The sequence below is a fragment of the Dactylosporangium sp. NPDC005572 genome (assembly GCF_040605515.1).
Classification (GTDB): Bacteria; Actinomycetota; Actinomycetes; order Mycobacteriales; family Micromonosporaceae; genus Dactylosporangium.
In genome coordinates this window covers 1-57,096 of record NZ_JBEXCY010000028.1, presented here as the reverse complement: position 1 = coordinate 57,096, position 57,096 = coordinate 1, and the positions used below count along the sequence as shown (strand labels likewise).

The following is a 57,096-nucleotide window of genomic DNA, read 5'->3' as shown; positions in this document are numbered from 1 at the left end:
TACGGACGGATCGTCTACCTCGGCGCCGTGTTGAGCCGGCGGCCGAATGCGGGAATGATCGCGCTCGGAACCGCGAAGGCGGCCTTGAGCTCGTTTGCCCGCTTTGTGGCGCAGGAGCTGGGGCCTCGCGGGATCACCGTCAACGTGGTGGCCCCGGGGCCGGTGAGTGGTCTCCTCCACGCCGCCCTCGATCAGGAACAGCAGCAGCGCATGGCGGCCCAGACGGCGCTGGGCCGCATCGCCTCCCCCGACGACGTGGCCAGGGCCGTCACCTTCTACGCCGGCGACGACAGCGGATTCATCACGGGCACGACCGCGCCGGTCAACGGCGGACTGACCATGGACTGACGCATCCCCTGCTCCTGGTCCGCGCGGCTCGCCTCCCGCCCGGGTGACCCCGTCCGGCGGTCCGTGCCGGGTCACACAGCCGCGACGACCGCGAACAGCACGAGGGAGGCGGCGATCGGCAGGAGAATCGACCACAGGCAGCCGACGCCGCCGCTGACCGGGTTCGCCGGAGTGCGGTCGGACCAGGCGCGGTCGCGCCACAGCGGGCGGGTCTCCAGCAGCAGGTACAGCGGCGCGCCGAGCTGGCCGACGGTGAACAGCCAGAACCAGGCCCAGCGGTTGCCGTACCGGTGGCGGGACGTGGCGAGCATGAGCGCGAACGTGCCGATCCAAGCCACGACGGTGAGCGCCTGCAGCGGCGACCACGTCACGCGGCCAGGCCACCACTCCCGCTGCCGGGCTTCGCGGACGTTCAGCGTGACGTCGGCTCCGGACGCCTCGATCCGCTGCTGCAGCCACTGGAGGTTGGGGTCGGCCGCCGACATGTTGGTCGTGGGCGGGTGCGGTGCGAGCGTCGTCTGGTGCCAGCGCCACCCGTCGACGGACCAGCGGACCTCGTCGAAATCGCGCTGGTACTCCAGATAGGTCACGCGACCGGCGTCGAGGTCGGCGACGAGATCCTGCTCGGATCGCACGTCCGGGAAGGCGGCGAGAACGACGCTGCCACCCCCCGCGAGGAGGACGAGGAGCACCACCAGCCGCACGCCGGCGGTGATCCAGTCCGTGGCCCGCCATTGTCCGGTCATCGTCGCCATGCCGCCCCCGTCCCGCTCGCGGCCCAGTGTCCCAGCCTGGGGCAAGCCGGGTCGATGGATGCCCCAGGAGCCCAGGAGCCTCTCGCATCGAATCGTGCAGGTGGGCATGGGCGACGAGCCGTTGCGGCGGCTGGACGACAACCCCCGCCACAGCATCAATCACGATCCCGGCACTGAAGGAATGACCGGCGGTGAGCCCGGCGATACGGTCACCCGCTGGGCGCGGAGCTGGCCGGGGTGAAGACCACCGCCGTGCCGGTGGCGAGGCGCGGCTGGTTGTACGAGAACTGGGTCGCCGCCGTGCCGGACGCGTTCTCCACGCCGACCGTGGCGTTGCTGCCGCGTTCGACGTCGTTGTCGAGCGAGTCGTAGTACAGCGTGATCCGCCCGTCGGGGGCGAACACCACGGAGAACGACAGCCGCCGGCTGTTGTTGCCGTACGGGCGAACGTTGCGCCACTCGACGACCACCCCGCCGGCGGCCTGACCCATCCGCACGGACGCCTGCGCGTCGACCACCAGGTCCTGCCAGCACGGGTACACCGCGGCGTTGGGTTGCGCCGTTGTCGGCAGCGCGCTGTGCTCGACGTACGCGATGCCCGGGTTGACGAAGCTGAGCATGCCGTTGGTGTCGATCCACGCGGTGGTGTACGTCTGCCCGTACAGCTGCACCGGCGCGGGCAGGGTGACCTGCTGGATGTTGTCGTCACCGGACAGGGGCACGACATTGCCGGCGGTGACGAAGGGCGCCGCGGCCGTCGACACCGTGTACCCACCGGAAGCCGGTGGTGGCGGCGGTGGCGGTGGGGGCGACGACGACGGGGTGTAGACGACCGCCTGCCCCGAGCGCATCGCGGGCGCGTTGTACGACTGTTGCGCTCCCCCGATGCCGACGGTCGCACCGGCACCCCGCTCGGCGTCGTTGTCGAGCTCGGCGTAGTTCGTCACCACGCCGCCGTCGCCGGAGAGGATCACCTCGAACGTGAGCCGCCGCGACGTGTTGCCGTAGATGTGGACGTTGCGCCACTCGATGACGACCCGGCCGTCGACCACAGCCGTCCTCACCGACGCCTGCGCGTCGACCACCAGATCGTCCCAGAACGGATACACGGCGGCGCTCGGCGCCGGTGACAGCGCGGTGTTGGCGGCGTTGGATCTGCCCGGGTCGGTGAAGCTGACGACGCCGTTGGTGTCCACCCACGCGCTGGTGTACGTCTGCCCGTACAGCTTCACGGGCGTCGGCAGCGCGATCCGGGTCACGGCGTCATCGCCGGCGAGCGGCAGGATCGTGCCGGCGCTGACGAACGGACGCGCCTGCGTCGCGACGGTGTAGCCGCCGGTCGACGTGGTGGTGGTGGTCGGGTAGGACGCGGTGTACGTGGTGGGCGTCGCCGGCGCGGTGATCACCTGCGTCGCGCTCCCGCCCTGCGACCAGGAGCCGAAGGTGTACGTCGACTGCGTGGCCGGTGCGGAGACGGTGACCGTCGAGCCCTGGATCACCGTGCGGGTGAACGGGGTGGCGCCGCTCGACGGGCCGACGGTGAGCTGGAGGCCCGGCGGATTCGTGGCGAACGACAGGTCCACCGTCTTCGGGTCGAGGCGCAGCGTGGTGGTACCGCTGAGGCCTCCGCTGTCGGTGGCGGTGAGCCGGAGCTCCAGGTACGACGGGTACTCGTGGTCGGCACCGATGAACGAGCCCGACGCCGCACCGGCCCAGCTCTGCAGCGCGTGCGTGTGGCAGTTGTCGGCGGCGGAGCAGTGCTGCAGCAGCAGATCCCAGCGCAGGCTGCTCGCCGGCAGGTTCCCGTCCTGCGGATCGGTGGCGTGACCGGTGAAGGTCAGGGTCTGCCCGGTGGCCCACCGCGTGCCGGCGACGGGCGTGTCGATGACCGGGGTCGGCGCGGCGGTGCCGGCCCGGATCTGGACCGTCGCGGTGTCTGAGAGCCCACCCGCGTCGGTGACCCGCAGCCGTGCGGTGTACGTGCCGGCCGCGCCGTAGGTGTAGCTCGCCGTCGCGCCGGTCGCGTCGAAGGTGCCGTCGCCGGTGAAGTCCCATTGGTAGGTGAGGATGTCCCCCGCGTCCGGGTCTCTCGTGCCGGCCGCGCTGAAGCTGACGGCCAGCGGCGGCGGGCCGGCGGTCGGGGTCGCCGCGGCGGCGGCCACCGGCGGCTGGTTGCCGCTGCTGTACCGGATCCGGCGGACGGTGCCGCCGAGCAGGTCGACGTAGTACAGGTCGCCGCCGGGACCGACGGCGAGGTCGACCGGGGTGGCGACGCCGGGCGCGAACGCCACCATGCCGGCGCCGGGCAGGCTGGCGTAGATGCATTGCCGGGCGTAGTCGGCGAAGAACATGGCGCCCGCGTACTGTGCGGGGAAGCTGCCGCCGCTGGCCGGGTAGAACGCCAGACCCGTCGGCGCGGAGCCGCCGGACGGGCACGGGTCGGCGCTGCCGGCGACCTTGTCGACGTGCGCGTACTCCACCTGCGGGGGCGTGGCGGTACCGGCGCTGTACAGGCTCTCGCACAGGCTCAGGTCGGCGTTGTTGAACCCGGGCTGCTGGCGGCTGCCCTCGTAGCACGGCCAGCCGAAGTTCGTCGGTGCCGGCGCGACCGGGTTGGGCAGCCGGTTGATCTCCTCCCAGTTGCGCCAACCGGAGTCGGCGATCCAGGCCTCGGTCGTGCCTGGGCGGAACGTCCAGCGGAACGGGTTGCGCAGCCCCATCGCCACGATGCGGCGCGCGTTCGCGTCGGAACCCGTCGAGTAGAGCGGGTTGCCGGGCCTCGCGGCGCCGGTGAGCGGGTCGACCCGGATCAGGGTGCCGCTGAGGCCGGTCGGGTCGTTCGGCGTGCGCAGGTCCTGGGCGCGCAGCGCGCCGCCCTCCGCGCTCGGCGGGCTCATCGCGCCACCGGTGCCGCCGGGCGGGTCGCCGCACGGGTTGGCGGGGCTGCCCGTCTGTCCCCAGTCGGTGTACGACGCCGTCGCTCCCTCGCCGCCGGTCACGTAGAGCGCGCCGTCCGGCCCGATCTGGACGTCGCCCATGTGGTGCGACTCGAACTGCACGCACCAGTCGTTGAGCAGCACGTGCTCCACGCCGCCGCTCAGCCGGGACACCCGGCCGCTGGCGACGCATCCCTGGCTGGGCGTCGCACAGCGGTCGTTGTAGACCGGCGCGACCCCGCCGACCGGCGCGTCGTACGAGTAGCTCACGTACACGTTCGGGTTCGCCGGGAAGTCCGGCGGTACCGCGAGGCCGAGCAGGCCCAGATCCTCGTAGCTGTAGACGTTGGTCGTCAGGTCCGCGAAGACGTCCGGGCTGGGGTCGGAGACGCCGTCGAAGACCTTGACAACGCCCTTCTTCTCGGCCACGAAGACCCGTCCGTCCGGGGCGAAGACGACCTTCGTCGGATGGTCGAGCCCGGCGAAGACGACCTGTTCGCTGAAGCCGCTCGGCAGCGATGTGCTCGCGCCGGCCGCCGTGGCACGGCTGAGCGCGGCCGCGGCCAGCGGTACGGCCACGCTCAGGGCGACCAGGGCGGACAGCATCAGGCGGCGAGCACGCATCACTCGTCGGATCGTCCCAGTCGCGGCCGCGCTGTGGACCACACCGGGTGTGGGATGCCCCCGGCCGCGACCGGATCACCCGTCTGCGGCCCGTGGGCCGGGCGGTGCGGGACCGTCTCAGCTCGGATGGGGTACCAGATCGAGCGCGGCCTCGACAGCGATCTCTTCCATCCCGTACAGGAACGCCTCCGCGTCGCCGGGCGAGACGAAATGGGTGTCCATGAACACGGTGATCTGGATGGTGTCCGGTACGTCGTCGATGTGGACGAACAGCCGCTCGAAGGGATCGTCCTGCTGGATCGTCCAGCGGAACGTGGTACGACCGCCGGCGAGCGCCTCGCGGATCTGTGCCGGCGTCGGTGCCGGGCCGCTCGAGCCCGCTCGCGTGTTGATGCGGCGGTCGTTGTAGAAGCAGCCGAGGTCGAAGTCCGGGCCCCGGTCCCGGGCCACGCTCGCGATCAGGTCGTCCAGCTGTACCGGATGGAAGTAGGCGTGCTTGTACGCCGTCATCGCCGCCCGCCGGGTCCGCGCCAGTGCCTCCGCGAAGGGCACCCCCGCAACGTCCAGCGCGCACAGACCGCTTTCGGCAACAGTGCACACCACGTCGGCGAGCCCGGCACGGAACCGGTTGTTCACCGTGGGCCGGAACACCACCGGGTTGATGCCGGTCATCCGGTGCAGCGCCACCCCGTAGACGGCCATCAGTACCGGCGTGGCGTCCATACCGGCCCGGTCGGCGATCGCCTGTGTCGCCAGGTGCAGCGCCGGCGATCTGAACTCGCCCCGCCAGTGGCGTGGCTGCCGCCGGTCGTCCGAGCCGGCGAACCGGCGCACCGGGATGGTCCGCAGCAGCCGTTCCCAGTAGCGCAGCGCCGCCTCGTTCTGCCGGACACCGGCCGGCGAGCGCTGCCAGCGGGCCTGCTCCAGCGGCTGCATCCCCTTGACCGGCGCGGCTTCCCGGGCGTCGAGCTCGGCGATCATCAGCGCAGCGCCCGAACCGTCGGCGACCAGGTGACACATGATGATGACCAGGTGCGTCGGCAGCCCCGCCCGGAGCACCACGCCCATGCGCAGCGGCCACTGGGTCACGAAGTCGTAGTCGGTCTCCTCGTACCGCTGCCGCATCGCCTCAGCGACCTCTGCCGGGTCGTCGTCGCCCGCGTCGACAACGTCCAGCGCGGTCTCACCCGAGCTGGAGACCACCTGCGACGGTCGGCCGTCGGCGTCGAAGCGCAGCCGGGTCCGCATCGGCTGGTAGCGGCTCATCAGGTACCGGAGGCTCTCCACGACGTCGTTGAGGCTGGTGCCGGCCGGCAACGGCGTCGCGCCGCCCATGGGCAGCCAGGAGTTCTGGCGCCGCATCGCCATCCACAGGTCCAGCTGGCCCCAGGACAAGTCGTCGACGCCGGAACCCTCGCCCTCGAAGGCGACAATGATCTGCTCTGCCATGCCACCAACCTTCCGTGATACCCCGACGTCCGTCGATCACCCGGCAATATAGTACAGAGTCTTAACAGATACGCCGGAGCGAAGTCGCGACGAGTTGAACGGAGTCGGATCTCGCACAGATCGCCGGAGACGATCTCCGGGCGTGTTACCAACGCGGGATGAGGCGACTCGGTCGGTTCGGCGCCGCGGCAATGCTGGGCGTGGCAACGGTCATCCTGTGGTCGGCACCGGCGCATGCGGCGGTGGGCGGCGAGGTCGAAGTCGGCATCGACGGCAACCTCGACTTCGACGGGGCACCAGGCACGGTCAACACCCTGACGGTGACGAAGAGCGGCACGACGGTGACGCTCGACGACACCCACGACATCGACATCACCGGCAACTGCGTCCATCCGAACGCGGGCGACCTGACGTTCGTGCAGTGCACGGTGGCGCCGGTCTCCCCCGACGTCACGATCGAGCCCGGCGACATGGGTGACACCGTGGTCATCGTCGGCGGTGGTTCGGTGCACTGGCTGATCGGGCCGGGCGACGGCAACGACACCGTCAACCTGCTCGGCGTCACCGTCGGCGGCAGCAACGTCAACGGCGGCAACGGCAACGACCGCATCCTCAGCAGCCCGTACGGCGAGAACATCAACGGCGGCGCCGACACCGACACCGTCAGCTACACCGACCGCGCCTGCGCGGTGACCGTGAACCTCGGGACCGGCACCGGCGGCTGCGCCGGAGAGAACGACGCCCTGCAGAACGTCGAGGGCGTCGTCGGCAGCGACCACGACGACACGCTCACCGGCGGCGCCGGCAACGACACGCTCGAAGGCGGCCCCGGCGACGACACCCTGTCCGGTGGCGGCGGCAACGACCTGCTCGTCGGCGGGGTGGACACCGACGTCATGAGCGGCGGTACCGGCACGGACACCGCGAGCTACTGGAAGCATCCGGCCGGGGTCACCGCCTCGCTCGACGACACCGCCAACGACGGCATGCCGGGCGAGAACGACCACATCGAGGGCGACGTCGAGAACCTCACCGGCAGTACGTACGGCGACACGCTCTCGGGCAACTCGGCGGCCAACGCGATCGACGGCGACGCCCCGCCATACCCGCTCGCCATGATCGGTTACGGCGCCGCCGACGTCATCTTCACCAACGGCGGTGGCGACGGCGTGTGGGGCCGGGGCGGTGACGACACCGTCTACGGCTCCTGGGGCCACGACGTGATCCGCGGCGGGTACGGCGACGACGAACTGTACGGCGGCGGCCACGAGGACGCGCTGTACGGCGACGCCGGCGAGGACACACTCTGGGGCGGGTCCGGCTACGACACGCTCGACGGCGGCAGCGACCTCGACTGGTGCCACGCGGAGGGTGAGGGCGCACAGAAGACGAACTGCGAACGCCCACTGGTGATCGTCTGGCCCTGACCGGGCGCCACGGACCCCTGAACCGAGCCATTCGCCTTCCAGCGCGCACCGGAGCGACGTAGCGTCAAAATCATGGGCGAGTACGAACATATCCTTCTCGAACGCGACAAGGACACCGTCACCGTCACGATGAACCGCGCTTCGCGGCGCAACTCCCTGTCGGCGGATCATCTCGCCGAGCTGCTGGCGGCGTTCCGCGAAACCGGGCGAACCGATGCATCCGGCATCGTGCTGGCCGGAGCCGGTCCGGTGTTCTCCTCGGGCCACGACTTCGGTGACGTTGCCGCCCGGGACCTCGCTGGAACCCGCGACCTGTTGCGGTTGTGCACCGACCTGATGCAGACGATCCAGTCTGTACCCCAGGTGGTGATCGCTCGGGTGCACGGGCTGGCCACTGCGGCGGGCTGTCAGTTGGTCGCGTCCTGCGACCTTGCCGTCGCCGCACGGTCGGCCGGTTTCGCGCTGCCCGGCGGCAAAGGCGGTTGGTTCTGCCATACCCCAGCGGTGCCGGTGGCCCGGTCGGTCGGGCGCAAGCGACTGATGGAGCTCGCGCTCACCGGCGACGTGATCGATGCGGCAACGGCCCTCGACTGGGGCCTGGTCAACCGGGTCGTACCGGACGAGGATCTCGACGACGCCGTCGCCGAACTCCTGGACCGGGCGACGCGGGGCAGCCGCGCGAGCAAGGCGCTGGGCAAGCAGACCCTGTACGCACAGCTCGACCGTCCCGAGGCGGACGCGTACACGATCACACTCGAAGTGATGGCGGCAGCCTCACAAACCCCGGCCGCTCACGAGGGCATGGCCGCCTTCCTGGACAAGCGCACTCCAGACTGGCGCGACTAGCGTTAGTTCGCCGGCGCGGGCCGCTCGTGCTGCCTAGCCGGAAGCCTGTCGTCTGTGCGCCGACACATCCGCGGGCCGCTTGTCGAGCGGCAGCGCGGCGACGGTCTCCAGGGCTTCGTGCGTTGCGTCGTGGCCGGTCGGGGGGTCGTGGACCTGCCAGCCGGGATCGGTTTGGAGTCGGGCGTGGAGCTCGGCGAAGGGTGCGCGGTCAGCGGCGCGCATCGCCGGCGTCGGCCGGCACAGGGACCCCATGTAGGCGGCGCAGATCCGAGCCGAGCATCCTCACTGCCTGCTCGCGGCTCAGCTCGATGAAGGCTCCCTCCCCCTCTGCCAGCACCGTATCGGGGTCCGCGTCGGTACACACCGACCCGTGCATGGTCATGCGCCGACCATCGACGTTCACCACGGCGGCGGTGACGACGAGCGGCACCCCGATCGGGACCGGCCTTCGGTAGCGGACCGACAGCCCGCCGGTCACGCTCGGCCACACCCGGCGGGTGGCCGCCGTCCCGAGGACCTCGTCGAGCAGCAGGGCGATGATCCCGCCGTGCGCGACACCGACATGCCCCTCGTACAGCGGCCCGAGCGTCACCCGACCCACCGTCGCCGTCGTTCCGCCTTCTGCCGGGTCGTAGCGCAACGGAGGTGCGATCGGGCTCGCCTCGCCGGTGACCGGTGTGAACATCCGGATGCCCCGGTCCAGATCGTCGATCGCGGCCAGGCTCACCGCCGGGCGCACCCTGCGGGCAAGCCGAGCGCCGAGCGCACGGACCTCGCCCGCGACGACATCGAGTTCCTCGACGGTCGCCTCGGTCAGCGCGGCGGCGTTGTTGAGCACCCGAAGCGCCTCGCCGAGTTCACGTGCCGCCCGCCGTCTGTCGTGCATGTCGCTCACGATGCGGTCCCCACGGTGAAGTCGATGACCACTCGGCCATCCACGATCCGGCTGCGCAGCGCCTCGATCCCGTGCCGGATGCCGGCTGGCGTTACGACCAGGCCGACGCCGGGTGTGATGCGACCGGCGGCCAGCAAGCACAGGAGCCGGTTCCAGGACGGTTCCAGGAGTTCGGGTTGCTCGGCGAGCAGCCGGCCGATGTGCACGCCACAGACGCTGATCGACCGTTGCCACAGCAGTGGCAGCTTGAGCCGCTGGGGCGGGGTGCCCGACGACGCGCCGATGGTGACCAGACGGCCGAACGGGGCCAGCAGCCGTGCGCTGCGGTCGAACACGTCGCCGCCGACCGATTCCAGGACGACGTCCACTCCCCGGCCGCCGGTGCGTTCCCGCACGAGGTCTGCGAAGTCGTCGTATCCTGCGCTCGCTGTTGCCCCCGCTGCCTCCGCCGCGGCCCGGCGGGCCGGGCTGCCGGCGGTGGCCAGGACCAGGCCGGCGTCGAGCACGTGAGCCAGCTGCACAGCGCTGCGGCCGACGCCGCCGGCGGCCGCGTGCACCAGCACCGAGCGTCCCGCCGTGAGGCCGCCCACGGCGACCAGCGCAGCGTCCGCGGTGAGGAACGACGTGGTGAACGCTGCCGCGTCCAGGTCGGACAACGCATCCGGAGTGCGGCGGACCAAGCCTGAGGGCGCCGCCACATACTCGGCGAATGCCCCCGGGCCGGCCAGGAAGCCGAACACCCGGTCCCCGGGCCTGTGCTGAGCCTGCTCCCCGGCCGCCACGACCTCCCCGGCGAACTCGTGACCGCAGACGAAGGGTGGATCGGGTACCGCGCCGACGTACCCGCCTTCCATCTGCAGCACGTCGCTCCATGCCAGCGCGGCCGCGCGGACCTGCACGACGACGCCTCCCGGGGCCGGGGACGGATCCGCGACCTCCTCCCACGTCGCCGAACGCCCGCCCGCGTGGTCACGAACGACGAACGCCTGCACGGTCAGCGTCCCCAGGGCGCGAGCAGCTGGGTGTAGTCCTTGCCCGTCACCGCGCTGACCGTGAGGGTGGCGCCGTGTCCGACACCGTCGGTGGCGATGCCCCACTGGGCGGTCGTGTCGCCGGCGTGGAACAGGTTGTGCAGGGTGGGGTGCTTGACGGGGAGCCGCCGGTCGCCGAGCTGGCCGGGCGAGATCGACAGTCCGTACATGTCCTTGGCTCGGGTGAAGTAGCCCCATTCGTACACGTCGTCCCACTGCGGGTACTGGGCCCGGAAGAACTCGTAGATCCGCTCGACGAGCGCGGCGATGAGCGCATCGTTGTTGATCTCAGCGGGCCCGAACGGGTTCTCCGGGTACAGCGAGATCCAGGTGTTGAGCAGGCACTTGCCCGCCGGGGCGCGGGTCGGGTCCGCCTCGCTGGTCTGCTCGAACGAGAAGATCGACGCACCGCCGATCACGCCGAGGTCCTCGGTGCCGGGCAGCCGCCGGATACTGAAGTCCCCGGCGCGCCCGTCGCCGGTCTCGATCGGCTCCTTGAGGCCGATGAAGCCGAGCAGGCCGGCGAGCGGGAACTGGGTCTTGATCCGCTGCCGGAAGTCCAGCGGCCAGTACCTGTCCGCAAGCACGCGGCCCAGGTGCCGGGCCGGGACGTTGTTGATGACGACCGCGGCGCGCAGCTCCTGCTCGGGTCCGTGCGCCGGTTTGAACCGCACACCGACGGCGGTGTTGCCCTCGACCAGGATCTCCCGCACAGGGCTGTCGGTCAGGATCTCGCCACCGTTCTCCAGGATCACCTCGGCGAAGGTGGTGGCGACGTTCTTGAACCCGCCGGTGACGACGCCGCCGCCCCCGCCTCGCTGGAAGTGCGTCCCCGCCATGTTGTTCATGTTGTTGACCCGGATGATCTCTCCGGCCGAGACGGTGGCGGGGTCGTTCAGACCGGCGGAGTAGCAGCCCATGAGGCCGTAGTAGTCGATGACCCGCTGGTCCGTGGTGACGGACTCCAGAAACGACTGGTAGTCGACGTGGTCGTACTCGTGGGACTGCTCCACCGAGATCCGTGAGGTGTGCTGGGCGACCCGGCGCCGTTCCTCCTGTGAGTCCCTCGGCCAGCCTGCGGCGATCTCGCTGAGTTGTCTGAACCGGCCGTCCTCGAAGTAGAGGAAGCCGACTGTCGGCGATATGTTGATCTTCTTGCCGAGCGCGGTGGCGAGCTGCGCGAATCGGTTGCGGGGTCCCACCGACATCTGGTGCCAGCCGGTGTCGATGATCCAGTTCTTGAAGAGCCCGTGCTTCTCGACAATGCTGGAGAAGTCCGGATCGGAGTACACGATCTTCGAGTGTCCGCAGGCGGCGAGGCTGGTGCGGTACTCCTCCTCGGTGAGATCCGGGTTGTGCGCGTACCCGTACGACATGATCTTGCCGCCGATGTCGGGGTTGCGCTCGAGCACGACGACCCGGCGGCCCTCAAGCTTGGCCAGCAAGGCGCCGCAGATGAGGCCGCCCAAGCCGGCGCCCACGATGATCACGTCGGGTTCGGACATCGCCATGGTTCGTTCCTTCGGTTGCAGTGTCTTGGTCAGGACTGGCACAGGACGACGCCGCGCAGGTTGTGCCCGTCCTTCAGGTCACGGAATCCGGTGTTGACGTCCTCGAGCCGGTACCGCTGGCTGACCTGGGTGTCGAGGTCCAGCAGCCCGTCCTGGTAGAGCCCGAGCAGGCGGGGGATCTCCACGTTCGGGTTGGCCGAGCCCGACAGGGATCCGACGATCTGCTTCTCCCGCATGGTGACGTCGAAGAGGTTCAGCGTCAGTGGCTGCGGCCCGGCGGCGGCCAGGCTGCACAACACGATGCAGCCGAGCTTGGCGGTCATACGCAGGATCGGCTGCAGCACGTCGCCCCGCGCGACGTCCATGGTCACGACGACCCGGCTCGACATCCGGCCCTTGGTCTCCGCCTTGATCAGGTCGTAGGCGCTCTCCAGCCCGTCAGCCACATGGGTGGCGCCGAACTGCAGGGCCAGCTCCCGCTTGGCCGGCACCGGGTCGACCGCGAAGATCCGCCGAGCGCCGGCGAACCTTGCGGCCTGCACGGCGTTCACCCCCACCCCACCGGTGCCCACGATGGTGACATCGTCGCCGGGCCGGATCCCCGAGGCGTGGACGACCGCGCCCCAACCAGTGATCACCGCGCAGCTGACCAGGCATGCCCGGTCCAACGGGACCGCCGGGTCCACCGGGATGCACTGTGCCTCGGAGATGACGGAGTGCCGGCTGAAGGTGCCGAGCAGGCACATGAGTGCCAGGTCGCGGCCACGTGCGGTGTGCCGCGCGGTCTGGTCGAGCAACTGCCGGCCCGACCCCATGATCCCCAGGCGGTCGCACTGGTTCTGATGGCCGGACGCGCACGACGGGCAGATGCCGCAGGACGGGACCGAGGAGAAGACGACGTGGTCGCCCGGCTTGACGCGGCTGACCCCGGGTCCGATCTCCTCAACGACACCGGCTCCCTCGTGGCCCCCGATGATCGGCAGCGCCGACGGCAGGGTCCCGGTGCTGAGGAAGGCGTCGGAGTGGCACAGACCCGTGGCCTCGATCCGCACCCGTACCTCGCCGTGGCGTGGGGCGGCGAGCTCGATCGGCTCGACGCTCCAGTCCTCGCCGCGGCCCCACAGGATGGCGGCTTCGGTGCGCATCAGAACGACCTCGGCATGCCGAGCCGCTCGGCGATGAAGTTCCGCGACATCTCCCCCGTGATGGGGGCTATCCGAAACAGTCTCGCGTCACGCCAGTACCGCTGCATGTCCGTCTCGGCCGAGTACCCCATGCCGCCGAGCAGCTGCAACCCGACATCGGCGGCCTCGACGGCGTACTCCGACGTGATCATCTTGGCCATCGTGGCCGCGCTCGCCGACGGCCGACCCTGGGTCATCAGCCAGGCGGCGTGGTAGGCGACCAGTTCGGAGGTGTGCCGCCAGGCCGCGATGTCCACGACCTTGTGCTGCAGGGCCTGGAAATGCTCGATCGTCCGGCCGAACGCCTCCCGTTCGTGCAGGTAGCGCAGGGCGTCCTCGAGGATGCCGTCGAGGATGCCGGTACAGCAGGCCGACAGGAGCACCTTGTCGGCGTTGAGGCCCTGCACGATGCCCTTCCACCCCTGCCCGCGGGGTCCGACGATGTTGTCCACAGGCACCCGGACGTCGTCGAGGAAGACCTCGTAGGAGGCCAGCGCACGGACGCCGAGCTTGGGGATGTGCCGCATGTCCAGACCCCGGGTCGAACGGGGTACGAGAATCAGGTTGTTGCCCGCCGCCCTGCCCTCGTCACTGATGTTCACGGCCAGCACGACGAGGTAGTCGGCGTTGCCGGCCCCGGTGGACCAGGTCTTCTGACCGTTGATCACCCACTGGTCACCGTCGAGGCGGGACGTGGTCCGCAGGGCGCCGAGTATGTCAGTGCCGCCGCCGGGCTCGGTGACCCCGATCGCGAAGTTCACCTCACCGCGCGCCATCAGGGGCAGCAGGGTCCGCTTCTGCGTCTCCGAGCCCGCGGCCAGCAGCGTCAGCGTGCCACCGACGGCCGGGGCCAGCCAGGTCGCCACCAGCCCGGCCAGGTTCCGCGACAGTTCCCGGGCGCCGATGGCCTGGGTGAAGACCGTGCCGCCCTGCCCGCCGTACTCCTCCGGGATCCCGATGCCGTGGAAGCCGGCCTCGGAAAGGTCGTCCCACAGCTCCTGCGGGAAGGTCTGCCCGCTGGCCTCGAGCTCGCGGGCTCTGCTCTTGGGCCAGCGCTGCTCCACCCACTCGCGGGCGGTGTCGCGCCAGGCGAGGTCGGTATCGCTGAGATCGAAATCCATGATGTGTGTCCGTGTCTCTCAGTAGGACTTCGGCAGGCCGAGCTTGCGCTCGGCGAGGTAGCAGAGGATGAGCTCGGGGCTGACCGGGGCCAGCCGGCAGAGCTTGACCTCACGCCAGAGCCGTTCGACGTGGTACTCCTTGGCGTAGCTGTAGCCGCCGAGCACCTGCATGGCCCGGTCGGCGGCCTCGAAGCCGTACTCGCCGCCGAGGAGCTTGGCGATGTTGGCCTCCGCTCCGCAGTCGCGCCCCTGGTCGTAGAGCGCCGCGCCGCGCAGGATCATCAGCCAGGCAGACTCCAGGCGCGCGTAGCTGTCGGCCAGTGGGAACTGCACCCCCTGGTTCTGGCCGATGGCCCGGCCGAAGACGTGCCGTTCCTTCGCGTAGTCCACGGCAAGGCCGAGCGCGGCCCGCCCGATGCCCACCGCCTCGGAGGCGACGAGGAGCCGCTCCGGGTTGAGGCCGTCGAGCAGCATCCGGAAGCCGCGGCCCTCCGCGCCGACCATGTCCCGGTCCGGCACGAGCAGGTCGTCGATGAAGAGCTCGTTGGAGTCGACCGCCGCCCGCCCGAGCTTCTCGATCTCCTTGACGGTGATGTGCCTGCGGTCGAGGTCGGTGAAGAAGAGGGTCAGCCCGGCGTCCTTCGGCTCCCCCGGCTCGGGGTCCCGGGTCCGGGTCAGCAGGAGGATCTTGTCGGCGACCTGCGCGGTACTGATCCAGACCTTGCGGCCGCTGACCAGCCAGTCGCTGCCGCGGCGGACCGCACGGGTGCGCAGGCTGGTGGTGTCCAGCCCGGAGTCCGGCTCGCTGACGCCGAAGGCGACCCGCATCCGGCCGGCGACGATGTCGGGCAGGTTCTCCTGCCGCATCTGCGGCGAACCGTGCTTCACCACGACGTTCGTGCCGAAGACGTTCATGTGGACGGCGCTGGCGGCGCTCAGTCCACCGCCCCGGGCGATCGCCTCCATCATCATCACGGCCTCGGAGATGCCGAGCCCCGAGCCGCCAAACTCGGTCGGCATGGCCAGCCCCAGCCAGCCCTGGGCGGCAGCGAACGCGAAGAACTCGTGCGGGAACGTCGCCGTACGGTCGGCCTCCCGCCAGTACTCGAGCGGGAACTTCTTCATCCCGGCGTCGACGGCGTTGCGGATGGCGAGCTGGTCCTCGGACAGGTCCCAGGCCCCGGTGGGTCGCGCGGGCGCGGTCATGGTCGTCTCCTTGCCTTCGTTGAGGTCTGCCTGCGCGAGCGCAGCCCGGCGGTCAGCCCGGCACCGTCGTTGCCCACGGGCGGGGCGCGCGGGCTTCGAGCCCGGCGCCGGTGCGCTGCACCTGGCTGCGGCCCGCGGCCCCCAGCAGCTGCTCGGCGCGCCGGCCGGCCGCGACGAGGGCGGCGACGTCGATCCCTGTGTCGAACCCGGCCCGCTCCAGCAGGACGACGATGTCCTCGGTGCTGACGTTGCCGGTCTCGCCCGCGTGATGCTGCTCCACCGATGCCGGCTCCCCGCCGATGCCGCCCAGACACGCGTCCACGCAACGCGCACCCGAGGTGACCGCCGCGTAGGTATTGGCGATCCCCGTGCCCCGCGTGTCGTGGAAGTGTGCGACGAGCTCCACATCCGGGTAGTCGCGCAGTGCGCGGGCGGTGTAGGCGGCCACCCGGACCGGATCGGCCAGCCCGGTGGTGTCGCTGAGCATGATGCGGCCCACCCCGAGCTCCACGAGCCGGTCGGCGATGGCGAAGACGGTGTCCTCCGCGACCGGCCCCGTAATGGGGCAGCCGAACGCGGTCGCCACCGCGGCGAGCACCGACAGCCCGCCGTCGCGGGCCACGCCGACCATCCGTTCGATCTCGCGAAGGTGCTCGTCGTGGGTCCGCCGGACGTTGGCGAGGTTGTGCACCTCAGATGCCGAGATGGGAAAGCCGATGGTGTCCACGCCGCCGCCCAGCTGGCGCCTGATGTCGAGGGCCCGTTCGACACCTCGGAGGTTCGGCGTCAGCACCCGGGTCCGTACGCCTGTGTCCGCGACCGCGGCGAGGACGTCCTCGGCGTCGGCGAACTGCGGCGCGTACTTCGGCGGGACCAGGGACGTCGCATCGATCTCGCGAATTCCGGCGGCGGCGACCTGGCGCAGCAGGGTGATCTTGTCCTCGACGGCGATGACGCGCGGCCAGGACTGCAGTCCGTCACGGGCCCAGCACTCGCAGACGAGGACCGGGGCAGGCGGGATCACCGGGCACCTCCGCCCCAGACGGGCCGCCGCCTCTCGGCGAAGGCGGCCACGCCCTCCTGGGCGTCTCCGGTGGCGGTGGCGACGCTGAGCGTCGCCTGGAGCAGGGCCAGCGCCTGCTCGGTGCCGGCGCCGAGCGACTGGTAGAAGCTCGTACGGCCCAGCCGGATGGCCGCCGGCGACTGGGCGGCGATGCGTTCGGCGACCCGGGTGACCGCGTCGTCCAGTTCGTCGGCGGGGACGACCTCGTTGACGAAACCGAGGCGCTGTCCCTCCGCCGCGCCGACCCTTCGGGCGGTCATCATCAGTTCGAGCGCCACCTTGGGCGGCATCGACCGAACGAGCGGGACGGTGATCATGTACGGCCACAGCCCGACCGCGACCTCGGGCGTCCCGAAGACGGCGTCGTCGGATGCGATCACGATGTCGCAGGCCATCGCCAGCCCGAAGCCGCCGGCCAGCGCGAAACCGCGCACCCGCGCGATCGTCGGGATGCCCGAGGACCACAGCGCCCGGAACAGCTCGGCGAGGTGTCCCCGGCCGGCGTGCGCCTGCTCGGCATCCAGGTCCTCGCCACGCAGGCCGCCGAGGTCTGCACCGGCGCAGAACGCCTGCTCCCCCGCGCCGGTGAGCACCAGCACCCGGACATCACCGTCCGCACGGGCCCGCAGGACGCCGTCGCGGAGCTCGGCGAGGGTCTCGAAGGTCATGGCGTTGCGCCGTTCGGGCCGGTCGATGGTGAGGGTGGCGACGTGCCCGTCGCGGGTGTAGCGCACGCCGCCCGGCGCTACGTCGCTCACGCCCGGGCCTTGGTGACATCGACCGGCAGGGAGAGCAGCGAACGCAGCACCGCGTTGTCCGCGTAGCGCGGCTGGAACGCCGGGTCCAGCTCGATGCGTTCCACCCGGTCAAGCAGGTGCTCCAGCGCGACGGTGGCCTCGAGCCGGGACAGCGCAGCGCCGAGGCAGAAGTGGATGCCCTTGCCGAAAGACAGGTGCGAGCGCGAGTTGCCGCGGTCCAGGTCGAACCGGTCGGGTTCGGTGAACACCGCCGGGTCCCGGTTTGCTGCGCCGGCGACGACCAGAAGCCGGCTGCCCTTGGGGACCGGCGTGCCGGCCACCTCGGTGTCCCGGGTGGCCAGCCGCACGCTGCCCTGCACGGGCGCTTCGAGCCGCAGCGCCTCCTCCACCGCAGCCGGGATCAGCGACCGGTCGGTGCGGATGCGCGCCAGCTGGTCGGGGTGGCGCAGCAACAGCAGCAGCAGGCTGGAGAGCAGGTTGACGGTGGTCTCGTTGCCGGCGACCAGCGTGACGTAGGAGATGGCCAGCATCTCTTCCGTCTGCAGGGGGCGCTCGTCGGCGGCCCGGGCCTCGAGCAGGAGGCCGAGGAAATCGTCGGAGGGCTGCAGCCGCCGCTCGGCGATGCGTTCGTCGAAGTATCCGAGTAGTTCCTGCAGTGACTGGTGGCATTCACGCGACCGTTGCTCGGTGAGGGTGCCGCCGAGGACCTCCGCCGCGTCGTCGGACCATTTCTGGAAGACGTCGAGATCGCTGCGCGGAACACCGAGGAAGTCGGCGATGACGATGAGGGGCAACGGCTGGGCGAGGTCGCGGACGAGGTCAACTCGGCCCTCGGCCGGCAGGGCGTCGACGAGGTCGTCGACGACCGTCCGGATCTTCGGCTCGAGCCCGGCGATGCGGCGGGCGGTGAAGGCCTTGGCGACCAGTTTGCGGTAGCGGGTGTGCGATGGCGGATCGTTGGTGAGCAAGGTGCGCACGACACGGTAGCCGGCATCCAGCGGTGCCTTGGCGGTGCTCATCAGCTCGCGCTGACGCAGGCCCGGACCGGCCTTGGAGGAGAACACCTCCGGCTGGGCGAGGACGGCCTCGCAGTCGGCGTGCCGGGTGACCAGATAGACGTCCTCGCCCGCGAGCCGATGTGCGGGATCGTTCGCGCGCAGCGCGGCGTAGTGCGGGTACGGACACTGGACGGTGGCGTCGTCGTAGAAGGCATCGGCCATGATCGCGGTACTCCTCACGCCGTCGACTCGGCACCGTCACGGGCTGCCCGTAACAGGTGCTTCTGGATCTTTCCGCTGGCCGTCCGCGGGAGGCGGTCGACGACGTGCCATTCCGCCGGCACCTTCGCCCGGGCGACGTCCTGCTCGGCCATGAACGCGGCGAGGGCCTGCGGCGTCGGTGGCTCGCTGTCGGGCCGGGCGACGACGAAGGCGCAGACCTTCTCACCCAGCCGCTCGTCGGGGACGCCCATCACGGCCACCTCTGCGATGTCGGGATGGCGATCGAGGACGTGCTCGATGTCCGCGGTGGAGAACTTCTCGCCGCCGCGGTTGATGATGTCCTTGGTACGCCCCGTGATGCGCATCCACCGGTCCTCCGACACAAGGCCGCGGTCGCCGGGATCGAACCAGCCGCCGTCGAACTGGGCTTGGTTGAGCTCGGGATCGGTGTAGCCGAGTAATAGCTGGGGGCTGCGGAACCAGATGTTGCCCTCGGTGCCGGGCGGCACCGGCTGTCGCAGCTCGTCGAGGATACGCACGTCGGTGTTGTCGGCCAGCTTGCCGTCCCACTCCGCCAGGCGGTCCAGCGGTGCGTCACGGGGGGCGAGCGTCACCACGCCGGCCGCCTCGGTCATCCCGTAGGTCCGGGCCGCCCACATGCCCAGGGCGTCGGCCCGCCGGATGAGCTCCGGCGCGGTGTTCGCCCCGCCGCTGACGTAATACCGCAGCACGTGCAGGCCCTCGGTACGGCGGCGCTCGTACTCCTCGACCAGGTCCTTGAGGAACACCGCGGCGCCGAGGGACCAGGTGACTCGGTGCTCGTCGATGAGCGCGACCGCCGCCGTCACGTCCCAGCGGGGCATGATCACCGCGCTCGCGCCGCACGTGAGCGGCACCAGCCCGGCGGCCAGCATGCCGGCGATGTGGGCGACCGGCGCGAGCGCGAGGCCCACGTGCGACTCGTCGACGCCCAGCCGGTCGTGGAACTGGCGGCCGCCGAAGATGACCGCGGGCGAGTTGAGCCGGACACCCTTCGGCGCCGACGTCGAGCCTGACGTGTACAGCCGCAGGCACTCGTCCTCGGCGGGCGACGGCTCGGGCATGGCGGCGGGGTCCGCCGTCGTACTGGCTGCGGGCAGGACCATCCAGCCGGGCACCGGCTCGTCCGGGTCGGCAAGGTAGCGCACGACCGGCTCGACCCCGACCGACTTGAGGCAGGAATCCAGTTCCTCGGCGAGGCGACGGTCACCGAGGCGGGCGGTGGTGACGACGGCGGCCGGCTTCGAGTCGCCGACGATGTCCAGCAGTTCGTGCGTACGGTAGATCGCGACGACCGGCACCGCGATCGCGCCGATACGCCACGCGGCTGCGGTGACGGCGAGCACTTCCAACCGGTTGACCATGAGCATCATCACCCGGTCGCCTCGGCTGACGCCGTGGGCGACGAGGTCGGCGGCGACGGCGTCCGACCACCGTCGGAGGTCGTTGAACGTCAGTGTCGTGTCGCCGAGCGTGGCGAATGTTCGTTCGCCCCACCGGTCGGCAGCGGCGGCGGTCAGGTCTCCAACTCGCTCAACGTCCATGCTGATCTCCTTGTGTGGTCCGTCCCAGGGGTGTTTGGTCGTCGGATCCGAATTGCGGTGATCGGGAGAGCGCAACGTAGGCCTCGATGCCCAGACCCGGCACCAGTTCGTCGTGGAGGGCCCGGCGGACCGGCCGGTACAGCAGCCGACGGGTGTGGCGCAACACGAGCGGATCCGCGGCGGCCAGGCCCAGAGCGAGCTCGGTGGCCCGGTCCAGCAGGCGCTCGCGCGGCACCACCTCGCCGACCACACCGAGGGCCAGTGCCTCCGCGGCGGGAATCCGCTGGCCCGCCAGGAGGAAGTGTCGGGCCCGGACCGGCCCGAGCACCATCGGCCAGAGCACCTGCATGCCGTCGCCGGGGACCAGCCCGCCGGCGAGGTGTGCCCTGTCCTCGAAGTATGTGTCCGTGGTGCACACGACCAGGTCGCAGAGCAGGACGAGCTCCGAATGTCCGGTCACCGGCCCGTTGACCGCGGCGACGATCGGGACGCTGAGGTCAGCCAGACCGTGCAGCATCCGGGTGGCCTCGCCGATGCCCCGCTCCCAGTCCGAGGGTTGCACGGTGCCGCTGCGGTACACCGCCCCGTAGTTCTCCGGGGTGCGGATGAACGCGTCGCCCGTCCCGGTGAGCACGACCACCCGGTTGGCCGCGTCGGAGCCCACGGCGTCCAGCAGCCGGGGAAACTCACGGTGGGCCAGCGCGGTCCAGGTGAGCGGCCCCTCCCGGTAGTGCAGCCGGACGGTGAGCACACCGTCGTCGGTGCGCCGCAGCTCGGCGGTCCGGAACTGCTCCGCGTACTCGGCCAGCTTCACCGGAGCTCACCTCCGCCGGCGGCGAGTTCGACCAGCGACGCAGGCGGCGCGAAGCGCTCGCCGTAACGCCCGGCAAGCTCGCGGCCGCGGGCGACGAAGCCGCCGGGCCCGCCCTCGTACTGGTTGACGTACTGCAGCACCCCACCGGTCCAGGCAGGGAACCCGATGCCCAGCAGCGAACCGACGTTACCGTCGGCGACCGACCGCAGCACCCCCTCGTCGAGACACCGCACGGCGTCGATCGCCTCGGCGAAGAGCATCCGCTCCTGCAGCTCGAACAGCGGATTACCCAGTTTCTGCGGACCGAAGCTGGTGGCCAGGCCGGGCCACAGCCCCGCCCGGCGTCCGTCGACGTAGTCGTAGAAACCGGCACCGGCCGCGCGGCCGGCGCGGCCGAACTCGTCGATCATCCTGTCGACGACCGCCGCCGCCGGGTGCACGGACAGTTCCAGCCCGGCCGCACGGGCGGCGGCCACCGTCTCCTGCCGGATCCGCCGGTTGAGGGTCAGGGAGATCTGGTCGATCAGCGCGAGCGCACCGATGGGATAGCCCGCCTGGGTGGCGGCCTGTTCGATGGTGGCGGCCGGGATGCCCTCCGCCACCATCGCGACCGCCTCGTCGAGGAACTGCGAGATGACCCGGCTGGTGAAGAATCCGCGGCTGTCGTTGACGACGATCGGAGTCTTGCGGATCTGCCGGGCGATGTCGATCGTCCGGGCGAGTGTCGCGTCGCTGGTCTTCGCGCCGACGACGATCTCCAGCAGCGGCATCTGGTCCACCGGTGAGAAGAAGTGGGTGCCGATGAAGTCCCCGGGAGCCGGAATGCCCTCGGCCAGCGCGGTGATGGGCAGGGTGGAGGTGTTCGAGGCGACCACGGCGCCGGGCGCCAGGTACGGCAGGACCTCGCCGATCACCCGTTGCTTGAGGTCAGGGTCCTCGAACACCGCCTCGATCAGGAGGTCGGCGCCCTGCGTGTCGGCTGCCGAGACCGTGGGCAGGATTCGCGCCAGAACCGTGTCCCGCTGCCGGGCGGTGCTGCGTCCCGCGCCGACGGCACGGTCGAACAGTCGTTCGCTGTACGCCTTGCCCCGTTCGGCCGCCTCCAGCGTGACGTCCTTGAGTACGACCTCCATACCGGCTTGGGCGCACACGTAGGCGATGCCGGCGCCCATCATCCCGGCACCCAGCACGGCCACCTTCGTCGCCCTGTGGGTCGGATAGCCGTCCGGGCGGCCGGCACCCCGCTCGATCGCCTGCAGGTCGAAGAAGCGCGACCGGATCAGGTTGGTCGAGATCTGACCGCAGATCAGCTCGACGCAGTACCGCGCCTCGATCAGCAGCGCGGTGTCGATGTCGACCTGGGCACCCTCGACCGCGGCGGCGACGAGGTTGCGCACGGCGGGCAGCAGCGGGCCGCGTGCCTGGCGGCGCAGCGTCGCGGGCAGTGCGGGCAGGTCGGCGGCCACACGGCGGTCGGCCGGGGTCCCACCCGGGATGGTGTACCCCGCGGTGTCCCACGGTTGGACGGCGTCCGGGTGTTCCGCGATCCAGCGGCGGGCGGCCGGCAGCAGCTGCGCCGGGTCGGTGACGAGTTCGTCGAGCAGGCCCAGCTCCAGCGCCGCGGCGGCCCGGACCGCCCGTCCTGTGAGCAGGACCTCGTGCAGCGCCCGGTCCAGGCCGAGGAGGCGTACGGTCCTCGTCACCCCGCCACCGCCGGGCAACAGGCCGAAGGTCACCTCGGGCAGACCGACGCGCAGCGTGGGTGTGTCGAGGCCGATGCGGCGGGTGCACGCGAGCGCCAACTCGAGGCCGCCGCCGAGCGCGGTGCCGTTGACCGCGGCGACGACCGGTCGCCCCAGCGTCTCCAGCCGCCGGGCAGCGCGGTGGAAACCGCGAATCAGGTCGGTCATCTGCGGTGCGTCCGCCGGCGTGGCCCGAAGGAGGTGCTCGAGGTCACCGCCGGCGGAGAAGGTCGTCTTGGCCGAGGTGATGACGACGCCGCTGATCTGGTCCTTCTTGGCGTGCAGGTGCTCCACCACGGCAGCGAACTCACGGCGGAACCGGTCGTTGAGCATGTTGACCGGCTGGTCGGGGTCGTCCATCGTCACGGTGACCACTCCGTCGGCGTCGACGTCCCAGCCGAACATGGGGTGTGGGGTGTCGGCGGGCGCATCCTGGGTCATGGCGGGCTCCTGGGCTCCAGTGTTCATGCGGTCAGGCGCGCTCGATGAGCGTCGCGACGCCCATCCCGGCGCCGATGCACAGCGTCACGACGGCGCGCCGCGCATCCCGGCGTTCCAACTCGTCGAGCGCGATGCCGATGAGCATCGATCCGGTGGCGCCCAGGGGGTGCCCCATCGCGATCGCGCCACCGTTGACGTTGATCTTCTCTTCGGGGATACCGAGATCTTTCGCGTACTTGAGGGGTACGGCGGCGAAGGCCTCGTTGATCTCGAACAGGTCGATGTCGTCGACCGTGAGCCCGGTGCGGCCGAGCAGCTTGCGGGTGGCCGGTGTCGGGCCGGTGAGCATGATCGTCGGATCGGCACCCGAGGTTGCGGTGGCGACGACCCTGCCGCGCGGCGTCAGCCCCAGGTCCCGGCCGACCTGTTCACTGCCGATGAGCACGAGCGCGGCGCCGTCGACGATGCCCGAGGAGTTGCCGGCGTGGTGCACATGGTCGATGCGCTCGATCCAGTGGTACCGCTGCAGGGCTACCGCGTCGAAGCCGCCCAGCGCTCCCATCGCGGCGAACGACGGCGTCAGCCGGCCCAGCGACGCTACCGTCGACTCCGGACGCATGTGCTCGTCGTGGTCAAGCACGATGACGCCGTTGCGGTCCCGGACAGCCACGATGGACTTCTGGAAGTACCCACCCGACCATGCGACCGCCGCTCGCTGCTGCGACCGCACGGCGTAGCGGTCCACGGTCTCGCGGTCGAAGCCCTCGACGGTGGCGATGAGGTCCGCGCTCACGCCCTGCGGCACGAACGAGGTGTCGGCGTTGGTCTCCGGGTCGTTCATCCACGCACCGCCGTCGCTGCCCAGCGGTACCCGCGACATCGACTCGACCCCGCCGGCGATGACCAGCCGGTCCCATCCCGACCGCACCTTCTGCGCGGACACGTTCACGGCCTCGAGGCCAGATCCGCAGAAGCGGTTGAGCTGCAGACCGCCGATGGTGTCGGGAAGCCCGGCAGCCAGCACGGCGGTCCGCGGGAGCACGGAGCCCTGGTCGCCGACCGGGGTGACGATGCCCAGGACGACGTCGTCGATCAGCGCGGGATCCAGCCCCGGATGGCGCGACCGCAGCTCGTTGATGAGACCGACCACGAGCGAGACCGGCTTGACGCCGTGCAGGGATCCGGCACTACGCCCCCGCCCGCGAGGGGTCCGGATGGCGTCGAAGATGAGCGCCTCCGTCGCGGGCGGCGGCACCGCGGAAGGTGAGCTGGGCACAGCGGGCTCCTCTGCTGTCGCGGGGTAGGCCGTCCAGGCGACGGTAACCTAGTGAATAGTCACTAGGCAAGGCAGAGTCGAGCAGCAGAGACTCCGCATCCGCAATCGAGCCGCAGACATGACGAGCCACGACGGGCCGGAGGGGACCGAGCGGGACGCCCCGATCACAGCGGGGGCGTTGCCTAGTGAACGTTCACTCGATATCGTGCGTCTCGCTGACCCGCAGAGGCCCGGTAGGCAAATGGCGCGCCCTTGATCATGACCAACGGGCTGTGGCGTTCGCGCCCGGTCTCCGCTTGACGGAGCGGGCGGCCTCCCGGCGACGACAGCGCCCGGAGCCGCGCGGTCAGCGCTCGGACCAACGAGCGTCAACAGGCAGCCACCTGCCGGAAGGGTAGCCCGATGAAGGTCGTCGCCGACTTCGCCAAGTGCACTGGACTCGGCATCTGCGAGTCGCTCCTGCCCGATCGGTTCGAGGTGGGTGCTGGAGGCGAGGTCGTCCTGCTGCGCCAGGACGTCGCCGAGGAGGACCGCGCGGCGGTCGAGGAGGCCGTTGCCGGTTGCCCGACAATGGCGCTGCGCCTGGAACCGTGAGCCGTGAACCCTGTCGAACACCTCGTCGTCGTCGGTGCATCGCTGGCCGGGCTGCGAGCCGTCGAGGCCGCGCGCCGGGCAGGATTCACCGGGACCGTCACCCTCGTCGGAGCAGAGACCCACGCCCCGTACGACCGCCCGCCGTTGTCGAAGGCCTTCCTCGACACGGCGCAGCGGCCGTACCCACCGGAGGTGCCCTGGCTACGGGCACCGGACAGCTTCACCTCCGAACTCGACGTCGGGCTCGTGCTCGGCGAGCCCGCCACCGGGATCGACGTCACCGCGCAGGCGATCCAGACGTCGACCGGCGAGATCGGCTACGACGCGCTCGTCGTCGCCACCGGCGCGCGGGCCAGGATGCTGCCCGGAACCGAGGCGCTCGCCGGTGTCCACGGCATCCGGACGCTCGACGACGCCCGTGCCGTCCGCCGCGCGCTTGACGCCGGCGCCCGTACCGTCGTCGTCGGCGCCGGCTTCATCGGCTCGGAGGTCGCATCGGCGGCGCGACGGCGCGGCCTGCCCGTCACCGTCGTCGAAGCACTGCCCACACCGCTCGCGCGGGCCGTCGGTGGCCTCGCCGGCACCGCGCTGGCGACGCTGCACGAGCGCAACGGGACGCAACTGCTGTGTGGGGCGGGTGTGCGCGCCGTCGAGGGCTCGGATCATGTCGAACGGGTCGTCCTCGACGACGGCACCGTGCTGGTCGCGGACCTCGTCGTCGTGGGCATCGGCGCCGAGCCGGCGACGGGCTGGCTCGACGGCTCCGGTATCGAGCTCGGCAACGGCGTCGTCTGCGACGAGACGCTCGCCTCGTCCGTACCCGGGATATACGCCGCCGGCGACGTAGCACGTTGGATGAACCCGGTCTTCGGTCGCAGCCAGCGCATCGAGCACTGGACGAGCGCGGCGGAGCAGGGCGCCGCGGCGGCCCGCAACGCGATCGCGCCGGATCGGGCGACCGCGTATGCGACCGTGCCCTACTTCTGGTCCGACTGGTACGACAGCCGCATCCAGTTCGCCGGCTCTGCCGACGCCGAGGAGGTCCGGCTCGTCGACGGCGACCCGATGACCGGCGGCCGATGGATCGTGCTCTACCGCGAGCGCGAACGCCTCGTGGGGGCACTGACGGTGAACGGCCAGACGGAGATCATGAAGTACCGGCGGATGATCGGTGCCGGCGCGACCTGGCAGGCAGGGTTGGACCTCGCGGCGGCCCGCCGCGCCTCCCCGCCTGCGGAGGCGTGGTTCCCCCGGGCGAGCGATCCCGACGGACGGCCATCGCGTGCCGAGGGCCACCCGCGATCAGTTCAGCCTGCAGCGGTCCGGCCGGACCGACCCCTTCGGTGATCAGGCAGCGATGCAGCGCGAACACGTCGAGGCCGGGCGGCCCGCTCACGACGATGCCCTCCGTCGGGCGGCCTTGACCGCACGCCTGGCGATGGCGTACCGGTGCACCTCCGACGGGCCGTCGTAGACGCGGAACGGGCGGACCTCCCGCGCGATTCGCGCGACGGGCAGGTCAGCGGACACCCCCAGCCCTCCGCAGAGCTGCACGGCGCGGTCCACGACACGCCCGATCGCCTCACCGGCGAAGGTCTTGGCGATCGACGTCTCCTGCGATGCCGCCGAACCGGCGTCCAGGGCGGCGCAGGCGACGTCCAGGAGGGCGCGGGTGGCGGCCAGATCGATCTCGTTGTCGGCGATCAACTGCTGCGCCAGACCGAGCTCGGCAAGCGGGCTGCCGAAGCCCCTGCGTGCGGCAGCGTACTCCACGGCCGTCTCGTGGGCGCGGACGGCAGCACCGAGCCAGCGCATCACGTGGGTCATGCGGGCCGGCCCCAGACGCACCTGAGCATGACGGAACCCTTCGTCAACCTCGCCGAGCACCGCGGCATCGGGGACCAGCAGCCTGTCGAACGACACCTCGCAGTGCCCGCCGACCATCGAACGGTCCATGGTCGGGATGTGCCGGCCCACCTGCAGGCCCGGCATCCCGGCCGGGGCGAGGAACATCGTTGCGCCGCCGCGGTCACCGGCCTGTCCCCGCGTGCGCGCCATGATGATGAAGAACCCGGCGCCGTCGGCGCCGGTGATGAACGCCTTCCGGCCGTCGATCCGCCAGCCGCCGGGAGCCTTCGTCGCCGTCGTGGCGAGCGCGGCCGGGTCCGAGCCGGCACCCGGTGCCGGCTCGGTCATCGCGAACGCCGACCGCACCTCGCCCCGCACGAGCGGCGCGAGGTACTCCGCCCGCTGCTGCGCGGTGGCGACGTGCGCGAGCAGGTGCATGTTGCCCTCGTCGGGTGCGGCCGCATTGATCGCCATCGCGCCGAACAACGAGTAGCCGGCAGCCTCGAGGACCCGCGCCCGCTCGACCATCGACAGGTTGAGACCTCCGTACTCGACCGGCGCCTGCGGCGCCAGCAGGCCGTGCTCATGTGCCTGCGCCTGCAGGTGCCGGCGCAGGTCGTCGCCGCCGGCCATGGTGACGTCACCGTCGAACCGGTCCTCGATCGGGATGACCTTCTGCCGGACGAACTCGTGTGTTCGTCCGGCCAGGATCGAGACGTCCGGCCCGGCGTCGGGGCCTGCCGTGGAGGATTGCGTGGCGGTGCTCATTGGATCCCTTCGTCGAGCCTGTCGGACTCAGGCGTGGTAGCCGGAGGTTCCTGAACGCGCGAGCACGATGCGGGCCACCGTCGTGTTCGACGACAGGTTCAACAGGGCGCACACCAGCCCGACGACGTCCTCCAACGGGATCATCGATGCGACCGGCACCCGGTCGGCGACCCACGCGGCCATGTCCGTGTCCACGTACGCCGGTGCAAGCGCTGTCGCCGTCACGCCGTTGGCCGACTCCTCAGCGTTCAGGGTCTCCAGCAGCGACAGCAGTGCGGCTTTGGACGCGCCGTAGACGCCGAGACCGGGCTCGGCGTATACCCCGGCGACCGAGGCCACCCCGATGATCTTCGCTCCGCGAGCTGGGTCGGCGCTGGCAGCCAGGCGAAGCATGGGCAGCGCGTGCTGGAGCAGCGCTGTGGCCGCGGTGAAGTTCACCTGGAGTGTCTTGTCGATGCGCCGCAGGTCGGCGTCGGCGATGCTGCCCGCGGTACCGACGCCCGCGTTGAGGATCAACGCGTTCATCGACCCGAATGCGTTGCGGTGCCGGGCCACAATGTCCGCAAGAGCGTCCCGGTCTGCCAGATCGGCCGGGACGCGCACCACCGACGTGGCACCTTCGGCGCGCAGCTCGTCGGCGAGGGAGGCAAGGGCGGCGTCCCTGCGCGCGGTGATGGTGAGCCCGTAGCCCATTCCGGCAAGGGCACGGGCAACGGCCCGCCCGATGCCACCTGAAGCACCTGTGAGCAGTGCTGTCCTCATGTTTGTCCCACCGTCGCGGCCCGGGCCACACATACCTCAGCGTGCACCTTGTTGCTCCTCAGGGTTTCCCGCACCGACCCGGCGCGCACGTGCCAGCTCGACGTAGTGCTCGAGCACCGCGACGTCGTCGACCGTGCCGCGGTTGACCGCCTTCACGGGATCGACGCCCTGGAACAGCCGCTTGAGCGGTACCTCCAGCCGCTTGCCGGTCCTGGTGTGTGGCACCCCCGGGACGGCGATGACCTCGTCCGGCACGTGCCGGGGACTGGCGGTCGTGCGGATCGCCGTCCTGATCTCGTCCACCAGTTCGCAGGTCAGCTCCTGCCCCTGCGCCAGTTGCACGAACAACGGCATCCAGTAACCGCCATCGGGCTGCTCGACGCCGAGCATCACGCAGTCGACGACCGCCGGCACCGCCTCGACGGCCGCATAGATGTCGGCGGTGCCCATCCGGATGCCGCCGCGGTTGAGCGTGGCGTCCGACCGGCCGGTGACCAGGCTCGTACCACGGTGGGTGATCTCCAGCCAGTCTCCGTGCCGCCACACGCCGGGCCACGCCTCGAAATAGGCCTCCCGGTATCGCGTACCGTCCGGGTCGTTCCAGAACGACAACGGCATCGATGGCATCGGCTCGGTGACCACCAGCTCACCGACCTCTCCGATCACCGGGCTGCCTGTCTCGTCCCACGCCGCCGCGGCAACGCCGAGCATCGGCCGCTGGAGCTCACCGGCGATGACGGGGAGCAGGGGCGATCCGCCGATGAAGCTCGTCACCACGTCGGTCCCGCCCGAGTAGGAGGCGAGAAACACGTCGTGCTTGACCGCGTCGTAGACCCAGCGGAAGGCTGCGGCGGGCAACGGTGAGCCCGTCGACCCGACGAACCGCAGCGCCGCGAGGTCGTGCTGCTCCCCGGGGCGAAGCCCCGCCTTCTGGCAGGCGCTCAGGTTGCCGGCGCCGCTGCCGAGGTGCGTCGCCCTCGTCCGTGCCGCGAGGGCGAACTGCTCGTCTTTTCCCGGAAACGTCGGCGCGCCGTCGTAGAGCACCGCCGTCGCTCCGCAGAGCAACGCCGAGACCACGACGTTCCACATCATCCAGGCCGTGGAGGTGTACCAGAAGAACCGGTCGCCGGGCCGCACGTCCATGTGCAGGCCGGTCTGCTTGACGTGTTCGAGCACGACACCGCCGTGCCCGTGCACGATGCCCTTCGGCAGTCCTGTCGTGCCGGAGGAGTAGACGATCCACAGCGGGTGGTCGAAGGGCACCGGTTCGAACGCCGGCTCCTGCGGCTCGGCCACGGCCTCCGCCCAGGACAGGGCACCCGCGGGCGTCTCGTCGCGGTACAGTCTGGGCACTGAGACCGTCGTCTGCACGCTCGGCAGGGCGTCGCGCAACCGCGCCACCTCCTGGCGGCGGTCATGTTCCCTGCCGTTGAAGGTGTAGCCGTCCGCGGCGACCAGCACGACCGGCTCGATCTGGGCGAACCTGTCCAGCACGGAGCGGGTGCCGAAGTCCGGGGCGCAGCAGGACCACACCGCGCCGATCGAGACGGCGCCGAGGAATGCGACCACCGCCTCCGGGACGTTGGGCAGGTAGCCGGCGACCCGGTCACCGGGCCGCACACCGGCACGGCGCAGGGTCGCGGCGAACGCCCCTACCTGCCTGCGCAGCTCGGCCCAGGACATCTCGACCGGATCGGCGCCCTCGGCGGCGACGAGCAGCGCCGTGCCGTCGTGCCGCAGGGCCTGCTGGGCATAGTTGAGCGTGCGTCCGGGGAACCAGACGGCGCCGGGCATCTCGCGGTGGACCAGCACCTCGTCGTCCGGGACACCGGGCAGCGCGCCGCTCCACTCGGCGACGTCGGCCCAGAACTGGTCCGCGTGCCCCACCGACCATCGCCACACCTCGTCGTAGCCAGGCGGATCACCGAACTCGACCCCGCGCCGCTCGGCGACCCAGGCCGCGAACTGCCCCAACCGACTGCCACGCAGCGACTCGGCAGTGGGGGTCCAGAGCACGTCCGGACGGGCGGCGGCAGCGTCGCTCATGGTCGGTCCTCCGCCGCCACGCCGGTCGCGAGGAGCCGTTCGACGTCGAGGCCGGCTGCTCGCAGCACCGCCCGGGTGTCGGCGCCAGGCAGCGCCGGACGGCCCGGTGTCGCGCCGGGATACCGCGAGAAGCGCGGGGCGACCGCCGGTTGCACGACCCCGTCCACGTCGACCATGGCCCGCCGCTCGGCGATCTGCGGATGCCCGGCCGCCTCCCGCAGGTTCAGCACCGGTGACACACACGCGTCCGTACCGGCGAAGCGATCCGTCCAGTCCCGCTGCGTCCTGGATGCGAATCGCTGCGCCAGCCGAGCCCGCAGGGCGGGCCAGTGTGCTCGCTCGTGCTGACGCTCCGGCTCATCGTCGAGTTCGAGCACACGCAGCAACTCCTGGTAGAACCTGCGCTCCAGCGCCCCGACCGCCATGAACCGGCCGTCCGACGTCTCGTACACCGAGTAGAACGGCGCACCCCCGTCCAAGGTGTTCACACCGCGGTCGTCTGTCCACTGCCCGGCGGCGAGCATGCCGTGGAACATCGTCAGCAGGTGGAGGGTGCCGTCCAGGATGGCGGCGTCCACGACCTGGCCCTGGCCTGAGACGCGGGCCTCATGCAGGGCCGCCAGCAGCCCCAGCACGAGGTACGTCGACCCGCCGCCGAAGTCACCGACGAGGTTGAGCGGTATCTGCGGTCTCCCTGCGTGGTCACCCATCGCGTGCAGTGCGCCAGTCACGGCGATGTAGGAGATGTCGTGCCCGGCCGTGTGGGCCGCGGAACCGTCCTGGCCCCATCCGGTCATCCGGCCGTACACCAGCGCAGGATTGTGTGTCAGCAGCTCATCTGGGCCGAGCCCGAGGCGTTCGGCGACACCCGGCCGGAATCCTTCGACCAGTATGTCGGCGTTCGTGGCCAGTGCCCGTACCGCCTCGACGCCCTCCGGGCGCTTCAGGTCGAGGATCACTGAGCGCTTGCCTCGGTTGAGCAGTTCCAGGTGTGCGGGCACGTCGAGTTCGCCGGCTCCCGGCCGGTCGACACGGATCACGTCCGCGCCGAGATCGGCGAGCATCATGCAGGCGAACGGGGCCGGCCCGAGGCCGGCGAGTTCAACGACGGTGATGCCGTGCAGGGGTCCGCCTGCGACTGGGAACGACGTCACGGCTCAGTCCGTCCGGAGCGGCGCCGGGGTGCCCAGCGCGTCGGCCAGCATCCGTGGGATCTCGCGCTTGCCTGACTTGTCGATGGCGACGACCACGTACACGAGGCGCGCGCTGCAGGTGATCTCCGTACCGCCGCGTCGTGTCTCGAAGTCGACCGCGAAGCTCGTCCGACCCAGCCGCGCGGTGGAGACGGCAACGAGAACGTCGTCCTGCCAGTGCAGCCCGGCCCTCCAGTCGATCTCCGAGTGCACGACCTGGGTGTCGAACCCCGCGGCGAGCAGGTTCGAATACACCAGACCACGATGGGCGAGGAAAGCCGGGAACGCGTCGTCGAAGTACGCCAGATACCACGCGTTGAAGACCACGCCCTGGATGTCGACCTCCATGTACCGCACGCGGAGGGGGTGCTGAAACACCTCGGTCATCGCGCTCCTCACGTGACCGCGCCGTTGCGGACGGTCCAGGTGGCCGTTCTGTGCGGCGCGCGGATCTCGGCGGGGAAGTTGGGCATCGCTGCGGCAACCGTAGTCTAGTGACTGTTCACTAGGCAATACTGGAAACGGAACGGCGTGACGAGCACACCCAGGTGCGCCGACAAGGCGCTCGCACCGCATACTGCTCAGCGACACAGAAAAGGCCCAGGCCCTTCGCGACCCTGCGTGCGAAACGCAAGCCGAGCGGTGCGGGGGGCCGCGGGTACGGGCTAACGGGAGGTGAGATCGCTTGGCGGCAGCGGATGCGGCACCGACGAGGCGCCCCACGACAGCCGAACGGCGCTCGCAGCTCGCCGTGGCGGCTGGGCGGCGCTTCCAGGAGTGGGGTTACCACGGCGTCTCCATGGCTGACGTGGCAGCCGACGTCGGCGTTACCGCACCGGCCGTCTACCGGCACTTCCGCAACAAACAGGATCTGCTCGCCGGAGCCATCGAAAGTGCACTGAGCCTGGTTGAGGAGACGCTCGTCAACACCGAGCACGACTCGCTGGAGGCCCTTGTCGCAGCCGTTGCGGACGTCGTCCTCGACCGCCGGGACATGTGGACGCTCCTGCAGCGTGAGGCACGTTTCCTCGACCCTGGCCGTCATTCGGCGGTGCAGCAGCAGTTCCGGCGGGTCGTCGCGGAATTCGTCCAGCGCCTGCACGTCCGCCGCCCCGAACTGTCCACCGATGACGCGCAACTGCTCATCACCGCCGCCACCGCGGCCCTGGCCAGCCCCTCGGTCCCACGGTCGATACCGCGGGCGCTCGCCAGCCGCGAACTGGCGCGTGCCGCCATGGCGATCCTCGAGCTCCCCTGGCCCCCGACCACCTCGATCGCGTCGCGCTCAGCAGCACCGCCGCCACCCACCACCGAGGGACTTGAGTCGCGACGCGCAGCACTGCTTGCCAGTGCAGTCGACCTGTTCTTCAGCCGCGGCTATGCCGCAGTGAGCCTCGACGACATCGGAGCCTCGATCGGGATCGCCGGCCCGAGCATCTACCATCACTTCCCGACCAAGGCCGACATCCTGGTGACGGCGTTTACCCAGGCAACCGACCGACTGAGCGAAGAGCACGATCAGCGCCACGACGACGGCACCACACCTCGACCTCTCGTCGAACTGGTAGGCATCTATACCGACTTCTGCCTGCGAAATCGCAGCCTCGTCGGCGTCTACGTGACGGAGGCCAACAACCTGCCGCCGGACGCGCAGCGCCGGATAACGTCCGTACTGCGTGACCGCACCACCGAGTGGACCACGGCACTGCGCGACGAACACAGCGCCGTCGACGAACGCATCGCTCGACTGCGCGCCCTGACCGCGCTCACCGTGATCGACGACCTCGTGCGCCTCGGACGGTTCTACAAGCGACCAGCGATAGCTGACGAGATCCGCGCCGTGGCGATGGCGATCCTCGTTGACGCCACTGACAACTGACCTCACCGACTCCCCGACCCCTCACCGCTTGTCAATCTAGTGACTGTTCACTAGGTTGATGAGGACGAAGGGAGTCTCCCATGGACAACAGCGCGTCCTTCGACGCCATCGTGGTCGGCGCCGGACTCGGTGGGCTCAGTGTCGGGGCGATCCTCGCGCAGAAAGAAGGCAAGAAGGTCCTCGTCCTGGAGCGGGAACCCGGCATCGGCGGTCGCGCACATCACTTCAAGGGCGATCTGATCAACGCCCCGCAGGACTACCTCGGCCCGCTCGCCGCGTCCACCGGCTGGCTCGTCCGGAGCGAACCCGACCTGCAGAGCATCGTCGACGACCGGCTGCTCGCCGGGTACTCCTTCGAGCTGGGCATGCACGACATCGTGAACGGCGCGCACTCAAGGATGTGCCACATTCTCGAGTCGCTCGGCGTACCGGTCGAGATCGTCCCGCTGAAGGCGTGCGGCTTCTGGGTCGACGGCGAGTTGCACGAACTCAAACGAGGCAGCTTCCCGTGGATGGACCGCGACACGTACACCGAGATGCGTACGATCCTGGCCGCTATGCTGCGCATGTCGGTCGACGAGGTCAGGAAGCACTACCGCGAATCGCTCGCGGACTACGTCCAAGCGCGCACTCAGAACCCGAAGGTCCTCGAGTTCTTCGACATCCTCGGCGCCTTCACCGTCGGCATGAACTCCGCCAGGGAGCTCTCGGCGGGAGAGTTCATCCTCATCACGCGCATGCCCATGGCAGCCGGCCTGCACTTCGCCGACGGCACGCTCGGCCAGATGGGCGGCGAGAGCTTCATGCAGATCGCCCACAACCTCGCCAGCATCGTCACGGCGGCCGGCGGCGCAGTGCGCACCGAACAGCGCGTAACCGGCATCAGAGTCGTGGACGGCCGCGCCACCGGCGTCACCATCGCCGGCGCGGACGGGCACACCTACGACATCGCATCGGACCTGGTCGTCTCCAACGTGCCGATTTCGCTGACGATCGACCGGCTGCTGCCATCGGACGTCGTGCCCGCGGACTTCGTCAAACACGTTCACGGCCTGCGTTCCAGCGGCGCCTTCACGCCCATCTTCGGCCTGCGCACCTCGGTGGTCGACATCCCCGGCATGCTCATGGCGAAGGTACCGATCGACGACCCGGCACTGCAGGACGGGATCGTGCTCGGATACGAGGCGCATTCGCTGTTCGTGGACGGGAAGGCGCCACACGGCAAGGAGATCATCGAGTGCTGGGTCGGCCTCGACACCTTCCAGCTTCGCGAGCTGAAGGACACCGGCAAGGTCAACCTGGTCGCCGACGCAGTCCGTGACTTCCTCGCAGCCCAGCACCCCGGCTTCGCCGACGCACTCGAGTGGGCGCTCTATCCGGCCTTCGACTTCGTCGTCTCGGTGGCGCCGACGCCGGAACAGGCCTGGGACGCCATGCTCGACCCCAAGTGCCCCGGCGTCGACGGACTCTTCTTCGTCGGCGAATCGGTCAAGAACTACGGCGGCTTCATGGACGGTGTGGCCTACACCGCCCTGCTCACCGCGACGGCCATCACCGGCACCGACTACCTGGCGATCCTCCCGCCGTACCAGCGCGAGCTGTGACAGCGACCGGCACGGCGATGGCCGGCTGCCGCGGTGATCATCGCAACCTCCCGGCTCGCCGGCGCTGCGGACCGGGCATCTCGTGCGGCTTCGGCGTCGGATACCCGTTGACGGGAGTAGCCATTGTGCACCACCGGCTCAGCCGTCACCGGGCGCCGTCGGCGGGAACAGGCAGCTGGCGCCGCAGGCGGAGGCGGACGAAGACGTCCTGCGCGACGTCTTCAAGGCGCTCGGCGCGACCGGCGTCCTCGGCCTGCCGTAGACGTTCTGCCGGCGTGTAGCCCGACACGTGGCAGTGCACGTCACAGGACGCTGCACCCCCGCGTGGGGTGCGGCGTCCTGTTCGTGTTCAACAGCGTGCGCCAGCGGCGCGTAGGCGTACGAGCGGGATGAAGAACTCGTCGACGATCTCCAGGATCGCGTCGTCGGCCAGTGGGTCAGGGTTGTCAGCAACTCGTTGCGCAAGAGCTCGACGGGCAGGTTGAGCAACCGTGGCGACAGCTGGCCGGGTGCGATCTCGCTCCGCTCGATCGCGCGCTGCTCGATGACCTCCAAACCAACCTCATCTACCTGATGGCCGTCCTGCTCGTGCGCGGGTTCGGGCAGGGCATGGTCACCGTCCCGCTCACCAGCGCCGCCTACGTCGGGCTCTCCGGGCCGCAGATCGCCGACGTCAGCATCATCGGCCGCACCGCCCAGCAACTCGGCGGATCGTTCGGCACCGCCGTCCTCGCCGTCATCCTCCAGGCCAACCTCGGCAACCAAGGCGCCAGCGCATCGGTCGCGAACGCCCTGGACACGAGCTTCTGGTGGGCGGTCGCCTTCACCGCCGCCGCCGTCGTGCTGGCCCTCATCCTCCCCGGCCGCCCGGAACCGGCCACGCCCGCGGCCGGCGCGGCCGACGCCGACCTGACCGAGGCACAGGCCGAACTCGAAGCAGCCGGCCTCGACGACGACGCCCGGGCGATCGGCGACGCGCAGCACCAGCAGGCGGAGGACCGTACCGTCTCCCCGGCCTCTCCTCGGTGACGGACAATACGCGGCGTAGACCGACGTAGGCGGCGAGTCCCAACGGTGCGGGTCGTCCTGCACCGCTGGAGCGCCGACCCCGGGCGCCACCGGGACGAGGTGGTCGCGATCGCATCGGCCGCAGCGCCGGCGACCGAACGGTCCCACTGATCAGCTGTGAGGTCCGGTGGCGGGCCGGGGAGCTGTCGTGCACCCCGCCAGGACGGCCAGGGCGATCAACGCGACGGCGATGACGGTGCGGGCGGGGCGCACGACAGGTTCCTCCAAGGCGTCGGCGGGGCGGCTACGGGCGCAGCAGGGTCTTGATGGCGCGGCGTTCGTCCATCGCCCGGTACCCGTCGGCGGCCCGGTCGAGGGGCAGGTCGAGGTCGAAGACCTTGCCGGGGTCGATGGTGCGCTCGCCGATCAGCCGCATCAGATCAGGCAGGAACCGGCGGACGGGGGCCGGGCCGCCGTGCAGGTGGACGAGTGCGTTGAACACGTCCATGCCGGGCAGCGCGACGTCGTGGGTGACGCCGACGAAGCCGACGTGCCCGCCGCGGCGGGCCGAGTTGATGGCCTGCATCATCGACTCCTGGGTGCCGACCGCCTCGACGACCGAGTGTGCGCCGAGCCCGCCGGTCAGGTCCTTGATCCTGGCGATGCCCTCGTCGCCGCGTTCGGTGACGATGTCGGTGGCGCCGAACTCGCGGGCGAGCTGCTGGCGGGGCGCGTGCCGGCTCATGGCGATGATCCGCTCGGCGCCCAGTTGCTTCGCCGCCAGGACGGCGAGCAGGCCGACCGCGCCGTCGCCGACCACCGCGACGGTCCTGCCCGGTCCGGCCTCGGCGGCGACTGCGCCGAACCAGCCGGTGCCGAGCACGTCGGAGGCGGCCAGGTAGCCGGGGATCAGGTCGGCCGGCGGCATCTCGGGGGTGGCGACGAGTGTGCCATCGGCGAGCGGGATCCGGGCGTACTCGGCCTGGGTGCCGATCGTGCCCATGAGCGTGCGGTGCACACAGCCCGACTGGTACCCGGCCCGGCAGATCTCGCAGGTGTTGTCGGAGGCCCAGAACGAGCCGACCACGAACTGCCCCGGCCGGACCGTGCGGACCTCACCGCCGACCTCCTCGACGACGCCGACGTACTCGTGGCCCATCGGCGCGGCGCCCTCGAGCTTCTCGATCCCGCGGTACGGCCACAGGTCGGAGCCGCACACGCACGCTGCCGTCAGCCGGATGATCGCATCGGTGGGCAGCTCGATCCGCGGGTCGGGGCGCTCCTCGACCCGCACATCGCCGGGGGCGTGCATCACAACACCACGCATGGTTTCGTTCTCCTCGCTGGCTCGTTTTCTCAGTTCCAGCTAACCGGACCGGCGGCCGGTCGGGGAGTTTCTGCTGATGGGTGTACCAGCAGTACATCCCAGCCGGCCCGGACAGGCCGTACCGTCGAAGGCGTGGACAACCGAGTCGAAGTGCGCGAGTTCCTGACCACCCGTCGCGCCAGGGTCACCCCGGAGCGGGCTGGCCTGTCGGCGGGCGGGCAGCGGCGGGTGGCAGGGCTGCGCCGCAGCGAGGTCGCCGCGCTGGCCGGGATGAGCGTGGAGTACTACGCGAAACTCGAACGCGGCCACCTGGCCGGTGTCTCCGCCAGCGTGCTCGACGCGATCGCCCGCGCCCTGCAGCTCGACGACGCGGAACGCGCCCACCTGCTACGCCTGGCCCAGGAGGCCAACGGCAGCAACAAACTGCTCCGTCCTCGACGCGTCAAGCAGTGGTCGGTCCGGCCGAGCCTCCAGTGGTCGCTCGACGCGATCACCAGCCCGGCGATCGTGGTCAATGGCCGGCAGGACCTGCTCGCCACCAACGCGCTTGCCCGCGCGATGCACAGCGATCTGTACACCGACCGGTCCGGCCCGCCGAACTTCGGCCGGTTCACGTTCCTCGACGCCGCCGCCCGCCGCTTCTACCCCGACTGGAACCTGGCAGCCGACATGCTGGTCGCGAACCTGCGCACCGCCGCCGGCAAGGATCCGCACGACAAGGGCCTGCACGACCTGGTCGGGGAACTGTCCACCCGCTCCGACGACTTCCGCCGCCGCTGGGGGGCCCACAATGTCCGCACCCACGGCACCGGCATCAAGACGTTCCACCACCACGTGGTCGGCGACCTGGAACTCGTGTATGAGAGCATGGATTTGCGGGCCGAGCCCGATCTCACGCTGACAATCTACGCCGCCGAGCCCGACTCGCCGACCGCGCACGCGCTCGCGCTGCTCGCGTCCTGGGCGGTCACCGCCGGCACCGACCTCGCGGCCGCGGCCCCCAAAGCCTGAGCATCGGGCCAGTTCGGCCGGTAGCAGCGATCGCCTCATCGACGCGCTCAGCGCGGCCGGCCTCTGATCTGACCGCGTGCTCCTGGCCGCGCGCGACGATTGCACCGGCGCCTCCAGCCAGCAGTCGTGGCGAACGCCGGATCGCTCGGACAGCACGCGCATTCCTTGCCGCAGATTTTCGCACCGGCTTGATCAGCTGGGCGTGAGGGTGTCATGAGGCCCCGGACGACGGTGGAAGGGCACAAGTATGCGCACTATCTGGGCGGGTTCGGTCTTGACGGTACTGCTCGCGACCGGCGCCGCCGCGTGCAGCGGCAGTGTGGACGACGACGATGACGGCAGCGCGCCGAGCCCCATCGCGACCAGTACGGCGAGCAGCTCGCCGTCCGCGGCACCTGACCTGCGGGCCGCGGAGGACATCGCGCGCGGTCTCGACGTACCGTGGGGCCTGGCATTTCTTCCGGACGGCAGCGCCCTGATCGCGGAGCGCGACACCGGGCGGATCCTGCGGCTGACCGCCGGCGGGGGTCAGCCGCAGGATGTCTACAAGGTCCCCGGCGTCGCCGCAGCCGGTGAGGGAGGCCTGCTCGGCCTGGCCGTCTCCCCCGACTACACCAGTGACAACCTGGTGTACGCCTACGTCACCGCCGAAGACGACAACCGCATCGTCCGGTTCCGGCTCGACGGCGGCCAACCCGCGGTCGTCTTCGACGGGATCGCCAAAGCGACCTACCACAACGGCGGCCGGATCGCCTTCGGACCCGACGGCATGCTCTACGCGGGAACCGGCGACGCCGGCAACACGTCCCGCGCCCAGGACCCGGCCAGCCCCAACGGCAAGATCCTGCGGCTCACGCCCGACGGCGACGCCGCCCCGGGCAACCCCACCGCCGACTCGCCCGTTTACAGCCTCGGGCACCGCAATGTCCAGGGCCTGGCCTGGGATGCCGACGGACGACTGTTCGCAACCGAGTTCGGCCAGAACCAGCTCGACGAAGTCAACCTCATCCAGCCAGGCCACAACTACGGCTGGCCCGTTGTGGAGGGTGCAGGCGATACCCTGGCCGGCCGCTACACCAACCCGCTGGTCACCTGGCCGGTCCGCGACGCCTCGCCGTCCGGTATCGCCATCACCGGCGGCACCGCCTACGTCGCCGCGCTGCGCGGCGAACGTCTGTGGACCCTGCCGCTGCACGGAGACACGGTGGGCACACCCTCCGCCCAGCTCACCGGGCAGTACGGACGCCTGCGTACGGTCCAGGTGGCGCCGGACGGCGCCCTGTGGGTCACCACCTCCAACACCGACGGTCGCGGCGATGTACGCGACGGCGACGACCGCATCCTGCGGTTCCCGGCGAGATAGCCACTCGGGGTGCCAGAGCCGGCGCGACGCCGGCTCGGGCGCTCATGCACTTGCCTGCTGCAGCGGTAACCGCGGCCGACCACCGTCTCGATGAACCCTGTTGACAGGCAATCGCCCAAGCCACGGCAAGGTCCGGCGTCCGAGGCGGCACCCTGGATGCCGTCACGGCCAGGGGGCGGCCGCCGGTGGTGGCTCGTCGTCGGTGCGGTCGGCGGCCGGCAGCCACAGGACGAAGGTGCTGCCGACGCCGAGCGTCGAGTGTGCGGCGACGTGCCCGCCGTGCGACTCGACGATCTGGCGCACGATCGCCAGGCCCAGCCCGGTACGTCGTTCGCGTGGCCCAGCGCTGCCGTTGACGACGGAGCCGCGCCAGAAGCGGTCGAAGACCCGTGGCAGGTCGTCCGGGCTGATGCCGGGGCCCTCGTCGACCACGGCGAGCCACAGCCAGGAGCCGGTCCGGCCGGTGGCCACGGTCACGGTCGACGCCGCGGGCGCGAGCCGGACCGCGTTGGACAGCAGGTTGCCGGCCGCCCGGCGCAACGCGTCCGCGTCGCCGATCAGCCGCAGCTCCGGGCGGGTCGCGTAGCGCAGGCGCAGCGGCCGGTCCGGGACGAACGACTCCTCACCGGCCTCGCGTGCCACGGTGGTCAGGTCGACGTCGGTGTCGGTCAGTGCGTCGGCGTCCCGGCGGGCGGTGGCGAGCAGATCCTCGACCAGACGGGACATGCGGCTGGTCGCCCGGTCGACGACCGCAACGGCGCGGATGCGTTCCTCGGGCGTGGCCTCCGGGGCGATCAGTGAGGCGTCCAGATTGGTTCGGATGATCGCCAGGGGACTGCGCAGCTCGTGTGAGGCGTCGTCGATGAGCTGCCGTTGGGCCTGGAACGCGTGGTCGAGCCGGTCGAGCATGGAGTCGATGGTGTCGGCGAGGTCGCGTAACTCGTCGCGGGGACCCTGCAGCCGGATGCGCCGGGACAGGTCGGTGGCCTGGATGTCCCGGGCGGTCCGGGTGATCGCGCCGACCGGCCGCAGCGCCCGGCCGGACAGGACCCAACCGATGCCGAGGCTCGCGACGAACAGCCCGCCGAGCGCGATGAGCGAGTACGTGCGCAACGTCTGCAGCGTGTTGTAGTTGACCGCCGCCTCGATCTGGCTGATGTCGGCGACGGTCATGGTGCCGACGTACTGGCGGCCGTCGTACACCTTCGCCTGCCGTTGCGTGATCGGCTGCGGCGAGGTGCTCTGCGCGACCGCGATGTACGTGATCGCCAGGGCGGTGCCGGCGAGCGCGAACAACAGCAGGGAGTAGATGACGGTGAGCCGGAACCGGATCGACCGGAACACCTGCGGGCGCCTCATGCCTCGCTCCGCAGCCGATAGCCGCGACCGACGAGGGTCTCGATCGTGCCTTCGCCGAGCTTGCGGCGCAGCGTGCCGACGGTGACCCGGACGGTCTGGGTGAACGGGTCGGCGTTGGCGTCCCACACGTGCTCCAGGAGCTCCTCGCTGGACACGACGTGGCCGGGCCGGATCATCAGGTACTGCAGCACGCCGAACTCCTTCGGCGTCAGCGCCAGCGGGGCGCCGCGCAGCGTGACCAGGTGCCGGGCGGCGTCCAGGACGATGTCGCCGACGGTGAGGACGGCGGTGGTGCCGTTCGTGTCGCGGCGCAACAGGGCACGGACCCGGGCCAGCAGCTCGGCGAGGGCGAAAGGTTTGACGAGGTAGTCGTCGGCGCCGCCGTCGAGGCCCCGGACCCGGTCGTCCAGGCTGCCCCGCGCGGTGAGCATCAGCACGCGCAGGTCCCCGGCGCCCGGGGTGGGCACCGCCCCGGAACGCAGCGCCCGGCACAGGCTGAAGCCGTCACCGTCGGGCAGGTTGACGTCCAGCAGCATCAGGTCGTACTCGTTGACGGTCAGCCGGTCGTAGGCCTGCGCCGTGTCGGTCGCGACGTCGACCGCGTACCCGGTCCGGGCCAGCCCGACCCGCAGGCCGTCGGCCAGGTCTTCCTCGTCCTCCACCACCAGTAGCCGCATGGTTCGACTATCCACGGCGGATCAGGGTCGCGGCCACCTGCCGGGCCCGGTCGATCGGCACGGCGAACCCGATGCCGATCGACCCGCCGCCGTCCAGGGTTGCGATGGCCGTATTGACCCCGATGACCTCGCCGCGGGCGTTGACCAGCGGGCCACCGGAGTTTCCGGGGTTGATCGCGGCGTCGGTCTGCACGGCGGTCTGCCGTACGGTCCCGCCGAGACGGACCTGCCGGTCCAGGGAGCTGACGATGCCGGCGGTGACGGTCCCGGACAGCCCCAACGGGGAGCCGACCGCCAGTACCGGCTCCCCCACCCGCGTCGTGTTCGCCGCCGCCAGCGGCAGCGGGATCAGCGCCGCCGACGGGGCGACCCGCAGCACGGCGATGTCATTGTCGGGGTCGCTGCCGACGATCTCGGCGGTGAGCCTTCGCCCGTCCGAGCCGACGACACTGACCGAGCCGGCACCGCCGGCACCGCCGCCGGCCGAGACGACGTGATGGTTGGTGACGATGTGCCCGCGGTTGTCGAAGACGAAGCCCGACCCGGAGGCGCCACCGGCGCTGGTGCGCACCTGCACGGAGACCACGCCGGGCAGTACCCGAGCGGCGGCACCGACCAGGTCCGACGGCACACCCGACGGTGCCGGCCGGGCCCCGGACGCGAACGGTGGGCCCGCGTCGTCGGCGCCGTGACCGGTGACGTACCCGGCTGCTGCACCCGTGCCCGCCGAGACGGTGACGACGACCAGACCGGCCGTGGCGATCAGCGGCCACCGGCGTGCCGTGCGTGCCGTCCCGGCCAGCGCCGTCGGCGCCGGCAGGCTGGACGGCGGGCCGGACGGCCGGTGGTCGTGCAGGTCCGGGGAGCGGAACTCGGGTCCCCTGGGTGTTCCCATTCCAGCCATGACGTGCCCTTTCACGGAAGGCGGGCGAACCAGAACAGCGACGCGGCGGCGGCGAGGACGGCCAGGACCAGGCCGATCCCGATGAACCGGGCCGAGACGTCCTGTACCTCGGTCTCGAAGCCGACCATGCTGCCGATGTCGGCGTACGCCGCCCGCAGCTCGTCGGCGTTGCCGGCCGCGAAGTAGGCGCCGCCGGTGGCGTCCGCGACCGCCTGCAAGGTCTGGCCGTCGACGGGCACCGGCTGACCGCCGCCGGAATCGCTGGTGATCGTGCCGCCCGCGGTACCGAAGGCGATGGCGTCGATCGGCACGCCCAACTCGGCGGCGAGGGCCGCCGCGTCGGCCGGGTCCCGGCCGGCGGTGTTCGCACCGTCGGAGAGCACCACGACCCGCGCCGGCGGCGCGTCCTCGCCGTCCTCGGCCGGCAGGGACCGGATCTGGTCCAGCGAGGCGGCGATGGCATCGCCGATGGCCGTGCCGGAGCGTCCGGCAGTGCCCTCGGCGAGGCGGTCGATGCCGGCCTCCACCGCCGACCGGTCGGTGCCGGGCGGGACGAACACCGATGCGGTGCCGGCGAACCCGACGAGACCGACGTTGTACTGCTCGGGCAGCTCGGCGACGAACGTGCGGGCGGCCGCCTTCGCGGCGGTGAGCCGGTCGGGAGCGACGTCGGTGGCCAGCATCGACCGCGACACGTCCACCGCCACCAGCACGGTCGCCCGTTCGCGGGGCACCTGCACCTCGGCCTGCGGCCGGGCGAAACCGACCACGAGCAGCGCCAGCATGACCAGGAACAGCGCCGCGGGGACATGCCGGCGCCAGCCGGGCCGGCGCGGCGCGACCCGGTCCAGCAGCGACAGGTTGGTGAACCGCACCGCGTACCGGCTGCGGCGCCGCTGCACGAACACGTACACGACGGCCAGTGCCGCGACCGCGAGCAGCAGCCACAACCGCTGCGGGGAGAGCCAGGTCATTCCGTCGTACCTCCAGACGTGGTGGGCCGGCGGGCCGCCCGGCTGAGACGGCGCTGCACCTGCACGTGGCGCACGATGTCGGCAACCCAGTCCCGGTCGGTGCCGAGGGCAAGGTGTGCGGCGCCGGTTGCGGCGATCGCCGCGGCGATGGCCGCCTGCTGCTGCCGGGCGGCGGCCGCGTACCGCTCGCGGAGCCGCCGGCTCGCGGTCGGCACCTCCCGCCGGCGTCCGCTCTCCGGGTCGACCACCGTCAGCAGCCCGACGTCGGGGAGATCCCGCTCCCGCGGGTCGGTCACCTGCACGGCGAGGACCTGATGACGGGCGGCGAGCCGCCGCAGCGGCTGCTGCCACGCCGGCGCGGACGGACCGAGCCCGTCCGCGTCGAGACCGTCGAGGAAGTCGGACACCACGACGACCAGGCCGCGGCGCACGGCGGCCCGGTGCACGCCGTCGACCGCCTCGGCCAGCGGTACCACACCCGGACCAGGCCGACCGCGGGGCACCGCGAGCAGTGTGCGGAGCATTCCGAGCAGGTGGGTCCGGCCCGTCAACGCCGGGAAGCGGCGGACGCCCACCCCGGTCAGCAGATGCGCTCCCAACCGGTTGCCGACGCCGACGGTGAGGAAGCCGACCGCGGCGACCGCGGCGACGGCCAGCTCCCGCTTCTCAACCGCGGCCGTACCGAAATCCATGCTGGCCGTGCCGTCGACCAGCAACCACGTGGCCAGCTCCCGGTCGGCGTCGACGGTGCGCACGTGCGGCACGGTCGTACGGGCTGTCACCGACCAGTCCATCCGGCGGACCTCGTCCTCGCCCGGCCGATACTCGCGGCTGCCGGCCGGTTCGCTGCCGACGCCCGGGAGCAGGCCCAGGTACGAGCCGTGCAGCAGCCCGTCGAGCCGGCGGGTGACGAGGAGCTCCAGCCGCCGCAGCCGCCGGTCGAGGGCCCGCTCGTCAAGCCGGGTGCCCTGGGTGCTCTGGGTGCCCTGGTTCACGCCGCGATCCCGAGGCCGTGCCCGGTTGCCTCCTGGGCAGGGGCGATCACGGGCAGCGGCACTGCGTCCAGCAGCCGGTCGACGATCGACTCGGGTGCCACGCCGTCGGCGACGGCGTCGAACGAGAGCACCAGCCGGTGCGCGAGCACATCCGGGGCGACGTCCCGCAGATCACCGGGCAGCACGTAGTCGCGGCCCCGCAGCAGCGCGAGGGCACGCCCGGCCGAAACCAGGCCGAGCGTCGCGCGTGGGCTGGCCCCGTACGCGAGCTGCCCGGCCACCTCGGGAACGCCGAAGCGGGCCGGGTCGCGGGTGGCCAGCACCACACGGACGACGTACTCGGCCAGCGCATGGTGGACGAACACCTCGCGTGCGCGGGCCTGCAACCCGACCAGCGCCGCCGGATCCAGGACGGGTCGCGCGACCGGCCGGATGCCGCCCATCCGGTACAGGATGCCGAGCTCGTCCTGATCGCTGGGGTAGCCGACGACGACCCGCATGAGGAAGCGGTCACGCTGCGCCTCCGGCAACTGGTAGACGCCCTCGCTCTCGATCGGGTTCTGCGTGGCCAGGACCAGGAACGGGCGTGGGACCGGGTACGTGCGCCCGCCGATGGACACCTGCCCCTCGGCCATGACCTCCAGCAGCGCACTCTGCACCTTCGCCGGCGCCCGGTTGATCTCGTCGGCGAGCACGAGATTCGCCATCACCGGCCCGAGCTCGACGTCGAAGCGCTCCTGCGACGCGCGGTAGATCCGGGTACCGAGGATGTCGGACGGCACCAGATCGGGAGTGAACTGGATGCGGTGGAAGGTCCCGCCGACCGCGACGGCCAAGGTCTCCGCGGCGAGGGTCTTGGCGACACCGGGCACCCCCTCCAACAGGCAGTGCCCACCGGCGAGCAGTGCGGTCATGAGCCGTTCGACGAGCCGGTCCTGGCCGACGATGACCTTCTTGACCTCGAACCTTGTCTGCTCCAGCAGCCGTACGCCGGTGTCGGTGTGGATGTCCGTCATGGGTTCCCCTTCGGCGATCTCGTGGCGATGCGCAAGCGGACGCCCGAGCTCGGGGGTCGCATCGAGCGCCCGCTGCGGTACCGATCAGATCAAGTCGCACCGAAAGCAGACCGAAGAAGCAATTCCGGTGCCCGGAAGACAGGCGACCCCACGGCCTCGCCTGAGGCCATGGGGTCGTCTGCGGATGGCTGTGGCGCGGGCGACGAGCCCGCCCGGGTTGAGCGACCGATGCCGACTGTCGTTACAGGTTCGACCCCGCCGCGGAAGCCTCAGGCTGCGCGTCCTGCTCCGGGCAGTCGAACTGGGGCGCGACGTCCCACCGGCTTCCTTCGGTCGACTCGATACGCAGCACCACCTCGCCGCTGCCCCCGTCCTGCGCGGTGTCGGCAAACGCGACCCCGCCGATGACAAGTGCGCCCACCACCGCGGCACCCGCGACGGTCAGTCCGGCAACCTTGGTGATCCGCATAGTCGGTCCCCTTTCCGTTGTCCTGTCTCCCTGGTCGTGTCGGGCACCCGAACGGCCGGAGGCGCAGCCGTCCGCGCGCCGACGACCCAGGTCATCAGATGGGGGCGAAAAGTTCCGGAAAGCGCGGGTACGCCGTCATCACCTCGCGCATGACCCGGCGAGGCTTCCCCGATTGTGCGGCGCTACCGCGGGGCGATGGTTACTGCAACCCACGCCGCAATCCGACCGGCTGGGCGGCGGCAATCCGCCGGTCGCGCCGACGCCTATCGCTGCGACGGCCGGCCGAAGTCGACCCGCACCGTCTCGAAGCCCTTGAATCGCTGCGCGGTCGCGAACGTCGTGTAGATCCGCCGGTCGGCCTTGGTCAGTTCGACGTCGTCGGTGAACGGGGTGAGCAGTGCCCGGGGCCACAGGCGGTGGTTCGCGATCATGTTGATTTCGGCGCAGAGCATCACCACGAGCGCTTGCAGATATATCCAGGCGAGAGCGGCGAGTACGAGTCCGAACGTGCCGTAGAGCGCGCTCGCGTGGCTGAGCCGGGCGGCGAGGTATCGAGTGCCGATGGTCTGCAATGCCATCCAGAAGGTCGCGGCGATCAACCCGCCGGCGATGACCTGGCGCACCCGCAGCTTATGGGCGGTCAGCAGCTGCATCGCCGCGGTGAACAGGCCGGCATTGATCACGAATGTCAACAGGTAGCCGAAGAGCTGCAGTCCCGGCCCGGACCGGCCGGTGAGCTCGTGGGCGAAGGCCAGGAACGTCGTCGCCGCCGCCGACAGCAGCACCGCGCCGCCGAGCATCAGCAGCAGCCCGAGGCTGCGCAGCCGGGACCGGATCGGATTGGGCTGTTCGTTGCGCGAGATGCCGTAGATGTGATTGAACCCGGCCTGCGCGGCCTGCATCGCGCCCAGTCCGCCGTACAGGGCGCCGAGGATGCTGAGCACCAGACGCGTGCCGCTGCCGCGCAACCCGCTGACGTTGCGCTCCAACTCCGGCCCGATGACCGGCAGATCCCCCACCGCCGTCTGCACCAGTTGCTGGTGCAGGGCAGGGTTGGCCTCCAGGAAGAAGCCCAGCGCAGTGAGGAACAGCAATGTCAGCGGGAACAGCGAGATGAAGCCGTAATAGGTCACCATCGCCGCGAGATACGGACCACGGTCGTCGACGAACTTGTAGACCACTGCCAGCGGGAATCCCAGCCAGGCGTGCCGGCGCTGGTAACGATCCAACCACGCGACCACGGCGACCACCTACCCCGTCGCCCCAGCGTCACGCCCGGCTGTCCGATCCGTCGCCGCGTCGAGCGCCACCACGTCACCGGTCCGCAGTGCGGGCAGACCGGTTCACGCGGTGTCAGACGGCGCGGGGCCGGGCGCAGCGTCGTGGGTGTGGTAGTCACCCGAGAAGGACACCGGCGGCCCGGCGACGGCGGTGAACTCCTTGCCGTAATGATGCGCGGTCACCGGATCTCCCCGTCGCACGGAGCAAGTGACGCGATGCTCTTCGATATCAACATCGAGCACCGACCCGTGGACGAGGAGCGGAGAACGCAGGCGACGCCGGCGCGGGTGGCCGGCGGGACACCCGATACAACGATCGTCACTCCTCCCGAGCGAGGCGGTTCGGCGACGAAGTGATGACCGTTGCATCGGTACCGAAGGACGGGGCCGATGCAACCGGCAATCTGAGAGGACGCATCATGAGCGATCTGATAGCAATCGGATACCGCGACCTGACCACGGCAAACGCCGCCAGGGAGAAGATCATCGACCTGCAGCGGCAGGGACTCATCACCGTGCGCGACGCCGCTGTGGTGGACGTTGGTCCCGACGGCAAGATCCGGCTGCATCAGGGGGCCAGCGCGACCGCTGTCGGAGCCGCCGGTGGGGCCTTGTGGGGTGGCCTCATCGGACTGCTGTTCTTCGCGCCCTTCCTCGGCATGGCAGTCGGTGCGGGCGCCGGCGCGATCGCTGGAAAGGCCACCGACGTCGGGGTCGACGACAAGTTCATGAAAGATGTCGGCGCGGCGATGCAGCCCGGCTCCGCGGCACTGTTCCTGCTCGTCGACCAGGTTACCGTCGACAAGGTCGTGGCGGAGATGGCGCCGTACCAGTTCGGTGGCAAGCTGCTCCGCAGTTCGCTGAGCATGGAGGCGGAGCAGCGCCTGCGCGACGCCATCCAGGTCCTGCATCTGACACCCGCGTGATGAGCGAACGGCGTGTATCGGTAACCGGGTGAACGGCGGACCGCCGACGGCCGTGACGGGTGTGGTGCCCTCACGCCGTCGACGGTCCTCTCGTCCGCCGATCGCGGCAGGGATGTCCAGAAGGGTCGTTCAGGCGCTGCAGGGGTGTGGCTGATCACCCGCATGAACGCCCGTCATAGGTCGCGCCTTTGAGGTCGGGACGGTCCAATTGCGGCATTAGGCTCAGCTCATGATCGGGGCTGGGGCGTGGGCAATGCTCGCCGCCGCGCCGTTGCTGATCGGGGCCGTTTTCGCACTGATGGTCAGGGTGCCGCCAACGGTCGTGGGCGACGTCATGGGTTTCGGCGCCGGGGCGCTGGTGGCCGCGCTGGCCTATGAGCTCATACCCACTGGCCGCGTCGCCGACTGGCTGGTCTGGGTCAACTTCGGCATCGGCGCCCTGGTCTTCTACGGTCTGCACAGCGTGTTGGAACGTCGATCGGCGACCGGGGCCGGAGCGGGCCAGTCGATCGCCCTCGGAGCACTGCTCGACGGTGTCCCGGAGTCCATCGTTCTCGGTGTTGGCGTGGCCGTCGGTGGGACCGTCAGCATCGGCTTCCTCGTGGCCGTGCTCGTATCGAACGTACCCGAGAGCCTCTCGGCGACCGCTGACCTGCGCAGGACCCACTCCGCCGCCTGGATCTGTCGACTCTGGGCGGCCATCGTCGTCTGCTCAGGGCTGGCCGGCGCCCTCGGCTACGCCCTCGCGTCGCACCTTTCCAACGTGGACGGACGCTACGTGCAGGCGCTCGCCGCCGGCTCTGTGCTGACGATGCTCGCCGACTCGATGATGCCTGAGGCCTTCAGCCGGGGCGGTCGCCGGATCGCGCTGCTGACGGCGCTGGGATTCGCGGTCGCTGCCTTCCTCACCACGCTGGACTGAACGCTCACGGCGGCGACGGCTCACGGCCCGGTTCCGCCGCACAGCGGATCGCCAAACCCGCGCGCCCGTGACATCGACGTTGTTCGGTAGCGACTCACCCGGGGCGGGGGATGGGCATGTGCATGGGGTGTACGACCCTGAAAGGGTCGGAAGGTAGGCGATAACCATGTCGTTCGGCGAGATTCTGCTGGCAACCGTGTGGTTCATGTTGTTGTTCGCCTGGATCTGGTTGATGGTCGTGATCCTGACGGATCTGTTCCGGGATCCCTCGACCTCGGGCTGGGCGAAGGCCGCCTGGACAGTCTTCCTCATCGTCCTGCCGTGGATCGGGGCGTTGACGTACATAATTGCGCGGGGCCGGTCGATGAACGAGCGGACCGCCGCGCGGGCCCGGCAGCAGGAGGCGCAGATGCGGCAGTATGTGCGCGAGGCCGCCGGCGCCCCGAGCGCCCCGAGCTCGGCGGACGAGCTGGCCAAGCTCGCCGATCTGCGGCAGCGTGGCGTGCTGACCGAGTCGGAGTACGAGCGGGCCAAGTCGGCGCAGCTCGGGTTGAGCGGCAACATGCGCCAGCGGGCCTGATCCCGAGGTAGGGCGATGACCACCGTCCCGGTCCTGGCCGTAGGGGCGTTCGAATACCGGCACCCGGGCCATCAGCGGGACCTGGATGAGCAAAGGTCGGCCGAGACCAGACCGGCCAGCCGACCGATCGATGTGCCGCCGGCGGTCAGGCCGCCCAGCTCGTACAGGCCACCCTGGCCGGCCCACATCGTGACGACGACCAGCACGCTGGACGCCATGGCTGGACCCACGAGGTCGCGCCACCACGATCGTGCACGGTTGCCGACCGCCGACCACGCCGGCGATCAGTACGAGTAACCACGCTGGGAGATCCAGTCGGCCAGCTTGGGGATGCTCACCCAGTAGGTGCCGTCGCCCCTGGGGTTGGCCGGATCGGCGATCTTCACCGTCTTGCCGCCGTCCTGGTATCCGACGAGGGTGAGGTAGTGCCCACCTTCGTAGGAGTGGACGACACCCGCGTTGTCGGTGAGATGCCCGGCGATGTTGGCGACGACGGCCCGCCCGCCGCCGATGGTGTTCACCACGTCCGCCTGCAGTTGGGCCGCCTGCGCCGACGTCGCCGGGTAGGCCGGGATCTCCCTGGTCCGGTACACCGTCTGGCCGTTGCCGAGCACGCTGTTGAGCGCCCGGCTGACGTCGAAGGCCGAGTTCGTCCCGCTGGTGGTGGTGCCCAGCAGGTCAGCGGCCTGGCCCTGGCTGACGGCATGGCCGGCCGCCGTGAGCGCGATCCGGGTGGCGGCCGGCCCGCAGTAGTAGTAGTTGGGCTGCAACTGGAACTGGTACTCGAGGACCTTCGTCGACGGGGCCGGCACCGTCGACTGCGCTGGCGCATCAGTGAGGTGCTGGTCCGCACCGTGCCCGGCCACCGACTGCTCCGCCGGCGCTGCACCGGCCGAGGCGCTGCGAGCGGACGGCGGATCGCCGAGCTGACTGAGCACGATGCCGACCGAGGCGGCCGCGGCAAGCAGCGCACAGGAGATCACGGCCGCTCTCGGATGACGCGCGGGCGCCGAGTGCCGGGCCTGCCGACGTCGTACAGGTACAAGGTTCATTGCGACTCTCCAGGGCTTCGACCGGGGCGATCGATCGGTCGTCGGCGCGCGCGGACGGCCCGAACATGCTGGGCAAGGGCGCGGTTCACCGTCGGCACGCGGCGGCACCGCCAGGTGCCTGATCACGTTCAGGGCAGCGCACGCCGCCACGCCGCAGCGTGCGGGGCGCGTGATGACACATGGCGTCAGCGCTGATGGCGAGCGGTTGTCCAGCAAACGCGCGGCGGTGTGGTCGCCCGCCGCATCGCAGCGATCCGCACTAGCGTCCTGCCGTTACCGATCGGCGTGCGGCCGCGCGAGTGCGCGGCTGGCGAGGGCTGCTGCGGTGGGGGTTGAGCCGGCTGTGCACAGGCATGTCTCCTTACGCGTCCGCCTACCGGGTTAGCTGACGGATTCGGGCGCGAAGGTCGCCCTACCACGGGCCGTCGGCCCGCGGATTCACCCCAGACTTGCGGTGGGTCCCCGGCTCGTGCGTGCACGACTCAGCGGGCCCGTCCCGGCGCCACCTGTTGTGAGCACGAACCGGGTCAGGCGACCCAAGACGTTACGCAGGGCCACCGGCCCTGCCAAGGCCCGCTACCTGGAAAGAACCGCAGTCGACGCGCTCCCGCGTCGTCGGCTTCACGACTCGTCAGGCCGAGGCCGGCCGAGCCACCGCCGGGGCTGCCGGCGGGGCGAACAGCGTCCCGCGGAGGCTGCCGCGGACGGTGCGGGCCGCGACGACGGCCCAGGCGGTGAGCAGGACGGCGTAGCCGATGACGGCGGCCACTCGGAACAGGGCGGCGCCGGTGTGCAGGGCGAGTCCTGAGGTGCCGGTGACGACGGTGCCGATGGGGAAGGTGAACGACCACCAGGTCAGCGAGAAGGGCAGGTGTTCGCGGGCGGTCTTGATGGTGACGGCGGCGGCGATGCCTGCCCAGAGCAGTGCGAAGCCCCAGACCGGCACCCCGTACACGACGCCGAACAGCTGCAGGGCGTGTGCGTAGGGGCCGGGGAGGGCCTGGTCGGCGACACCACCGAGCAGGTTCGCGGCGGTGATCGACTGACCGAGCGGGCCGAGGACGATCCACAGGGTGGGCACCATCCGGGCGGGTCCGGTCCTGTGCTGGGCGAGGCGGTTCCAGATGACGGTGATGATGATCAGCGAGGCGATGAGGCTGAGCCCGAACATGGCGTAACAGAGCAGGATCAGGGTCGTTCGGGGCTGCCCGGCCGGGGTGTACGGCACGAGCAGCGCGCCGGTCGACGCCGACACCATCGGCGGCACGACCGGCATCAGCCAGCCCCCGAACGCGCTGCGCGCATCGACGTCGTGGTGGCGGGTGAACTGCAGGTACGGCACCCACGCGGCGGTGGCGAGCCCGGCGGCGGTCCCGGCGAGCCACAGCACCCAGTCGGCGGCGACCGCGGCGCCGACGCCGATCAGGTCCCGGCCGAGCAGGAGGGTGCCGGCGCCGACGGTGAGCATCGCCATCGGCGGCGCGCCGTAGAAGTGCGCCATGACCGGGTCGGCGTGGTGGCCGCGGGCCGTGGCGGGGTGGCGCCGCCAGTGCGCCACCGTGGCGGCGGTGAGCCCGACGAGCAGCAGCGCGGCGCACGCCCACACGACGACGGCGAACGTGCGCAGGCCGGGCAGGTGCAGGGGCAACGACGCGGCGGCGGTGGCCACGATGCCGGTGCCCATGATCGACGCGTACCAGTTCGGGGTCAGGTTCGCCAGCAGGTCGCGGGGGTGCGCCAGGTCGGTCAGCACCCCGAACCGGGCGAGCCGGTGCGCCGGCCCGTCCAGGGTGCCTGGGTCCCGGCGTGGGTCGGCGGGCCGGAGACCGGCCGGTTGGGGCAGCGTCGAGGTCCTCACACCCCCACGATCGGATCCGCTCGCGCCGGCGGGTAGCCGGGTTGCCGTTGTGGAGTCACAACCCGGGTTTGTGGCTCGTTACCATGGTTGCTTGTGGGATTGAGTGCGCGGATGCCGGAACTCGGGTCGCTGGAGGTGCTGCTGGCGGTGGCCCGCACGGGCAGTCTGAGCGCCGCGGCCCGCGAGGTCGGCCTGACCCAGCAGGCGGTGTCCGCCCGGATGGTCGCCCTCGAAGCGCAGACCGGGGTCCGGCTGGCGACCCGCACCACCCGGGGGACCGAGCTCACTCCGGCCGGGGTCGTGGTCGCGCAGTGGGCCGACCGGCTGCTGCACGTCGCGGCCGAGGTCGACGCGGGCCTGGCGGCGTTACGCGACGACACCCGCGCCCGGGTCCGGGTCAGCGCGAGCCTGACGGTCGCCGAGCAGCTCCTGCCGGGCTGGCTGGTGACCCTGCACGCCGACGCCCGGCGCCGCGGCGTCGTCCCGGTCGAGGTCGTCCTCGAGGCCACCAACAGCGAACACGTCCTGGAGCAGGTCGCTGCCGGCCGCGCCGACCTCGGCTTCGTCGAAGGCCCGCACCCGCCCCGTGGCCTGCGCAGCCGGATCGTCGCCCACGACGAACTGGTCCTCGTCGCTGCGCCGGAGCACCACTGGGGCCGCCGCCCCGCCGGGATCGACCCGGCGGAGCTGGCCGGCACCCCGCTCGTCTCCCGCGAGCCGGGATCCGGCACCCGGGAGTCGCTGAGCGCCGCGCTGCGCACGGTCCTCGGCGACCACGTCCGGCAGGCACCCGCCGTGCTGGAACTGTCGACCACCGCCGCCGTGCGCGCCGCCGTCCTGGCCGGCGCCGGACCGGCGGTGATCAGCCTCCTCGCCGTCGGCGACGACGTGCGCGCCGGACGGCTGCGCCGGATCGCCGTGACCGGGCTGACGCTGCACCGCGACCTGCGCGCCGTCTGGACCGGTGGCCGGACCCCACCGGCAGGCGCGGTCCGGACCCTGCTGAGCCACATCGGCGCTGCCGCACACTCCTGACCCCCCGGCCGCCCCCTCGCCCGGCCAGGATCACCCCCGGCGACCGCCGGGGCGTGACCCAACCCGGACCCGGCGCTCACCTGGCGGGCATACGCTGCGCGGATGGGCGCCTGGAACAAACGCGACGACATGCTCGTGCACAGCCTCGAGCCGTACAACGCCGAACCGGCACCCGCCGCCGTCGCCGGGCAGCCCATCACCCCGCTCGACACCTTCTACAGCCGCAACCACGGCGCGATCCCGGTCCTCGACCCCGCCACCTGGCACCTCGCCGTCGACGGCCTGGTCGACCATCCACTGCAGCTGTCCCTCACCGACCTGCGCAACCGGTTCGAGCAGCACACCGTCACCGCCACCCTGCTCTGCGCCGGCAACCGCCGCGCCGAACTCATGGCCGTGCGGGACATCCCCGGCCAGACCCCGTGGCGCTCCGCCGCCATCTCCACCGCCCGCTGGACCGGCGCCCGGCTCCGCGACGTGCTCGACGCCGCCGGTCTGCATCCCGATGCCCGGCACGTCGCGTTCACCGCCGCCGACCTGATCACCACCCTCGATCCGCCCGGCCCGTTCGGCGGGTCCATCCCCGCCGGCAAGGCGACCGCCGGCGAGGTCCTGCTCGCCTGGCAGATGAACGACGACCCGCTCCCCGCCGTCCACGGCGGCCCGGTCCGCGTCGTCGTCCCCGGCTACATCGGCGCCCGCAGCATCAAGTGGGTCCACCGCATCACCGCCCAGCAGCAGCCGTCCGGCAACCACTTCCAGACCGCCGACTACCGGCTCCTGCCCCCCGACGCCGACCCCGGCACCACCCCACCCGGCGACGGGCTGAGCCTCGGCGCCGCCGCCCTCAACGCCGCCATCCTCACCCCCGCCGACGGCACCGCGCTCACCGCCGGCACCCACACCGTGTCCGGTTACGCCATCCCCGGCGAGCACCGCCGCATCGCCCGCGTCGACGTGTCCGCCGACGCCGGCCGCACCTGGCAGCAGGCTGTCACCGACCCCGCACCCGGCCCCTGGGCCTGGACGCTGTGGCACACCACCGTCGACCTGCCCCCCGGCCCCGCGGAGATCGCCGCCCGCGCCTGGGACGACGCCGCCACCACCCAGCCCGAACGCCCCGAACCACTGTGGAACCCGCTCGGCTACCTCAACACGGCGTGGAGCCGGGTCCACCTGCACACCCACCCGGCCCGCGGGTCACGGCCTGCCGGGCCGGGTCGAGGCTGAGCTCTCCGGCGGTGCGCACGGCCGGGCGCTCGGCCTGGACTGACGGCCTGGCGACCGTGTATTGCGCATGGCACGACAGCGAGAGGCGAAGTAGCCCGTGGCGCGCGGTTGCCCGCGCGGCAGGGGCTGCGACGAGACATCAGCCTGTCGTGGATCCCTGTCGGAAAGCCGTACAGGACCGTAACCTCGGCCAGGTCGGGCTGCGCGGTTTTCATCACCGCGGGTGAGCGTCCGCCTCCCGGGGCAGGCCCGACTCGACCGTCCGCAGCCGCAGTGCGAGGGCGACCTCGCCGGCGCCGATCACGACCGCACCGATGCCGCTGATCAGCACCAGCGCGGTCAACGACGGCCCGGGCCAGAGCATGAACGCGACACCGACCAGCACCGAGGCGACACCGAGCACACTCAGCCAGGCCCGCGTCGACTCCTTCGCCGGCATGGCGACGAGCAGCATCGCGAAGCCGCTCAGCAGCCACGCCAGACCGAGCAGCGTGGCCAGTACCACCACCCCGCCGTCCGAGTTGCGAACACAGGTGATCCCGGCCGCCAGCAGCACCACCGCCATGACACCGGCCAGCATCCGCCGCGAGGAACTGGTGTCCGACCGCAACGCCGTCACCGCCCGCATCACGCCGAGCGCGATGAGCCAGATCCCGGTCACGATACCGAGCAGGCGCAGGGTCTGGCCGGGCCAGACGAGCACCGCCAGGCCGAACAGCGCCGTGACGAGGCCGAGCATCAACACCTGCAGATAGTCCTCGGCGAATACCGAAGACCGATCCTTCCGGGCACCGCGCTGGTACCAGTGCGTCGTCGCCATCGCCTACCCCTCACGATGCCTCGCATCACCGACACGTCCTCGTTTTCCACCGTTCGGCGACGTCCAGCGACTGAGCTCACCCCGCAGGCATGGTCCGGATCGCCGCCACGCCTCCAGAACTGAAGATCGGCCGCACCCGGCCCCACGAACGCGACCGCGCTCAGCGCGGACAGCAGGGAGGCGGCCGGCGACTCAGACGGACAACAGCCGATCGAACACGTCGTGGTACTGCAGCACGGTGTCGCGCATGCCCGCGATACTGTCCGACGCCTGTGCGCCGCCGCGTTCGAGCTGCTCCTCGCGGCTGTAGACGTTGTCTGCGAGGGCCTTCACCGCCTCGTCCAGCAGTTGCCGAGCTTCGGTGACACTGCCCGGCGGGTCCGCGACGAACCCGCTCTCCACCTCGTGCCAGCGCCGCCGGAGATCCTGGGCCTGCGCCATATCCCAGAGTCCCGGAGGCTGCGCGACCGCAAACTGCGATCGCGCCGCATCGGCTGCCCGTGGCCGGTGGGTTGCCTGCTGCGCGTCCGAGCCGTCCGTCATGCGGGGGTCGGCGCCCTGTGCCGCATAGACCTGAGCGCCTGCATAGTCGGCATCCGTGGGTGGTGGTGGTTGGAAGGGCGGTGGTGCCGCACTAGCCATCGCCGGATCGATGGAGCTGTCGTCCGGCATCGTGTTCGCGCCTCTCATGTTGACGCCGCGGGACTGCCGCCGCCGCCGCGGACGGCGGAATCGGCCGAGCGCCACCGCCGCGGCACCGACGAGGATGAGCAGCAGCAGGAAAATGGCGACCAGGGCTGCAATTGACGACATGGTGAATCCCTTCAAAAGCAAGCAGGTCAGACGCTAGCTCGTTCCGGCTCCGGCCGACCTCACCTTCTCGATCCGGGCCTACCGCCTACCCTCGAGGGTGGGCTGTTGCGGCGCCACGCGGTTTGGACGTGGACCGGGCACCCGCCCGTCATTTCCATACCCATCGGCAATATGCGCGTCAGGTTGGCGAATTCCACCACCGCCAGGGCCGGCGGACGCTGGCAGGTCCCCTCGCGTCCCCTCGCGTCCCCTCGCGCGGGCCCGGTGTCTTGCGGCACCGGGCCCGACGCCTGCGATCAGGGAACCCAGTAGTTGCCGCTGGCAACGATCATCGTCTGGAGCTGGATGCTCGTCGAGTAGTAGTCGGTGCTGGTGAAGGAGGTGTTGAGCATCTTGGTCCACAGCGCGTCGAGCCAGGCCTGGCTGCCCGGGTCGGTGAGCGCGGCCACCGCGAAGGGTGCGAAGAACGCCGGTTCGCTGCCCGAGGAGATTGCGGTGCCGCCCAGCGAGTAGCCGACGGCGATGTTGTTCGGGTTGCCGCCGGTCTTGGCCT

At 71.0% G+C, this 57,096-nt stretch carries 50 protein-coding genes, 2 pseudogenes and 1 riboswitch (1 of these 53 only partly in view); of the genes and pseudogenes, 15 read left to right on the top strand and 37 right to left on the bottom strand.

The annotated features are described in order from the left end of the window. On the top strand, positions 1 to 348 hold the 3' end of the coding sequence (locus ABZS66_RS16845) for an SDR family oxidoreductase (RefSeq protein WP_354758437.1). The gene continues 411 nt to the left of window position 1, outside the view; 348 of the gene's 759 nt are visible here — the last part of the coding sequence; its start codon lies off the left edge, out of view; its stop codon occupies positions 346 to 348. 71 nt (positions 349 to 419) lie between these two features. Here ABZS66_RS16845 and ABZS66_RS16840 read toward each other — a convergent pair whose 3' ends face one another. The 3 genes from ABZS66_RS16840 to ABZS66_RS16830 all read right to left on the bottom strand — a co-directional run bounded on the left by ABZS66_RS16840 (position 420) and on the right by ABZS66_RS16830 (position 6,112). Continuing rightward, on the bottom strand, positions 420 to 1,103 hold the full coding sequence (locus ABZS66_RS16840) for a hypothetical protein (RefSeq protein WP_354758435.1): 684 nt from the start codon (positions 1,101 to 1,103) through the stop codon (positions 420 to 422). A 209-nt stretch (positions 1,104 to 1,312) separates the two neighbouring features. Further along, on the bottom strand, positions 1,313 to 4,663 hold the full coding sequence (locus ABZS66_RS16835; RefSeq protein WP_354758433.1) for a PQQ-dependent sugar dehydrogenase: 3,351 nt from the start codon (positions 4,661 to 4,663) through the stop codon (positions 1,313 to 1,315). Between the two features lie 117 nt (positions 4,664 to 4,780). Next, on the bottom strand, positions 4,781 to 6,112 hold the full coding sequence (locus ABZS66_RS16830) for a condensation domain-containing protein (protein ID WP_354758431.1): 1,332 nt from the start codon (positions 6,110 to 6,112) through the stop codon (positions 4,781 to 4,783). A 158-nt stretch (positions 6,113 to 6,270) separates the two neighbouring features. Here ABZS66_RS16830 and ABZS66_RS16825 point away from each other — a divergent pair, with 158 nt between their 5' ends. Together ABZS66_RS16825 and ABZS66_RS16820 are read left to right on the top strand one after the other, a co-directional pair. Then, on the top strand, positions 6,271 to 7,539 hold the full coding sequence (locus ABZS66_RS16825; protein WP_354758429.1) for a calcium-binding protein: 1,269 nt from the start codon (positions 6,271 to 6,273) through the stop codon (positions 7,537 to 7,539). A 72-nt stretch (positions 7,540 to 7,611) separates the two neighbouring features. Further along, positions 7,612 to 8,385: an enoyl-CoA hydratase-related protein gene (locus ABZS66_RS16820; protein ID WP_354758427.1), complete on the top strand. Its 774-nt coding sequence runs from the start codon at positions 7,612 to 7,614 to the stop codon at positions 8,383 to 8,385. 208 nt (positions 8,386 to 8,593) lie between these two features. Here ABZS66_RS16820 and ABZS66_RS16815 read toward each other — a convergent pair whose 3' ends face one another. From ABZS66_RS16815 to ABZS66_RS16755, 13 genes are read right to left on the bottom strand one after another with little or no spacing between them, the layout of a single operon-like run. After that, positions 8,594 to 9,271, bottom strand: a complete 678-nt coding sequence (locus tag ABZS66_RS16815) for a PaaI family thioesterase (protein ID WP_354758498.1) — start codon at positions 9,269 to 9,271, stop codon at positions 8,594 to 8,596. Positions 9,272 to 9,276: 5 nt separating this feature from the next. Further along, positions 9,277 to 10,272 (bottom strand): zinc-binding dehydrogenase, encoded by a 996-nt coding sequence (locus tag ABZS66_RS16810; protein WP_354758425.1) that lies wholly within the window; start codon positions 10,270 to 10,272, stop codon positions 9,277 to 9,279. Between the two features lie 2 nt (positions 10,273 to 10,274). After that, positions 10,275 to 11,822: an FAD-dependent oxidoreductase gene (locus ABZS66_RS16805; RefSeq protein WP_354758423.1), complete on the bottom strand. Its 1,548-nt coding sequence runs from the start codon at positions 11,820 to 11,822 to the stop codon at positions 10,275 to 10,277. Between the two features lie 29 nt (positions 11,823 to 11,851). Then, positions 11,852 to 12,967 (bottom strand): Zn-dependent alcohol dehydrogenase, encoded by a 1,116-nt coding sequence (locus ABZS66_RS16800; protein ID WP_354758422.1) that lies wholly within the window; start codon positions 12,965 to 12,967, stop codon positions 11,852 to 11,854. Beyond that, on the bottom strand, positions 12,967 to 14,127 hold the full coding sequence (locus tag ABZS66_RS16795; RefSeq protein ID WP_354758420.1) for an acyl-CoA dehydrogenase family protein: 1,161 nt from the start codon (positions 14,125 to 14,127) through the stop codon (positions 12,967 to 12,969). Before ABZS66_RS16795 ends, ABZS66_RS16800 begins: the two co-directional genes overlap by 1 nt. 18 nt (positions 14,128 to 14,145) lie before the next feature. Next, positions 14,146 to 15,333, bottom strand: a complete 1,188-nt coding sequence (locus ABZS66_RS16790; protein ID WP_354758418.1) for an acyl-CoA dehydrogenase family protein — start codon at positions 15,331 to 15,333, stop codon at positions 14,146 to 14,148. A 52-nt stretch (positions 15,334 to 15,385) separates the two neighbouring features. Further along, complete coding sequence (locus tag ABZS66_RS16785) at positions 15,386 to 16,357, bottom strand: hydroxymethylglutaryl-CoA lyase (protein WP_354758416.1); 972 nt, start codon at positions 16,355 to 16,357, stop codon at positions 15,386 to 15,388. Beyond that, entirely contained in the window at positions 16,354 to 17,154 is an 801-nt protein-coding gene (locus ABZS66_RS16780; RefSeq protein ID WP_354758414.1) for an enoyl-CoA hydratase-related protein, read from the bottom strand. The genes ABZS66_RS16785 and ABZS66_RS16780 overlap by 4 nt, the downstream gene beginning before the upstream one ends. Next, complete coding sequence (locus tag ABZS66_RS16775) at positions 17,151 to 18,374, bottom strand: cytochrome P450 (RefSeq protein WP_354758412.1); 1,224 nt, start codon at positions 18,372 to 18,374, stop codon at positions 17,151 to 17,153. The genes ABZS66_RS16780 and ABZS66_RS16775 overlap by 4 nt, the downstream gene beginning before the upstream one ends. A gap of 14 nt (positions 18,375 to 18,388) precedes the next feature. After that, positions 18,389 to 19,957 (bottom strand): AMP-binding protein, encoded by a 1,569-nt coding sequence (locus ABZS66_RS16770; protein ID WP_354758410.1) that lies wholly within the window; start codon positions 19,955 to 19,957, stop codon positions 18,389 to 18,391. Then, the gene (locus tag ABZS66_RS16765; RefSeq protein WP_354758408.1) at positions 19,947 to 20,771 is read right to left on the bottom strand and encodes an enoyl-CoA hydratase/isomerase family protein; all 825 of its coding nucleotides are present in this window, start codon (positions 20,769 to 20,771) and stop codon (positions 19,947 to 19,949) included. The genes ABZS66_RS16770 and ABZS66_RS16765 overlap by 11 nt, the downstream gene beginning before the upstream one ends. Continuing rightward, positions 20,768 to 22,954 (bottom strand): 3-hydroxyacyl-CoA dehydrogenase NAD-binding domain-containing protein, encoded by a 2,187-nt coding sequence (locus tag ABZS66_RS16760; protein ID WP_354758406.1) that lies wholly within the window; start codon positions 22,952 to 22,954, stop codon positions 20,768 to 20,770. The genes ABZS66_RS16765 and ABZS66_RS16760 overlap by 4 nt, the downstream gene beginning before the upstream one ends. A 31-nt stretch (positions 22,955 to 22,985) precedes the next feature. Next, complete coding sequence (locus tag ABZS66_RS16755; protein ID WP_354758496.1) at positions 22,986 to 24,209, bottom strand: acetyl-CoA C-acetyltransferase; 1,224 nt, start codon at positions 24,207 to 24,209, stop codon at positions 22,986 to 22,988. Between the two features lie 423 nt (positions 24,210 to 24,632). Between ABZS66_RS16755 and ABZS66_RS16750 the strand changes: the two genes are divergently transcribed. Then, entirely contained in the window at positions 24,633 to 24,824 is a 192-nt protein-coding gene (locus tag ABZS66_RS16750; RefSeq protein WP_354758404.1) for a ferredoxin, read from the top strand. A 3-nt stretch (positions 24,825 to 24,827) separates the two neighbouring features. Next, positions 24,828 to 26,171, top strand: coding sequence for an FAD-dependent oxidoreductase (locus tag ABZS66_RS16745; protein ID WP_354758402.1), 1,344 nt, complete (start codon positions 24,828 to 24,830; stop codon positions 26,169 to 26,171). A gap of 45 nt (positions 26,172 to 26,216) precedes the next feature. Here the strand turns inward: ABZS66_RS16745 and ABZS66_RS16740 are convergent, their stop codons facing one another. From ABZS66_RS16740 to ABZS66_RS16720, 5 genes are read right to left on the bottom strand one after another with little or no spacing between them, the layout of a single operon-like run. Further along, positions 26,217 to 27,440: an acyl-CoA dehydrogenase family protein gene (locus tag ABZS66_RS16740; RefSeq protein WP_354758400.1), complete on the bottom strand. Its 1,224-nt coding sequence runs from the start codon at positions 27,438 to 27,440 to the stop codon at positions 26,217 to 26,219. Positions 27,441 to 27,467: 27 nt separating this feature from the next. Then, entirely contained in the window at positions 27,468 to 28,202 is a 735-nt protein-coding gene (locus ABZS66_RS16735) for an SDR family NAD(P)-dependent oxidoreductase (protein ID WP_354758398.1), read from the bottom strand. A 36-nt stretch (positions 28,203 to 28,238) separates the two neighbouring features. Next, on the bottom strand, positions 28,239 to 30,248 hold the full coding sequence (locus tag ABZS66_RS16730; RefSeq protein ID WP_354758396.1) for an acetoacetate--CoA ligase: 2,010 nt from the start codon (positions 30,246 to 30,248) through the stop codon (positions 28,239 to 28,241). Next, entirely contained in the window at positions 30,245 to 31,402 is a 1,158-nt protein-coding gene (locus tag ABZS66_RS16725) for a CaiB/BaiF CoA-transferase family protein (protein WP_354758395.1), read from the bottom strand. The genes ABZS66_RS16730 and ABZS66_RS16725 overlap by 4 nt, the downstream gene beginning before the upstream one ends. Positions 31,403 to 31,405: 3 nt before the next feature. Next, positions 31,406 to 31,828, bottom strand: a complete 423-nt coding sequence (locus ABZS66_RS16720) for an acyl-CoA thioesterase (RefSeq protein WP_354758393.1) — start codon at positions 31,826 to 31,828, stop codon at positions 31,406 to 31,408. Positions 31,829 to 32,192: 364 nt separating this feature from the next. On the opposite strand from ABZS66_RS16720, the gene ABZS66_RS16715 reads away from it, so the two are divergent. The 3 genes from ABZS66_RS16715 (at position 32,193) to ABZS66_RS16705 (ending at position 35,953) form a co-directional block, all read left to right on the top strand. Further along, the gene (locus tag ABZS66_RS16715) at positions 32,193 to 33,320 is read left to right on the top strand and encodes a helix-turn-helix domain-containing protein (protein ID WP_354758494.1); all 1,128 of its coding nucleotides are present in this window, start codon (positions 32,193 to 32,195) and stop codon (positions 33,318 to 33,320) included. 80 nt (positions 33,321 to 33,400) lie between these two features. After that, positions 33,401 to 34,924, top strand: a complete 1,524-nt coding sequence (locus ABZS66_RS16710; protein WP_354758391.1) for an FAD-dependent oxidoreductase — start codon at positions 33,401 to 33,403, stop codon at positions 34,922 to 34,924. Positions 34,925 to 35,497: 573 nt separating this feature from the next. Further along, positions 35,498 to 35,953 (top strand): hypothetical protein, encoded by a 456-nt coding sequence (locus ABZS66_RS16705; RefSeq protein WP_354758389.1) that lies wholly within the window; start codon positions 35,498 to 35,500, stop codon positions 35,951 to 35,953. Between the two features lie 283 nt (positions 35,954 to 36,236). On the opposite strand, the gene ABZS66_RS16700 is transcribed toward ABZS66_RS16705, so the two are convergent. Continuing rightward, positions 36,237 to 37,259, bottom strand: coding sequence for a zinc-dependent alcohol dehydrogenase family protein (locus tag ABZS66_RS16700; RefSeq protein ID WP_354758387.1), 1,023 nt, complete (start codon positions 37,257 to 37,259; stop codon positions 36,237 to 36,239). A 132-nt stretch (positions 37,260 to 37,391) separates the two neighbouring features. Between ABZS66_RS16700 and ABZS66_RS16695 the strand changes: the two genes are divergently transcribed. Together ABZS66_RS16695 and ABZS66_RS16690 are read left to right on the top strand one after the other, a co-directional pair. Next, on the top strand, positions 37,392 to 38,270 hold the full coding sequence (locus ABZS66_RS16695; protein WP_354758385.1) for a helix-turn-helix transcriptional regulator: 879 nt from the start codon (positions 37,392 to 37,394) through the stop codon (positions 38,268 to 38,270). A gap of 274 nt (positions 38,271 to 38,544) precedes the next feature. Further along, positions 38,545 to 39,633 (top strand): PQQ-dependent sugar dehydrogenase, encoded by a 1,089-nt coding sequence (locus ABZS66_RS16690; RefSeq protein ID WP_354758383.1) that lies wholly within the window; start codon positions 38,545 to 38,547, stop codon positions 39,631 to 39,633. A 162-nt stretch (positions 39,634 to 39,795) separates the two neighbouring features. On the opposite strand, the gene ABZS66_RS16685 is transcribed toward ABZS66_RS16690, so the two are convergent. The 9 genes and pseudogenes from ABZS66_RS16685 to ABZS66_RS16645 form a co-directional block, all read right to left on the bottom strand. Then, positions 39,796 to 40,992, bottom strand: coding sequence for a HAMP domain-containing sensor histidine kinase (locus ABZS66_RS16685; protein WP_354758381.1), 1,197 nt, complete (start codon positions 40,990 to 40,992; stop codon positions 39,796 to 39,798). Beyond that, positions 40,989 to 41,669, bottom strand: coding sequence for a response regulator transcription factor (locus ABZS66_RS16680; protein ID WP_354758379.1), 681 nt, complete (start codon positions 41,667 to 41,669; stop codon positions 40,989 to 40,991). The genes ABZS66_RS16685 and ABZS66_RS16680 overlap by 4 nt, the downstream gene beginning before the upstream one ends. Positions 41,670 to 41,676: 7 nt before the next feature. Further along, positions 41,677 to 42,573 carry a trypsin-like peptidase domain-containing protein gene (locus ABZS66_RS16675; RefSeq protein WP_354758377.1) on the bottom strand — a complete coding sequence of 299 codons (897 nt, stop codon included), beginning with the start codon at positions 42,571 to 42,573 and terminating at the stop codon, positions 41,677 to 41,679. An 11-nt stretch (positions 42,574 to 42,584) separates the two neighbouring features. Beyond that, the gene (locus ABZS66_RS16670) at positions 42,585 to 43,547 is read right to left on the bottom strand and encodes a VWA domain-containing protein (RefSeq protein ID WP_354758375.1); all 963 of its coding nucleotides are present in this window, start codon (positions 43,545 to 43,547) and stop codon (positions 42,585 to 42,587) included. After that, positions 43,544 to 44,542, bottom strand: coding sequence for a DUF58 domain-containing protein (locus ABZS66_RS16665; RefSeq protein ID WP_354758373.1), 999 nt, complete (start codon positions 44,540 to 44,542; stop codon positions 43,544 to 43,546). Before ABZS66_RS16665 ends, ABZS66_RS16670 begins: the two co-directional genes overlap by 4 nt. After that, positions 44,539 to 45,522, bottom strand: a pseudogene (locus ABZS66_RS16660) (MoxR family ATPase); the annotation flags it as partial. The pseudogene ABZS66_RS16660 and the gene ABZS66_RS16665, both read right to left, overlap by 4 nt. A 277-nt stretch (positions 45,523 to 45,799) precedes the next feature. Beyond that, positions 45,800 to 46,027, bottom strand: coding sequence for a hypothetical protein (locus tag ABZS66_RS16655; protein WP_354758372.1), 228 nt, complete (start codon positions 46,025 to 46,027; stop codon positions 45,800 to 45,802). 263 nt (positions 46,028 to 46,290) lie between these two features. Then, positions 46,291 to 47,268 carry a YhjD/YihY/BrkB family envelope integrity protein gene (locus tag ABZS66_RS16650; protein WP_354758370.1) on the bottom strand — a complete coding sequence of 326 codons (978 nt, stop codon included), beginning with the start codon at positions 47,266 to 47,268 and terminating at the stop codon, positions 46,291 to 46,293. A gap of 102 nt (positions 47,269 to 47,370) precedes the next feature. After that, positions 47,371 to 47,676: a glycosyl hydrolase family 65 protein gene (locus tag ABZS66_RS16645; protein ID WP_354758368.1), complete on the bottom strand. Its 306-nt coding sequence runs from the start codon at positions 47,674 to 47,676 to the stop codon at positions 47,371 to 47,373. Between the two features lie 50 nt (positions 47,677 to 47,726). Between ABZS66_RS16645 and ABZS66_RS16640 the strand changes: the two genes are divergently transcribed. The 3 genes from ABZS66_RS16640 (at position 47,727) to ABZS66_RS16630 (ending at position 49,735) form a co-directional block, all read left to right on the top strand. After that, positions 47,727 to 48,233 carry a DUF1269 domain-containing protein gene (locus ABZS66_RS16640; protein WP_354758366.1) on the top strand — a complete coding sequence of 169 codons (507 nt, stop codon included), beginning with the start codon at positions 47,727 to 47,729 and terminating at the stop codon, positions 48,231 to 48,233. 229 nt (positions 48,234 to 48,462) lie between these two features. Further along, positions 48,463 to 49,155, top strand: a complete 693-nt coding sequence (locus ABZS66_RS16635; protein ID WP_354758364.1) for a hypothetical protein — start codon at positions 48,463 to 48,465, stop codon at positions 49,153 to 49,155. A 166-nt stretch (positions 49,156 to 49,321) separates the two neighbouring features. Next, on the top strand, positions 49,322 to 49,735 hold the full coding sequence (locus tag ABZS66_RS16630; RefSeq protein WP_354758363.1) for an SHOCT domain-containing protein: 414 nt from the start codon (positions 49,322 to 49,324) through the stop codon (positions 49,733 to 49,735). 71 nt (positions 49,736 to 49,806) lie between these two features. Here ABZS66_RS16630 and ABZS66_RS16625 read toward each other — a convergent pair whose 3' ends face one another. The 3 genes from ABZS66_RS16625 to ABZS66_RS16615 form a co-directional block, all read right to left on the bottom strand. Beyond that, positions 49,807 to 49,953, bottom strand: coding sequence for a hypothetical protein (locus ABZS66_RS16625; protein ID WP_354758362.1), 147 nt, complete (start codon positions 49,951 to 49,953; stop codon positions 49,807 to 49,809). Positions 49,954 to 50,019: 66 nt separating this feature from the next. Next, positions 50,020 to 50,718 carry a C39 family peptidase gene (locus ABZS66_RS16620; protein ID WP_354758361.1) on the bottom strand — a complete coding sequence of 233 codons (699 nt, stop codon included), beginning with the start codon at positions 50,716 to 50,718 and terminating at the stop codon, positions 50,020 to 50,022. Between the two features lie 424 nt (positions 50,719 to 51,142). Continuing rightward, positions 51,143 to 51,285, bottom strand: a riboswitch (cyclic di-AMP (ydaO/yuaA leader). 133 nt (positions 51,286 to 51,418) lie between these two features. After that, the gene (locus tag ABZS66_RS16615) at positions 51,419 to 52,645 is read right to left on the bottom strand and encodes a TDT family transporter (RefSeq protein ID WP_354758360.1); all 1,227 of its coding nucleotides are present in this window, start codon (positions 52,643 to 52,645) and stop codon (positions 51,419 to 51,421) included. A 111-nt stretch (positions 52,646 to 52,756) separates the two neighbouring features. On the opposite strand from ABZS66_RS16615, the gene ABZS66_RS16610 reads away from it, so the two are divergent. Continuing rightward, entirely contained in the window at positions 52,757 to 53,680 is a 924-nt protein-coding gene (locus ABZS66_RS16610) for a LysR family transcriptional regulator (protein WP_354758359.1), read from the top strand. 102 nt (positions 53,681 to 53,782) lie between these two features. After that, entirely contained in the window at positions 53,783 to 54,910 is a 1,128-nt protein-coding gene (locus tag ABZS66_RS16605; protein WP_354758358.1) for a sulfite oxidase, read from the top strand. Positions 54,911 to 55,124: 214 nt separating this feature from the next. Here ABZS66_RS16605 and ABZS66_RS16600 read toward each other — a convergent pair whose 3' ends face one another. From ABZS66_RS16600 to ABZS66_RS16590, 3 genes and pseudogenes are all read right to left on the bottom strand, one after another. Beyond that, positions 55,125 to 55,730, bottom strand: a complete 606-nt coding sequence (locus ABZS66_RS16600) for a DUF308 domain-containing protein (RefSeq protein ID WP_354758357.1) — start codon at positions 55,728 to 55,730, stop codon at positions 55,125 to 55,127. Between the two features lie 192 nt (positions 55,731 to 55,922). Further along, on the bottom strand, positions 55,923 to 56,543 hold the full coding sequence (locus ABZS66_RS16595) for a hypothetical protein (RefSeq protein ID WP_354758355.1): 621 nt from the start codon (positions 56,541 to 56,543) through the stop codon (positions 55,923 to 55,925). Between the two features lie 296 nt (positions 56,544 to 56,839). Further along, a pseudogene (locus tag ABZS66_RS16590) lies at positions 56,840 to 57,096 on the bottom strand (hypothetical protein); the annotation flags it as partial.

Coding starts and splice junctions, on each gene's coding strand:
- ABZS66_RS16840 (WP_354758435.1), bottom strand. CDS start 1,103: ATGGCGACGATGACCGGACAATGGCGGGCCACGGACTGGATCACCGCC.
- ABZS66_RS16835 (WP_354758433.1), bottom strand. CDS start 4,663: ATGCGTGCTCGCCGCCTGATGCTGTCCGCCCTGGTCGCCCTGAGCGTG.
- ABZS66_RS16830 (WP_354758431.1), bottom strand. CDS start 6,112: ATGGCAGAGCAGATCATTGTCGCCTTCGAGGGCGAGGGTTCCGGCGTC.
- ABZS66_RS16825 (WP_354758429.1), top strand. CDS start 6,271: ATGAGGCGACTCGGTCGGTTCGGCGCCGCGGCAATGCTGGGCGTGGCA.
- ABZS66_RS16820 (WP_354758427.1), top strand. CDS start 7,612: ATGGGCGAGTACGAACATATCCTTCTCGAACGCGACAAGGACACCGTC.
- ABZS66_RS16815 (WP_354758498.1), bottom strand. CDS start 9,271: ATGCACGACAGACGGCGGGCGGCACGTGAACTCGGCGAGGCGCTTCGG.
- ABZS66_RS16805 (WP_354758423.1), bottom strand. CDS start 11,822: ATGGCGATGTCCGAACCCGACGTGATCATCGTGGGCGCCGGCTTGGGC.
- ABZS66_RS16800 (WP_354758422.1), bottom strand. CDS start 12,967: ATGCGCACCGAAGCCGCCATCCTGTGGGGCCGCGGCGAGGACTGGAGC.
- ABZS66_RS16795 (WP_354758420.1), bottom strand. CDS start 14,127: ATGGATTTCGATCTCAGCGATACCGACCTCGCCTGGCGCGACACCGCC.
- ABZS66_RS16790 (WP_354758418.1), bottom strand. CDS start 15,333: ATGACCGCGCCCGCGCGACCCACCGGGGCCTGGGACCTGTCCGAGGAC.
- ABZS66_RS16775 (WP_354758412.1), bottom strand. CDS start 18,374: ATGGCCGATGCCTTCTACGACGACGCCACCGTCCAGTGTCCGTACCCG.
- ABZS66_RS16770 (WP_354758410.1), bottom strand. CDS start 19,957: ATGGACGTTGAGCGAGTTGGAGACCTGACCGCCGCCGCTGCCGACCGG.
- ABZS66_RS16760 (WP_354758406.1), bottom strand. CDS start 22,954: ATGACCCAGGATGCGCCCGCCGACACCCCACACCCCATGTTCGGCTGG.
- ABZS66_RS16750 (WP_354758404.1), top strand. CDS start 24,633: ATGAAGGTCGTCGCCGACTTCGCCAAGTGCACTGGACTCGGCATCTGC.
- ABZS66_RS16740 (WP_354758400.1), bottom strand. CDS start 27,440: ATGAGCACCGCCACGCAATCCTCCACGGCAGGCCCCGACGCCGGGCCG.
- ABZS66_RS16735 (WP_354758398.1), bottom strand. CDS start 28,202: ATGAGGACAGCACTGCTCACAGGTGCTTCAGGTGGCATCGGGCGGGCC.
- ABZS66_RS16730 (WP_354758396.1), bottom strand. CDS start 30,248: ATGAGCGACGCTGCCGCCGCCCGTCCGGACGTGCTCTGGACCCCCACT.
- ABZS66_RS16720 (WP_354758393.1), bottom strand. CDS start 31,828: ATGACCGAGGTGTTTCAGCACCCCCTCCGCGTGCGGTACATGGAGGTC.
- ABZS66_RS16710 (WP_354758391.1), top strand. CDS start 33,401: ATGGACAACAGCGCGTCCTTCGACGCCATCGTGGTCGGCGCCGGACTC.
- ABZS66_RS16705 (WP_354758389.1), top strand. CDS start 35,498: ATGGCCGTCCTGCTCGTGCGCGGGTTCGGGCAGGGCATGGTCACCGTC.
- ABZS66_RS16700 (WP_354758387.1), bottom strand. CDS start 37,259: ATGCGTGGTGTTGTGATGCACGCCCCCGGCGATGTGCGGGTCGAGGAG.
- ABZS66_RS16685 (WP_354758381.1), bottom strand. CDS start 40,992: ATGAGGCGCCCGCAGGTGTTCCGGTCGATCCGGTTCCGGCTCACCGTC.
- ABZS66_RS16680 (WP_354758379.1), bottom strand. CDS start 41,669: ATGCGGCTACTGGTGGTGGAGGACGAGGAAGACCTGGCCGACGGCCTG.
- ABZS66_RS16675 (WP_354758377.1), bottom strand. CDS start 42,573: ATGGCTGGAATGGGAACACCCAGGGGACCCGAGTTCCGCTCCCCGGAC.
- ABZS66_RS16670 (WP_354758375.1), bottom strand. CDS start 43,547: ATGACCTGGCTCTCCCCGCAGCGGTTGTGGCTGCTGCTCGCGGTCGCG.
- ABZS66_RS16655 (WP_354758372.1), bottom strand. CDS start 46,027: ATGCGGATCACCAAGGTTGCCGGACTGACCGTCGCGGGTGCCGCGGTG.
- ABZS66_RS16645 (WP_354758368.1), bottom strand. CDS start 47,676: ATGCAACGGTCATCACTTCGTCGCCGAACCGCCTCGCTCGGGAGGAGT.
- ABZS66_RS16640 (WP_354758366.1), top strand. CDS start 47,727: ATGAGCGATCTGATAGCAATCGGATACCGCGACCTGACCACGGCAAAC.
- ABZS66_RS16635 (WP_354758364.1), top strand. CDS start 48,463: ATGATCGGGGCTGGGGCGTGGGCAATGCTCGCCGCCGCGCCGTTGCTG.
- ABZS66_RS16630 (WP_354758363.1), top strand. CDS start 49,322: ATGTCGTTCGGCGAGATTCTGCTGGCAACCGTGTGGTTCATGTTGTTG.
- ABZS66_RS16625 (WP_354758362.1), bottom strand. CDS start 49,953: ATGGCGTCCAGCGTGCTGGTCGTCGTCACGATGTGGGCCGGCCAGGGT.
- ABZS66_RS16610 (WP_354758359.1), top strand. CDS start 52,757: ATGCCGGAACTCGGGTCGCTGGAGGTGCTGCTGGCGGTGGCCCGCACG.
- ABZS66_RS16605 (WP_354758358.1), top strand. CDS start 53,783: ATGGGCGCCTGGAACAAACGCGACGACATGCTCGTGCACAGCCTCGAG.
- ABZS66_RS16600 (WP_354758357.1), bottom strand. CDS start 55,730: ATGGCGACGACGCACTGGTACCAGCGCGGTGCCCGGAAGGATCGGTCT.
- ABZS66_RS16595 (WP_354758355.1), bottom strand. CDS start 56,543: ATGTCGTCAATTGCAGCCCTGGTCGCCATTTTCCTGCTGCTGCTCATC.